The following is a 55,458-nucleotide window of genomic DNA, read 5'->3' as shown; positions in this document are numbered from 1 at the left end:
CGGCAGAGACAGCCAGAAGAACTCCTACGATTTCAATCAGGATTGGCACATGGAGCGCGTTCCGGTAGAAATCCTCTACTTACTGCGTCTACGCCAATGGGAAGGCTTGGCCAATCCCCAGCAGATTGATCATCCACTGATGGCTGCGCCCTTTGACCAGCTGCCGCCCGAGCAGCCAGTGCCTGAATTTGACGAGTTGATGCAAGGTGTGCTCAACCGCGCAAGAGAAGATTGGCCACAGTACGATGAGGTGCTGTCTTTGCCAGAGTTGCGACGTTGAATCGGGGAAGAAGTTATTGTCGACTCCGTCAACAAAGCAGGTGTGGATGGTTGCGACCGCCACCTCGTTGCGATCATCAATGGTCAGCTAAGGACGGCTAAGAGGGGATCCTCCAAAGCGCTACAACATTTTACGTGCGATGAAGGTGAGGTATATGAAGCTCGAAGCCGAAAATGGTCACGTAATCATTGACGTTGATCAGGCACAGCTTGTAAGCACGTTAAAGAGCTTAAAAAGCTATGGTCCTAGCTCATACGCCTGCCCACCATTTGATTTGCTGCCTTTGGAGGTTTTTGCAATTTTTAAGGTTCGCCAACAGTGCGGGTTGAAGTCGCCTGCAGTTGCTCATCCCTTGTTATCTGTTGATGTGGCTGCATTGGAGAATCTTACTTTCAAGCCTGATGAAGTCTCTGTAAAGGTTGAGGCGGCCTACAGAAATTTCTTCGGCTAAAGGCCATGGGGTGGGGTGTGAATGCTATTAAAGTTGATGGTTTCAATGATGTTCTGCTGGCTTTTGTTACTGCATGTTTGTTCTGCACTGCTATCAGCAAAGATGAGCTCAACATATGGTGCGCTCAAGCATTGTCGCTAAATAATGCGCCAAGTTGCCTATATGATCTGATGGGTTTTCAAGATGAGATTTTTAAGGTCTATAAGGTGATTGGCTACGTGCCTCATTGGGAGCATTCAGATAGCGACGAATACGCTCTATACGGTATCGCTGTTCGTCGAGGTTTCAAACCTTATGACATGCCTATTACCACCCGCGAAGCGCTTACCCACCTCGGCGCTTCTCCGCGCATTGAAAATTTATTCAGAGAGGTCTTTACCTTCATCAAATTTTAAGCTGGGTCGAAACAAGCTCTAGGCGATTTAAGTAGAACATGGATGCGCACCTGATGATTCTGGAGCAGTTGCGTCGGTGAGGTGATGGCTGGGAGCGAAAGGACCCGACGGCCACTTCCAGATTATTAGGGAGCAAATGATGAGCAAGCGCGCGCCGTTGGGTGATCCGGCCTATTGGTCAGAATGGGTCGCTTTTGGTGACGAATCCATCACCCTCGGCTGGGACACTGCAAGTCGTCCATTCGGCGACCCGAGTTATGCGCCCCAGTATCTGTTCGAGTTGGCCCAGGATCATTGGCATCAGATGCTGCGTCGCTATTCTGCGGGCCTGCCGGTGGCAGAGCTGGCAGGGTACTTTCCGGGTTTGCTTGACGCCTGGGAGCGATCACAGCACTTGGGCGCGGAGCAGTGGACTGCGCAGCAGGTGACAAGCCGCACCCTGTGGGCGGTCAACTACGATCATTACATTGTGTGTTTCTGGCTCGTCGGCTTGGCGTTGACGCTCGATATCCCCGACGAGCAGTGGCTGCGTCTGTTGGCGCTGATCGACAATGAGGGCGAGGACATTTTGCTCGACCGCGTTATCGCTACCCGGTCCCCGCAACGTCGGATCGGTACTGTGCTGCTTTACCCCAAACCGTATGCTCGGTTGCTTGCAGCTGTCGATGCGCCTCCTGGCCAGCAAGGCGCGCTCCTTCAGGGATTTGTCGCGCATTGGTATGCCGAAGTTGGCAGCGCTGCTCGTTCGGGGACTAAGAAGCAAGCAGCGCCCTTCAAGCATCCTTACTGGTACCGCTATGGCGACGAGAATTTCGCAGGTGGTGCTTACTTTGGCCGCTGGTGTATTGAGGCGGCTGCTGCCGTCAAGGCGTTCGGTCTGGACGATTCGCTGTGCCGTGGCCACGAGCATTACCCGCGCGACCTGCTGGAGCCCGCTGCAGAGGTGATGGTGGTGGCCAAGGATAGCAGCGAAAAGCGCGGGTTTTGGGCCAGGCTTTTCGGCGCTGAGGATGGGTAGGGACCGGAAAATTGAGCCTGTCTATTCTGGTAAAAGTGTTCGGCCAGATAGCTTTAATGTGGAGTATTCAATAGGCGACGCTCGTCCTAAAGAGATTGTATTTAAAAACTCACCGGGTGGAAATTGATGCGTAGTGATGATGATATCTACAATGACATTGGGGCATTTTATTTGAAATTGCTCCCAGCGGAGCCTGTAAAATTATAATGCGCGCACAGTTATCCCAAGAGCTAGATAGCTGTGAGTATGACTACATTGATGAACAAGGTAATGTTGCCTGGTTCACGGCAGGCGGGCGAGCCAATACAGATATGTTAGACCTTTTAACAGAGTTGCGCAGTTGGTATGTTGAGAATAAACTTACAGCGGGCCTGTCAGCGTGGTGTGGCTGTGAGGTGACCTTGGATTTAGTTAAAGCTAAAATAAGTATAGACTTTATTTATCCTTGAAAATTAAGCAGCAGGTTTACATGTAGAAGCTTAGGCTGAATATAGGGTATTTTTGCACCCTATTTGCACCCTATTTGCACCCTATTTGCACCCTATCTGCACCCTATCTGCACCCTTTCTGCAGGCAAGTTGCACCCCTTATGCGCCCCCCTGACGACCTACAGTCTATCTGCCCAATACGCCATTTTTCAGCATGATTTTTCGCGCCTTAACTCAAGGTGCTGGCCAAGTGGGCCTATATCAGCAAGAAGCAGGACCTGTTGACCCAGAGTGGCGTTGGCCAAAGCTTGGGCAAGGCCGGCTTTGACGACATCACGGGGCTGGCCCAGATGCTTTTGCAGCCGGTCGAGACGGTCAAGGCTATCGGTGGCTTGATCGACGATCCGAGCGTGCTGGCCGGGTATCCGGAAGAGTTCAAACAGAACATCAAAGCCAAGGTCGCCCGCATCGAGAACGCGCTTACTGTCGGCGGTGAAGCCAATGCCGAGCAGTTGGGATACGACATTGGCGAACTGGTGTGGGACGTTGGCGGCCTTGTCACCGGGGTTGGCGGGGTTGCCAAAGGCAGCGTCAAGCTGGCTACGGTCGGGATCAAGCTGAGTACTGAAAAGCTTGAGCAGATGGCTGAACGGCAGGTTGTGAAGAATCTCGAGTGGAAGGCGGGTAAAGGCGATTACAGCGTGAAACCTGGCGGGGGTTATGACTCGCCATCGACCGTGACCCATAATGGTCACGCGGTCGAAAATGCAGGAGACTTCTCAGCTTCGCTGTCTAAGCCTGCGGGTAAGACGGAAGGTGCTGTCGACGCAAAGGCGCAAGGTTCCCAAGCGCCCTACAACTCGCAAACCACCAGGGCGGAGCTAGAGTCCATTTATGGCCGTGATAACGTTGTCTCCACTACAGTTCCTCCCATCGATGGTCGTAACGTACATCTTGCAGGGCAGCGCCATCCGGTGACGGGCGTCGTATTCGATAACAAGGGTTTTCCTATATTTGATGATATGACAGCATTTGACACACGTCTCCCGATTGACGCGTTTAAATCGGCGAGTTACGAGGGGCAGATGAAGCTTGCAAGTAAAGATTTAGCAAGTGCAATACGGCAAGGCCAAGTTAACCCATCAGGCTTTACTGTTAAGCAGCTAGAGCAAATTAATGCTGGTGCGAAGAAAATTGATGGATATACGTGGCATCATCATCAGGATAGCGGGCGAATGCAACTAGTTCCCGAGCTAATTCATCAGAAAACTGGACATATTGGTGGCGAAGCCATGGGGGGTGGGAAGTGAACGGTATTGATCCGCATAGTTTTAATGACGAGTTGTTGGGTTTTGTGATTACATGTCTATTTTGCACTGCTATCAGCAGGGATGAGCTAAATGTCTGGAGCGCTCAAGCCTTGGCGCTAAATAATGCCCCAAGTTATTTATATGATTTGATGGATTTTCAAGATGAGATCTTTAAGATTTATAAGGTGATTGGCTACGTACCTCATTGGGAGCATGCAGAAGGTGACGAGTATGCACTATACGGTATCGCCGCCCGTCGAGGTTTCAAACCTTATGATATGCCTGTGACCACCAACGAAGCGCTTATCCACCTTGAGGCCTCTCCGCGCATTGAAAATTTATTCAGAGAGGTTTTTCCCTTCATCAAATTTTAGGCTGGATTGAGAAAACCTCTACGTGAGTTAGTCAAAGCTGGTTGTGGGGCCGGATGGTGGCAAGCACGATAGCGATAATTCTGCGAAGTCGTGCTATCCGGTCGATGGCCGATCAGTCTGGGGATGTTGGTGGGTAGCTCAAGGACTAGGTCAGACAGTAGACCTCTGCTTCGGGTACGAAGTATTGCGGGTCTCACCTTGGGCGCGTAATCGACTGATGGGGCGTACCAGAATGAAAAAAATAGAAAGAAATCTTGAGCAGCACCGCCACTGGCTGTCTCAATCGGATGGGATGGTGGCTTAAGAGCTTAGGTACCTTGAAGAAGATCTTGCCTGTGAATCCTTGGAGGGTTTGGCCAATGTGTCTGATGCCTTGGGGATGCTTGCCGTTTGTCACGGTATACAGGGAGAGGTTTCTATTTATGCCGGTGATGTTTCTGGCTGGGAGGAAGTATCCCGCGCGATGGTGTACCGCTATTGGGTGCTCATGCTCAGAGCCAAGACTTTTTCTAATACGAGATTTCTTCAAGGTATTAGAAGCGCCCCGAATCTGACCAATCAGTTGAGCAATGCAGGTTGCCTACTTGCAGGTTTCATTGCTGCGGATATGCATGATCTAGCGGAGTCGGTTGCCGATGTGCTTGTCGGCATGTCAACTGTTGATGGAGCTGTTGCTGGCGGGGGCTACGGCTCGCCGTCGACCGTGACCCACAATGGTCAGGCGGTCGAGAATGCAGGAGACTTCTCAGCTTCGCTGCCCAAGCCTGCTGGCAAGGTGGAAGGGGGGGCTGATCCCAAGGTGATCAACCCTCACGGCGAGCTTCCTGTAGTCAAGGTAAACTCAGCTGGCGCCGTAAAAGTTACGCCGGAGTTCGAGATTCTAAACAATCCAAGCGCTAGGGCAGCGAATACTCGCTATGAACTCGATAATGGTAACTCCTTTACAACCAATAGCGCGGGTCAGGTCGACGAGCTTACGTTTACCCCAGTCGACGTCAAGGTAAAGCGTGATTCAAGGCAAGCGGAGGCAGGAAAGCAGGGGCGCGATACCGACGTCGGTGGCCATGCGCAAGCATGTAGCCAAGGTGGCACATGTGACGGATACAATCTTTTTCCACAGGACAAAAATTTCAATGTATCTGCTTATCGGAAATTCTACGAAAACGTTATTAAAAAGGCGCTTGATGATCCCAAGCAAATAGTAGGGCCGATCACTATCAAATTCGTTAGGTCTAGTCCAGACTCGCCACGACCTGATATGCTACGTGTTACGTATACAATCGACGGAGCTCCTAGGCGTAGGGAGTTCAAAAATGAAGCCCATAGTATGCCAGAGCACATTTGATGATTGCTGATGACTTTGAGTTAATTAAACAGATTTTTTCGAATATTAGTTCCAATATATTTGAGGAGTATGATTCGTTTGGCTTTGATGTAGAGGTTGGTGATGGTTATGTTGATTACGGGGTGGTCTTGCATAAAGATGGCGCCACTATCAAAAACGCCAAAATGGAAGTTGATGAAGATTTATTGTCTGATCTAATAAGGAGGCTTCGGGCAAACGCCGAGTCCAGAGGTGAACCTTGGAGATCCTTTGTGTTGTCTTACAAAAAGGGTGAGCAAGTAAAAACAAAGTTCACGTATGGCGAGAAATAATTGGCGGAATACTACTAGCTCAGTAGGCATTGGGCAGTTGTTTTTTTGGGCGGGGCAATTTGACGGTTTGGCTAAAGCCGTAGGTAATGACAGATGCCAACAAAATTACAGCATCCAAACCGATACTAACATGATGGGCGCAATGGCGATTTTGGGTTGGAAGCCTGCCGTCATCCATCAGGGCTATCTCACCCATGCGGCGCTTATTCGCAGGCATCAGTTGGTAATCGAGTACGAAGAGCGGCACCGCCGCGCTCAGCCTTTCATGCTGCGTGTGTTTGCCGATTGGGTGGGCGATGTCTCGCATCAATGGCCTGCTTATGCTTATGACGAACCCATCTACGAAGCCTTGTTGGCCAAGTGGCGCGCGTCTAGCTCCGACGACCTGATGCCCTGCCTGCTGGCCGCGTGTGACCGCCACACTTGGCAAACCGGTAAAGAGAGCCAGAAGAATTCCTATGACTTCAATTAGGACTGGCACCTGGAACGCGTGCCGGCGGAAATTCTCTATATTGCTACAGCAGATTACGTTGGTGAAAAAGATCACAAGCCTCCTTAAGAAAAAAGCAATGCGGTACGCTCAGTTCAAATCTGTCTGTGCCCATCGCTGGCGCGGATTCCATACCAGTAACGGTAGGACTGCGGGAATACCTTGCCGCGCAGGGCTGAATCTCTCGACATATGGTGGAAGCTCCGGCTAATATTTGGGGGAAATCCATAGATGATATTGATCAGTCGTTCAAAATATATGGTGCCAAGCTCACATATGTGCCGCCGAGAGCTGGATCATCTGGCAATGCGCAGGTGTACAAAGTTGAAGGTGGCACAACTGGCATCAAAGAGATTCAATATAGCCCATCTACAGTTGATGCATCGGTCAAGTCAACTCATGTGGGTGAGTACTATAAAGTTACGTACTTTGATGGTAGCAAGGCTAAGGTTATTGATCCTGCGACCTACAGGCCGACATTCCAGGGGCCCTCTAAGCCCATTTATGATGCAAATACGACATACTTTAATCCGCAGGGTCAGGAAGTGAAATTTAACCCTGCCACCAATGCGTGGATTTCCAAATGATATCGCTCGATAGTTTTTCTGTAGTTTGGGATGCTCCCATTATTCCTGGTGTATCACTTGCAGGAATACCGTTGCATGCCAGTGTTGTTGGTTTGGAGGCGATGCTTTCGAGATATTTGACTGATGAGAACTCTTCGCGGTATAGCTTTGAAGGGTCGCCAGATCTTCGTTTGAGCGGGTATGGTTTGGATGAGTGCGGTAATGGTGGTTATTCTTTTTCAGTTTTTGAGGGTGAAGTCGTCGGCGAGTTAAGGCAAGGGGTTCCTGCATTATCTATTCTTATACGTAACGACAGGATTTGCGCAATTAAGGTTTATGATTTTAGCTTTCCATGCGAGCCTGCACACAAATTTGTTTACAAGGGGCTTTTGTCAGGGTGTATAGGCCTAGGAAGTCATGTGTCTGACATTTTGCCATTCACTAACCTGGAGTTTGATGAGGCCGAGGAGTGGTTTTATACCGGCCGTGATTATGGAGTCATTGAAGTTACGGGGTGGGGGACACCTCTGGAGGACCAGCCGAACCAGCTCATTACAGCTATTTGTGTAATTCAGGAATGAGGCCTGCAGGTACATAATGTAAAAGTCTCAGACCTGATCTGGCACCCTCTACGCCGGCCTGTAAGACTCAAGATATCTGCTAACTCAGCCAACGCCAGGAAAAGAGTAGAGAGCGCATATCAACTTTCTGATGTTCAGCACGGGTTCAATGACAAGCCGACGGCACCTTGGTCGAAGACACGCCAGTGCACGCCGCCCTACACGGCATCCTCGCCTGCGCCGGTGCGGCCGCCAGCAGCCAGAGCTGCGGCAGGATGAAGTATTGCGGGTCTCACCTTGGGCGCGTAATTGACTGATAGGACGCACCAGAATGAAAAAAATAGAAAGAATCCTTGAGCAGCATCGCCAATGGCTGTCTCAGTCTGATGGGATGGTGGCTCAAGAGCTTGAGTACCTTGAAGAAGATCTTGCCCGTGACTCCTTGGAGGGTTTGGGCAATGCGTCTGATTCACTGGGGATGCTTGCAGTTTGTCACGGTATACAGGGACAGGTTTCTATTTATGCCGGTGATATTTCTGGCTGGGAGGAAGTATCCCGCGCGATGGTGTACCGCTATTGGGTGCTCATGCTCAGAGCCAAGACCTTTTCTAATACGAGATTTCTTCAAGGCATTAGAAACGCCCCGAATCTGACCAATCAGTTGAGCAATGCAGGTTGCTTACTTGCAGGTTTCATTGCTGCGGATAGGCATGATCTAGCGGAGTCGGTTGCCGACGTGCTTGTCGGCATGTTAACTGTTGATGGAGCTGTTGATCCCGCCTATCTGAAAGAGCGTCGATTCGAGCCTTTCATGCTGTGGCTCTATTCCGTCTATTCGGGTGGGAGCACACCTGCCCTGATTGAGTCTATGGATCTCGGCATTTACCAGGAAGTGATAGACTGTTGGGCAGATGAGCAAAGGCTTGCCGGTGTACTGGACGCGGTGTGCCAATATCACTTGGCTAACGCCGAAGATAAGGGCGGGGCTTGGGACCCGGAGTTCAAAAACCCACCATTTGATTTGCTGCCTTTGGAGGTTTTTGCAATTTTTAAGGTTCGCCAACAGTGCGGGTTGAAGTCACCCACAGTTGCTCATCCCTTGTTATCTGTTGAAGTGGCTGCATTGGAGAATCTTACTTTCAAGCCTGATGAAGTCTCTGTAAAGGTTGAGGCGGCCTACCGGCCTTTGGACCAGGTTTTTCGGCGCTGAGGATAGGTAAGGACCGGTCCACGCCTGGTTGCAAGGTGCGCTCAAACGCGCAAGGGAAGACCGGACTACGGTGAGGTGCCGTCTTTGTCAGAGTCGAATTGGTGACTAGGGAGAAGAGTCATCCGGACTTTGCCAGCAGGCAGTGGGTCGAAACGTAGCGAACACTCTGGGGGCTTATGAGTACAGATCAGGGAATTTACCAGGGCTTGGGTGAAATACTCTCGGCGATCGCGCCCCGGCAGGCTCAGTGGGTTTCTGTTGAGGTAGAGCTGTCGCCGACCGGCGACCACGCCAAGCTGTTTTATGACTATCAGGCCGAGGGGAGTGAGCCGCAGTGGTTCGTGCCTGAACCTGCGCGGGTTGATCACGACATCCGCCTCTTCTTGATAAAGTTGCGGGCGTATTTCGCTGGCAACAATTTGTTCGAGCAAGGCAAACCGTGGTCAGGCTGCATGATCAAGCTGGATCTACAGACCGGCAAGTTTGCGGCAGACTTCAAATACGAATGATGGGTGGCGGCCGGTACGTCATCTGCAAACGGATCAAGGGGCTTAATCGGTGCGGGATGAGTTTTTCCAGTCAATGATCGACAACCTTGGTGAAGCCACCTCACGTCGTGAGGTGCCTGCAGCGAGCATCGACAAATACCAGTCAAAACTGCCGCCTGCATTGCTGGGCTACTGGCGCGAAGAAGGCTGGTGTTCTTTCGCTGATGGCTTGTTCTGGATCGTAGACCCGGATGCGTACAAGGCCACGCTGGATAAGTGGTTGCAAGGCAGCGGCCTGGCGGAGATCGACAATTACCACGTGATTGCCAGGGATGCCTTCGGTTCGCTGTATGCCTGGGGCGAGCGTTATCAGCGCAAGATCACGGTGTCTAGTTTGGCTGGCGGTATCGTTGCGCTGAAGAATCAGCTGCGAAAACCTAACCCGCAACCAGACCGCAGCCTCGGCATTTTCCTCGGTTCTACCAGTCGTGACAGCCTGGACTTTGATGATAACCAAGGCAAGCCGCTGTTCCAGCGTGCACTTGCCAAGTTGGGGACGGTTGCCGAGGACGAAATGTATGCCTTCGAGCCGGCGCTGTGCATCGGCGGCAAGGCTGACCTTGAGCATATGGTGAAGGTGAAGATGGTTGAGCAGCTGATGATTCTGGATCAGTTGCGTCGGTGAGGTGATGGCTGGGAATACTGATACCAGATGATGCGCGGCCCCTGTAGGAGCGACCTTGCCGGGGCGTCGGACCGGTCGGAAAGGGTCGCGTAGCGGCCCCAGATCTCAGCTTCGCCGCTGATATCGCTGGGCCCGCTCTGCGGGCCTTTCGCGACACAAGGCCGCTCCTACACAGACCGCGCAAGAGCGTAGTACGCGGGGTGCAAACGTCTAGAATGCGATTTTGGATGGTAAGGCCAAGGACGCTTACATCATGAGAGACGAATACCTCGAGCTGTTCATCGACAATATGGGCGAGGCCACCTCGCGGCGTGAGGTGCCGGCTTCGAGCATCGACAAATATCGCGGCGTTTTGCCTGATCGTTTGCTGGCCTATTGGCAGCAAGAGGGTTGGGCGGGTTATGCCGGCGGTCGTTTCTGGACGGTTGATCCGGATGAGTACACGCCGCTGTTGCGCGAGTGGATCAAACGTAGCCAGCTGGCAGATATCGATGATTATCACGTAATCGGCCGCACGGGCTTTGGCACGTTCTACCTGTGGGGCCAGCGCTATCACCGCAAGGTCACCGTCTCTTGCGCGGACAATTGGGTACTGGCCATGAAAGGTGAGGTTCACACGCTGAATCCCGATCCAGATCGGAGTTTAGGTGTTTTCTTTGCCATGGCCGAGCCTGATGATTTTGATTTCGAAGATATCGAAGAAAACTATCTTTTCGAGCGTGCGGTGCAAAGGCTAGGGCCGCTCAGCGAATCCGAGATGTACGGATTCGTGCCAGCGCTGAGTGCGGGCGGTCAAGCGCGGATCGAAAACCTACAGAAATTGGACGTGAATGTTCATCTGATGATTTTGCATCAGCTTAGTCATGGCTGAGTTGGTGGCATGCAGCCTAGTGTTGGTACCGGGTAGTGTGCGGTCTCTGTAGGAGCGGCCTTGCCGGGGCGCCGGACCGGTTGGAAAGGGCTGCGCAGCGGCCCCAGATCTCAGCTTCGCCGCTGATATCGCTGGGCCCGCTTCGCGGGCCTTTCGCGACACAAGGCCGCTCCTACACGATAGATTTGCGGGTGTTTGCGTAAGACGTTTCCGAACTTGAAACCAAATGCTTCTAATCGGGGTAGCTTGGGAATTATCCTACGCGACTTGCGGAAGCAGCTCTGTTGTCGGGGAAATGCCTCAGGGATAACGTCGTTGTGTCGTCAAGCTTGACGGCCGGGGTGTGAGAACCCCGCGATATAGTGCCTCCGTTATGGCAGCCGTGCGCGAGCAGACTTCGGTCTGACCGCGTTCCTATATCCGTGGTTTCTCACCTCGCGTACGGTTGCCACCCTAACCTGTGAGAAAGTCGAAGGTGGTAGCTCCTTGTTTCGATATAGGAGTTTCACTATGAAGAAGCTGGTCCCCGACCCCCCAATTTCCTATTTCTCAGTCATCAGCGACCTGAGCCGTGAAGAGGCTCTCACCCAGGTTTCCAAGTTGATGGACTGCATGAACCGCACCCTCGAAGCTTACCTCGGCACCGAGCCCATCGGCGTCGACCGTTACCTGCTGGAAAACGTCGATATCCTCAACCAGCTGATGCGGGCCTTGATCGACCACGCCGTGGCCAAGCAGGTGGCGCCATGACGGACGAACCCACTCAATCCACCAACGCTGAAAGCATGTGCTGCGATCTGTGTAGGAGCGGCCTTGTGTCGCGAAAGGGTCGCGTAGCGGCCCCAGATTTCAGCTCCGCCGCTGATATCGCCGGGCCCGCTTCGCGGGCCTTTCGCGACGCAAGGCCGCTCCTACAGGAGGGCGCGCAAGATCAATGTCTGGCGTTGTTTGCCGTGCAGGGCGATGTGCCGTTCGAGCATGCGTTCTCGGAGTTGTCGGTCATGCTCGGTTGCATCCGCCATCTGACCACCGAGGCAGAGATGGAAAATGACCGGCAGGCGGGGAGTGCGGCGCGCATTCTCAGCGGTTTGGCCAAAGCACTGATCGACGATATGGAGTTGGGACTGCGCAAGGCTCTGGTCAGCCGCAAATAATCTGATTCTTGCCCAGACGCTTGGCCTGATACATCGCCGCGTCAGCACGGGCGAACAGGCTGTCCAGGCTGAGGTCGTCGTCGTGCAGGCTGGTCAGGCCCTGGCTGATGGTCACGCCGAACCGTTCCTGACCATGGCTGAAGCTCAGGCGCTGGATCTCGCGCTGCAGGCGTTCGGCGATCTGCTCGGCGACCTCGGCCTCGCAGCCGGGGAACACCGCAGCAAACTCTTCACCACCAATCCGCCCGAACACATCGCCGCGGCGCAGTACGGCCTTGCCGCTGTCGGCGATGTGCTGCAGCACCTCGTCACCTTGCTGGTGGCCGTAGGTGTCGTTGATCAGCTTGAAGTCATCGATGTCGAGCAGCAGAAACGACAACGGCGTGCCGTCTTCGCGGGCGGCGGTAAAGGCTTGGTTGGCGCACTCGAAGAAGTGCCGGCGGTTGCTGCTTTGGGTCAGCACGTCGGTGGTGGCCAGACGCTGCAGTTCGCCTTCGAGCTGCTTCTTTTCGGTGATGTCTTCGGCGATGCCGACCACGATCACGCGGTCGCCGTTCTGCTGCTGGTTGATATAGCACTTGTCGCTCAACCAGCGGATTTCGCCGGCGGCATTGATGATGCGGTACTCGCGGTCTTCTACAGCGCCCTGCAGCAGCACCTGGGCCAGGCTGCGCTCGGCGTACTCGAGGTCGTCGGGGTAGATGCTGTCGCGCCATTCGTTGAAGTCCGCCAGCACCCGGCTGACCTGGCGGCCGAAGATGCGCTCGAAGGCGGGGCTGACATAGAGCACCTGGCGGGTTTTCCAGTCGAACGCCCAGAGCACTGCGTTGACGGTTTCGAGCAGGGAACTGAACAGCTGCTCGCGCTCGCTCAGGCGCGCCACTTCACCTTGCGCATGAAACAGCGCGAGCAGGGTTTGCGCAGCGGCAGGTGGCGGGTCGCGGGGCTGTATGTGTTTGGCCATGTGCACGGAGCGATTCTCGGCTGAGGGCGTGCGGCCACGATCCGGCCCGCCACGCGGGCGATGTGCCGGATTTGAGTAAGGAGGTGGGGTGAAGTTCCGCTCGGCACGCCCCAGAACAGGGCATGCCGATCAACGGAGATCAGGCGGTTGGGCGCAGCGAGTAGGTTTTCAGCTGGCTGGCGAAATCGCGCAGCGATTGGATGCCGCTGGCCTCGGCTTCGTGGACCCAGTCTTTCATGGCGGCGAGCATGTCGTGGCCATTGGCGCTGGTTCGCGCCCAGATCTGCTGCAGCGCCAGGCGCTTTTCGTAGATGGTCTTGAGCGCCTGGCTGTGGGCGAGCATCGACTCGATCCGCACGTGGTGGCGGTCCTGCAGCAGGCTGGTTTCCCGCGAGAGCAGGCGCTTGGCGCGGCGGAAGCGGTGGCGCAGCGAGGCATCGACCACATCCAGCTCCTGCTTGACCAGCGGCGCGATGACCAGCTTGCGGTACTGGGCCATGATCTGGAAGCGGTTGTTGAGGATCGCCATGGCCGTGTCCATGTCCAGGCTGGCCTTGCCCTCGACGCGGTGGGCGATTGGCGCGACCCGTTGCACCTTGGCCAGGCGCAGCAGGCTCAGCACCCGTATCCACGCCCAGCCCATGTCGAACTCCCAGCGCTTGACCGACAGCTTGGCCGAGTTGGGGTAGGTGTGGTGATTATTGTGCAGCTCTTCGCCGCCAATGATGATGCCCCACGGCACCAGGTTGGTGGCGGCGTCGCGGCACTCGAAGTTGCGGTAGCCAACGGCATGGCCAAGGCCGTTGACCACGCCTGCGGCCCAGAACGGGATCCACATCATCTGGATCGCCCAGATGGTGATGCCGATGGTGCCGAACAGCAGCAGGTCGAGCACTGCCATCAAGGCAATGCCGCCCAGCTTGTAGCGCGAGTAGAGGTTGCGCTCGATCCAGTCATCCGGGCAGTTCTTGCCGTAGATGCGCAGGGTTTCGGGGTTTTGCGCCTCTTCGCGGTAAAGCTCGGCGCCTTTGCGCAGCACGGTGCTCAGGCCTTTGATGACCGGGCTGTGCGGGTCATCGACGGTTTCGCACTTGGCGTGGTGTTTGCGGTGGATGGCGGTCCACTCGCGGGTGTTCTGCGCCGTGGTCAACCACAGCCAGAAGCGGAAGAAGTGTTTGAGGCCGGCGTTCAGCTCAAGCGAGCGGTGCGCCGAATAGCGATGCAGGTAGATCGTGACGCTGATGATGGTCACGTGGGTCATCAGCAGGGTGACCGCGACCAGTTGCCAGGCCGACAGGTCGAGTAAGCCGTAGTACCACATAAATGTAAAAGCCCTCGGAAACGCGGGGGGGAACTGCGCTTTGCATTATCCATTGACCGGGAAATAAAACCAGAGCGGGAATGCATCAAGACATGTTTCGGGCCCTATAATGCCCCAATTTTTTTTAAGGGCATTAGTACCCGACATGACTGGTTCTGTTCGCGACGCCTTGCGCATGGCCGCGCTGTACGTGGTGTTATCGATCCTGTGGCTGGTGCTCAGTGAGCAGCTGTTGCAACAGTTGTCCGATGATCCGCTGGCGCTGTACCTGGGGCGCTGCATCAATGTGCTGGTATGGGTGTTGCTCAGTGCGCTGGTGATTTTTATCTCACGGGCGCGCCTGCTCAACTTCATCGGTATCGGCGCGCGCCTGCGCAGTGAGGACCGCGAGCGCCTGCGCATGGCGGCGGCGGTGTTCGACAGCACCCTGGAGGGCGTGCTGGTGACGGACCGGCAGGGCCTGATCGTGCACGTTAACCGCGCGTTCATGCGTATTACCGGCTATCAGCAGGACGAAGTGCTCGGCCAGCGCCCGAGCAAGTTCAAGTCGGGGCGTCATGGGGCGGACTTCTATCAGCAGATCTACGCCACCTTGCGCGAGCAGGGGCAGTGGAGCGGCGAGATCTGGAACCGGCGCAAAAGCGGCGAAATCTACCCGCAATGGCAGACGATTTGCGCCGTACGCGACGACAGCGGCGAGCTCAGCCATTACGTGGCGGTATTCAGCGACATCAGTGCGATCAAGCATTCCGAGCAGGAGCTGGCTTACCTCGCCCACCACGACCCGCTGACCGGCTTGCCCAACCGGCTGCTGTTCAATGATCGCGCCGAGCAGGCCCTGGCCGCGGCGCAGAGCCACAAGCGCGGCTGTGCGCTGTTGCTGCTCGACCTGGATCACTTTCAAAGCATCAACGATGGCCTTGGCCACCCGGTTGGCGACCAATTGCTCAAACTGGTTGGCGAACGCCTGCGTGCGGCCTTGGACAAGGGCTTGACCTTGGCCCGCCTCGGCGGCGACGAATTCGCCGTGCTGCTGGAGAACTGCCAGCAGGTCGGCCAGGCGGCAACCCTGGCGCAGACGCTGATCGAGCAGATGCGCGAGCCGTTCAGTTGCGAGGGGCACAGCCTGTTCATTGGGGTGAGCGTGGGCATCAGCCTGTTCCCCAGCGATGCCCTCAGCGCCGCGCAGCTGCTGCGCAATGCCGATGCCGCGCTGTTCAAGGCCAAGAGCAACGGTCGCGGTGGTTATGCGTTGTACACCGAAGAGCTGACTGCGCATGCCCAGCAGCGGGTGGAAATTGCCACCGAGCTGCGCCGGGCACTGGAGCAGGAGGAACTGCGGCTGTTCTTCCAGCCGGTGCATGACCTGGCCAGCGGCAAGATGGTTGGAGTTGAAGCGCTGGTGCGCTGGCAGCACCCCGAGCGCGGGCTGGTGCCGCCGGGTGAGTTCATCCCGATTGCCGAGGCCAGCGGGCTGATTGCCGAGATCGATGGCTGGGTGCTGCGCCAGGCGTGTCGGCAGATGGTCGAATGGCAGGCCGCGGGGCAGTTGCTGGACTTCATTGCGGTGAATATCTCCAGCCGGCTGTTTGCTCAGCGGGATTTGTATCTGCAGGTGGCTAAGGTGCTGCACGACACCGGCCTGAACCCGGCGCTGCTGGAGTTGGAAGTGACCGAAAGCGCGGTGATGGAAGACCCGGAGGTGGCGCTGGAGCAGCTGCATCGCTTGCGCGAGCTGGGCTTGCGCCTGGCCATCGATGATTTCGGTACGGGCTATTCGTCGTTGCTGCGGCTCAAGCGCTTGCCGGTGCAGAAGCTGAAGATCGACAAGGGGTTTGTTTCGGGGTTGCCGCAGGATGAGGATGATGTGGCGATTGTACGGGTGATCATCGCCCTGGCCCGGAGCATGGGCATGCAGGTGCATGCCGAAGGGGTCGAACAGGCGGAGCAGGCGCTGTTCTTGTTGGCGCAGGAGTGTCAGTTAGGGCAGGGCTACTGGTTTGGGCGGCCGGTGCCCGCTGCGGATCTGGGGTGGGGGTGAGATTTTTGGGGCTGCTTTGCAGCCCTATCGCGACACAAGGCCGCTCCTACAGGTTGACCGCGTCCGACCCGGCTACGCGGTCCCTGTAGGAGCGGCCTTGCGTCGCGAAAGGCCCGCAAAGCGGGCCCAGAGATCACCGTTTATTCAACCCCCGCGCCAACCGATCCCCACTCAACTGAATCACCGCCACCAACCCCACCAGCATGGCAATCACGGTCAACATCACCTGGCTGTCAAACCGTTGATAGCCATAGCGGTAGGCAATATCGCCCAAGCCGCCAGCACCAATCGCGCCTGCCATGGCCGATGAGTTGATCAGCGCCACCACGGTAATAGTGAACCCGCCAACAATCCCCGGCAGCGCTTCGGGCAGCAACACATGCCAAACGATATGCCAGCGCCGGCACCCCATCGCCTGCGCCGCTTCGATCAAACCATGGTCAACCTCGCGCAAACTGACCTCGGCTATCCGCGCAAAAAACGGTGTGGCGGCGATGGTCAGCGGCACCACGGCAGCCCACACGCCATAGGTGGTGCCAACCACCAGCCGGGTGAAGGGGATCAGCGCCACCATCAGAATCAGAAACGGGATCGAGCGAAACAGGTTAACGAAAGCGCCCACCACCCGGTTGAGCAACGGCGCCTGGTAAATCCCGCCTTTGTCGCTGGTGACCAGCAGCACCGCCATCGGAATGCCCAGCAGCAACGCCACCAGCGACGATACGCCCACCATCAGCAAGGTATCCCACAAGCCTTGCAGCAATCGCTCAGTCCACATAGCCCAACACCTCCACATCATCTGCCCAACGCCGTGCACGTTCGAGCACGCCATGGGTGTCATGCGCTGAACCCCGCACTGACACGATCAACCGCCCCAGCGCATGTTCACCGATGGTTTCGACGCCGCCCTGGAGCAGGCTGACCTGACCGCCAAGGTCGGCGAACAAGGCAGACAACTGCGGCTCGCCAAAGACCACCAGCTTGAGCACCAGGGCCGCATCGCGGTTGCTTGCAGTCGGCAGCAAACTGCTCTGCAACGCTGCCGGCAACTTACCCTGCAACGGCGCGAGCAAGGTGCGGGTCACTGCATGCTGCGGGCTGCCGAACACCTGCCAGACTTCGCCTTGCTCGACTACCTGACCGCGCTCCAGCACCACCACGCGCTGGCAGATATCGCGGATCACCGCCATTTCATGGGTGATCAGCACCACGGTCAGGCCGAGGCGCTGGTTGATGTCGCGCAGCAGTTCGAGGATCGACGCGGTGGTTTCCGGGTCGAGGGCCGAGGTGGCTTCATCACAGAGCAGAATTTCCGGGTCATGCACCAGCGCCCGGGCGATGCCGACGCGCTGCTTCTGCCCGCCGGACAGTTGCGCCGGGTACACCTGATGCTTGTCGGCCAGGCCGACCAGATCAAGCAGCGCGCGAACCTTTTGCTGGCGCTGGGCCTTGGCTACGCCGGCAACCCTGAGCGGCAGCTCGACGTTGTCCCACACGGTTTTCGCCGACATCAGGTTGAAGTGCTGAAAGATCATGCCGATGCGCCGACGCAGGGCCACCAGGCGGTCTTCGTCGAACGGGGCGATGTCGACCTGATCGATCAGCACCCGGCCCTGGCTCGGCTGTTCCAGGCGGTTGATGGTACGCAGCAGCGACGACTTGCCGGCGCCGCTGCGGCCAATGATGCCAAAGATCTCGCCCCGGCGGATGTTCAGGTCGATACCTTGCAGGGCAGGCTGGGCCTGGCCTGGGTAGGTCTTGCCCAGGCCGATGAAGCGCACATGGGCCTGATTGACCTCGGGCCGCAACGCCTGCTCGCGGGCGGGCGCCGGGACGGCTGGGGCAGTGGGCACCCTGAGGGCGCTGGCGCTGCTCATGTCAGCCTTCCCAGCCGGCCTGGTAGAGGCTGCCGTGAGCCTTGTCCAGCGCAGCCTTTACCGCAGGCGAGTGCTGGTAGATATCGACGAACTTGGCCAGGCGTGGATCGTCCTTTTCCTGTGGGCGGATAACGAACTGGATCACGTATTCCTTGTTTTCCAGGCCGTCGAACAGCAGTGCTGATTTCGCATCGAAGGTGTTCGCCAGGCGGATATAGGCCGGGTAGCCCTGGACCAGGTCGGCATCGTCGTAGGCGCGCACCAGCTGCACTGCTTCAACCTGCAGAATCTTCAGTTTTTTCGGGTTGGCGACGATGTCGTCTTCGGTGGCCTTGTAGCCAACGCCGGGTTTGAGCGTGATCAGCCCGGCCTTGGCCAGCAGCTGCAAACCACGGCCGCTGTTGATCGGGTCGTTGGCGATGGCCACGCTGGCGCCGGTCGGCAGCTCGGCAAAGCTTTTGTACTTTTTCGAGTACAGGCCAACGTTGTTGATGATCCCCGGCTTGTACGGCACCAGGTCAAAGCCGGCAGCGGCCTTGGCGTTTTCCAGGAACGGGATGTGCTGGAAGTAATTGACGTCGATATCGCCGCTGTTGAGGCTGACGTTCGGCGCGATCCAGTCGCTGAACTCGATCAGCTTCACTTCCAGGCCTTGCTTGTGCGCCTCTTCGACAGCAGCTTCAAGGGGAATGGCAAAGGCTGCGGTGGTGCCGACTTTAAGCGGCTCGGCAGCGAGCACGTTGGCGCTGATGGCCAGTGACAGTACGGCGGCCGCGACGGGCCGGAACAGTTTATCAAGCATGGTGCAGGGCTCCAGTCGGGGCAGGGATTGGGGTGTTGTTGCGGTAGCGGGCACCGGGATGGTCGGCAGGCAGGTGCGGCAGGTCGCTGGCGAATAGTTTTTCGCGCAGGCTGCCGTCCTGGTAAGCGGTCTTGTAGCGACCGCGGCGTTGCAGTTCTGGGACGACCAGGCCGATGAAGTCTTCGAAGCTTTCCGGGGTTACGGTGCGGGTCAGGTTGAAGCCGTCGAGCCCGGTTTCGTCGATCCAGGCGATCAGCTCATCGGCGACCTGCGCGGCGGTGCCGATCAAGGTCACGTAGCGGCCGCCTAGGCTGTGCTGGTCGAGCAGGCGGCGGCGGGTCCAGGCGCTGTCCTGCAACTGGCGGGTCGCGGACTGGATGGCGTTGCCTTTGGCGAAGCCGATCGGCTCGTCCAGCTCGAAGGCGGCGAAGTCGATCCCGGTCGAGCTGGCGAAGTGGGCGACGCCGGCCTCGGGGCTTGCGTAGCGCACATATTCGGCATGCTTGGCCTGGGCTTCGGCTTCGCTGGCGGCGACGATCACGGTAATGCCCATGAATACCTTGATTGCCTGCGGATCACGCCCGGCCGCCTTGGCGGCGGCACGCACCTTGTCGACTTGAATACGGGTGGAGGCTTTGTCCTGGCCGCTGATGAACACGCATTCGGCGTGGTTGCCGGCAAAGCTCAGGCCGCGTGGCGAGCTGCCAGCCTGGAATAGCACCGGCGTGCGCTGCGGCGAGGGTTCGCAGAGGTGGTAGCCCTCGACCTTGTAGAACTCGCCGTGGTGCTCGACCTTGCGCACTTTGTCGGGGCGGGCGTAGACCCGCTGCTCGCGGTCGGCGACCACTGCGTCGTCATCCCAGCTGCCTTCGAGCAGCTTGTACAGCACTTGCAGGTATTCGTCGGCCTGGTCGTAACGGCGGTCGTGCTCGGGCTGTTGCTCCAGGCCCATGGCGCGGGCGGCGCTGTCGAGGTAGCCGGTGACGATGTTCCAACCGACCCGGCCGTTGCTCAGGTGGTCAAGGGTCGACAGCCGGCGGGCGAACAGATACGGCGCCTCGTAGGTGAGGTTGGCGGTCAGGCCAAAACCCAGGTGGCGGGTGACGGCAGCCATGGCCGAGACCAGCAGCAGCGGGTCGTTGACCGGCAGCTGGATCGACTCCTTCAGCGTTACATCGACCGACTGGCCATAGACGTCGTAGGTGCCGACGATATCGGCGATGAACAGGCCATCGAACAACCCGCGCTCAAGCAGCTTGGCCAGGTCGGTCCAGTAGTCCAGCGTCTTGTACTGGGTCGAGGTGTCGCGTGGGTGGGTCCACAGGCCATGGTTGATGTGGCCGACGCAGTTCATGTTGAAGGCGTTGAGGAGGATTTGCTTGCTCATCAGATCGTCCCCCGCCGCGGTGGGTTGATGTCGTTGAGGTAGTAGTTGCCGATGGCGTGATACTTCCAGCGCACCGGGTCGTGCAGGGTGTGCACGCGGGCGTTGCGCCAGTGGCGGTCGAGGTTGTGCTCGGCCAGGGTGGCCTGGCTGCCGGCCAGCTCGAACAGCGTGGTGCCTGCGGCGAGGGCGATTTCGGTGCTGATGGCACGGGCCTCGGCGACGGCGATCGAGGCTGCGGCCACTCGCTCGGCGGCAGTCTCTGGCGTGGCTGCCGCGGCTTGGTCGAGGAACTCGCCGGCGCGTTCCAGCAGTGCTTCGCTGGCATGCAGGCGGATAGACAGCTGGCCGAAGCTCTTCAGGGTCAGCGGGTCGTCGACGGCCTTGTCGTGGCCCGAATCGACCCATGGCCGGCTGCGGGTACGCACGAAGTGCAGCGCGTCTTCGAAAGCAGCGCGGGCGATGCCGGTATCGATTGCAGCGTGGAGGATCTGCGCCAGTGGGCCGACCGGTGTCGGCCGCTCGAATGCGCTCTGGAACGCCACCACGTCGGCAGCGGCTACCCAGACGTTATCGAACACCACCGAGCCGCTACCGGTGGTGCGCTGGCCAAAGCCGCTCCAGTCGTCGATCACTTGCAGGCCCGGCGCATCGGCCGGCACGAAGGCCAGCCGCTGAACGCCGTCGTCATCGATCACCGAAGTGGGGATACGCTGGGCATACAGCGCGCCGGTGGAGTAGAACTTGCGGCCATTGATGCGATAACCGTCGCCCTCGCGGCTGAGCCGGGTGGTGCGGTCGTGGGCGGTCTTGGTACCGAGTTCGGCCAGGGCGTTGCCGAAGCGCCGCCCGGCCAGTACTTCGGCGTACAGCCGCTGCTGTTGCTCGGGCGTGCCGTTTACCCGCAGCACTTCCAGGGCGTAGAAGTGGTTCTGCGGGATCTGCCCCAGCGAGCCGTCGGCCTGGGCAATCCGGGCGATGATCTTGGCCAGGGTGACATACGACACGCCGGCGCCACCAAAGGCCTTGGGCACGCTGATGGCCCACAGCCCGGAGCGGCTGAACAGCTCCAGCTCGGCGTGCGGCAGGCGCCGCTCGCGGTCGCGCAGGGCGCTGTCGCGGCGCAGTTGCCTGGCGAGTTCGTCAGCGACGGCCAGGGCCTCGCCGTCAGTGCGGATGACAGTTGCGTTCATTGTGTTCTCCGGGGCCTTGGGGCCGCTTCGCGCCCCTTCGCGGGTAAACCCGCTCCCACAAGGTTCAGCTCAGTCACCTGTGGGAGCGGGTTTACCCGCGAAGGGCTGCAAAACAGCCCCAGAGGCCCTCAAATCCAGGAATGTCGGGCAGGCCGGGTGCCGTTCAGGTGCCAGGCGCCCACAGCGTGGTATTTCCAGCGCACCGGGTCGTGCAGGGTGTGCACGCGGGCATTGCGCCAGTGCCGGTCGAGGTTGAACTCGGCGAGGGTGGCGCGGCTGCCGGCCAGTTCGAACAGCTTCTCGCTGGCCTGCAGGGCGATCTCGGTGGTGAGCACCTTGGCTTCGGCCACGGCAATCGAAGCGCGCGCGGCGGCGTCAGCATCGATGGCCCCAGCGTTGACCTCGTCCAGCACCCGCGCGGCCTTGCGCAGCAGCGCCTCGGCGGCGTGCAGTTCGAGCTTGAGTCGGCCGATGTCGGCGATCACGTAAGGGTCATCGCTGGCGCGCTCGACGTTGGCGTCGATAAACGGCCGGGACTTCTCGCGCACAAAGCTGATCGCGTCATCGATGGCTGCTTCGGCGATACCGGCGTCGATGGCTGCCTGAATCAACTGCGACGCCGCGCCCTGGATGTTGGGCAGGTCGCGCTGGCGCCAGTTGTCGATCACCAGCTCAGCCGCCACCGGTACTTGGTCGAGCAGCACGGTGCCGCTGGCGGTGGTGCGCTGGCCAAAGCCTGACCAGTCGTCAACGATGCGCAGGCCCGGGCTGCCACGGCGGACAAAAGCCAGGCGTTGGCGGCCTTCGTCATCCAGCGCCTTGACCGCAACCCAGTGGGCGAACAGGGCGCCAGTGGAATAGAACTTCTCGCCGCTGATGCGATAGGTGTCGCCATCACGGCTGATCCGCGCCTTCAGGGTGAGAGTGTCTTTGCTGCCGCGCTCGGGGCCGGCATTGCCGATCCGCCAGCCGTTCAGCACTGAGCCGAAAATCAGCGCCTGCTGGGCTTCGCTGGCGGTCAGGCGCAGCAGTTGCAGCATGCCGAACTGGTTCTGCGGGATCTGCCCCAGCGCCGGGTCGGCAGCGCTGATGACGCGAAACACCTCGGCGACCGTGACAAAGGACACGTCGGCACCACCGAAGGCTTTGGGGATGCTGATGCTGCCCAGTCCGCTGCGGGTGAACAGCTCGATCTCGGCCCACGGCAGCTTGCGCTGCTGGTCGCGTTTGGAGGCGTTTGCGCGAGCGACTGCGGCCAGCTCATGGGCGGCTTGCAGGGCTTCGGCGTCGTTGCGCAGGACCTTGGCCGGCAGCAGTGCTGGCGGGCTGTCGAGGTCGCTGGCGTGAAGGGTTTGTGCCTGGCTGGACATTAGTACCGCTCCTTGGCTGTACTCAATGCCCTGGCGTTATGCACTGGGGTGATTGCATTCCTGACCATTCCTGACCTCACAAAAAAGTGGCGGCGGCGCTTGGTGGTTGCGCTGCACGTATGCGGGTCCGGTGGTCCGGTGTATATACCTTAAAGTCTTATTAAATAATTTTGAACGATCATTTGGGAATATAGATAGAAGTGCTGAGGCTTGCGGCGGTTGGCTTTAATAATGCGGTGGTTTTTAGTACGTCGGGGGCCGCGAAGCGCCCCCAGCAATTCTGACCAGTGCCGCGAAAGGCAGGGCGCTAGGAGGCGGCAGTCCCAAGAAACTTGCGCAAAAACTGCCGAGTCCGCTCTTCCTTCGGATTGGCAAACAACGCCTTGGCCTCACCCTGCTCAACAATCACCCCTTTGTCGAAGAAGATCACCCGATTGGCGACATCCCGGGCAAAGCTCATCTCGTGGGTAACGATGATCATCGTGCGCTGCTCTTCGGCCAGGCCACGAATGGTCTCCAGCACTTCACCCACCAGTTCCGGGTCCAGCGCTGAGGTTGGCTCGTCGAACAGGATCACATCCGGCTCCATGGCCAACGCCCGAGCAATCGCCACGCGCTGTTGCTGGCCACCGGACAAGCGCCGTGGGTAGGCGTCTTCTTTGCCGGCCAGGCCGACCTTGGCCAGCAAACGTCGGCCCAGCTCCAGGGCTGTGGCGCGCGGGGTCTTCTTGACCACCAGCGGCCCTTCGATGACGTTATCCAACGCCGTGCGATGGGGGAACAGGTTGAAGTTCTGGAAGACAAACCCGGCCTGCTGGCGCAAGCGGCGGATGGCGCTCTGCTGGTTACCCAGCGAGCGGTTGGCGTCGATGCTGATGTCGCCGATCTGGATGCGTCCGGCGTCGGGGGTCTCGAGCAGGTTGAGGCAGCGCAGAAAGGTGGTCTTGCCCGAGCCGCTAGGGCCGATGATGGCGATCACTTCACCGGGCTGGACGGTCAGGTTGATGCCGTCGAGTACGGTCTGGCCGTTGAACCGCTTGGTCAGGCCTTCAACTACGATCATGCTCAACGCTCCTGGTCATGCTGGTTGACCCGTGCTTCCAGGCGGTTCTGGAAGTGGGCGAGGATGCTCGCCAGGATCCAGTAGATAACCGCAACGGCTAGGTACATGGTGAACACTTCGAAGGTCCGCGCGGTGACCAGCTGCGCCTGGCGGAACAGCTCCGGCACCTGAATGGTGGCCGCCAGCGCGGTGTCCTTGACCAGCGAGATAAAACTGTTGCCCAGCGGCGGCAGGGCGGTGCGCATGGCTTGCGGCAGGATCGCCCGGCGCATGGCCTGGGCGCGGGTCATGCCGATGCTGGCGCAGGCTTCCCACTGGCCGCGCTCGATCGACGAGATCGCCGCCCGCAGGATTTCGCAGACGTAGGCTGCCATGTTCAGCGACAGGCCAATCAGCGCTGCCGGGATCGGGTCAAGCTCAAGGCCGATCTGCGGCAGGCCGAAGTAGATTACAAAAAGCTGTACCAGCAGCGGCGTGCCGCGGAAGAACGACACATAAATACGCGCCAGCCAGTCCAGCGGCAGCACCTTGGACAAGCGCATCAACGCCAGGGCAAAGCCCAGCAGCAAGCCAAAGAACATACCGCCGACACTGAGCAGGATGGTGTAGCCAGCGCCCTTGAGCAGAAAGGGCGCGGAGTCGGCTACCAGTTGCAGGCTTTCTTCAATCATTTAGTCACGTCAGCGCCGAAGTACTTCTCGGACAGCTTGGCCAGGCTGCCGTCGGCGCGCAGCTTGTCCAGGGCCTGATTGATGGCCGCGAGCAGTTCCGGTTCACCCTTGCGCAGGGCAATGCCCGACTCGAGACGCGAGAAGGCGTCCCCAGCGGCAACGGTATCCTGGGCTTTTTTGGCGTACTCAAGCGCAGCCAGGCGGTCGATCAGGATCGCGTCGGTGCGGCCCACGCGCAGGTCCTGGAACTTGGTCGGGTCGTCTTCATAGGTGCGTACGTCGGCGGTCGGCACGTTGGCCTTGACCCACTGCTCGTAGTTGGTGCCCAGACCGACACCGACCTTCTTGCCGGCCAGGTCAGCTGCAGACTTGATGTTCAGATCTTTTTCTTTCTTCTTCAGCACCAGTGCCTGAATGCCGGAGACGGTGTACGGCTCGGAGAAGTCGTACTTCTTCTTGCGCTCGTCGGAGATGGTCACCTGGTTGACGACCACGTCCAGGCGCTTGGACTCCAGCGCCGCGAGGATACCGTCCCACTTGGTCGGCTGGACCTTGGCCTTGACCCCAAGCTCTTTGGCGATCAGCTCCGACAGCTCTACCTCAAAGCCTGACAGCTTGCCGCTGTCATCGACAAAGCTGAACGGCGGGTAGGTGCCTTCGACGCCGACGTTGAGCACGCCCTTGTCCTTGATAGTCTGCAGCTGCTCGCCGGCAAACGCCTGGCTGAACAGACCGGTGCCAAGCACGATGGCAAGGCTGGCATTGAGTAGCGGTTTGGCAAAGATCGACATGGCAGGGCCCCGCGCTTTTGGTGGAAGTAGTGGGTGGCGACTATAAGGGTGGGCTTTTTAGCTCATGAAATACTAAAAAAGTATTTTGTTATTCCATTTTTGTGCATTGAGCCGTTGGCCGGCTGCGTTGAGGGTAGCCCGTCAGCGTGGCTTATGCCCGAGTTAGCTCAGGATGGAATAAAGCGTTGTTTTTTCCAAGGGCTGGATTTGACGTAGAGTGGATCTATACGACAGTCAGGAGCACATCGTGAGCGAACAATCATCCCCCGGCAAATGGCAGTTGCAGTCGATCGTGACCGGCCTGCGCGGCGCCCGTGAGCAATGGCGCACGCAAAATGGCCGCAGCAGCGGCGAGAAGGGCGGCCGCGAGCTGCCGTCGCGTGAAGCAATGCAGCGCATTCTCGAGCAACTGTGTGGGGCTTTGTTCCCGATGCGCCTGGGCCCGGTCGACCTGCGTGAAGAGAGCGAGGATTTCTACGTCGGCCACACCCTCGACACCGCCCTCACTGCACTGCTCGCGCAAGCACGGCTGGAGCTGCGCTATGCCGCACGGCAGAGCCAGACTGACCAGGCCAACGCCGACAGCGAGGCCTTGCGCCTGATCCAGGGCTTCGCTGCGGCCCTGCCAGAGATGCGCGTGCTGCTCGACACCGACGTGCTCGCCGCCTACCACGGCGACCCGGCCGCGCGCAGCGTGGATGAAGTGCTGCTGTGCTACCCAGGAATCCTGGCGATCATCCACCACCGCCTGGCTCACCACCTGTACCTGGCCGGTCTGCCATTGCTGGCGCGGATCAGCTCGGAGCTGGCGCATTCGGCCACCGGTATCGATATCCACCCCGGCGCACGGATTGGCCCGAGCTTCTTCATCGACCACGGTACTGGCGTGGTGATCGGCGAAACCGCGATCATCGGCGAGCGCGTGCGCATCTATCAGGCCGTGACTCTGGGCGCCAAACGCTTCACCGCCGACGAAACCGGCAGCCTGCACAAGGGCCAGCCGCGCCACCCGATCGTCGAAGACGATGTGGTGATCTATGCCGGCGCAACCATCCTCGGCCGGATCACCATCGGCAAGGGCTCGACCATCGGCGGCAACGTCTGGCTGACCCGCAGCGTGCCGGCCGACAGCAACATCACCCAGGCCAATCTGCAGCTCGACTGCCAGGCAAAAAAATAGCAAAAGCGCCGAGCAAAAGCCGTTGTCAGCTCCTCTATATACCTGCCCCGCTCAGCGGGGCAGGTCGCATCGAAGGCCGATCCATGTTTAACTTGAACGCTTGTTCAACATAAAAACGCTGGTCGCTGCCGGTGTTCAACAGGAGGATATGCCTTTGCTGAACCCGTTAAATCCTATGCCTGATTCCCACAGCGGGGTGCAGGTTGCATGAGTACTCCCACCCCTGAACTTGCTGACAGCAAGATGCGCATGAACGCCCCGGTGTTCTACTTCGCCGCCAGTTTTATCCTGCTCTTCGGGCTGGTGGTGATCGTCAACCCCGAGGCCTCCGGTGCCTGGTTGCTGGCCGCGCAAAACTGGGCTGCCAACACGGTGGGCTGGTACTACATGCTGGCCATGACCCTATATCTGGTGTTCGTGGTGGTCACCGCCTTGTCGGGCTACGGCAAGATCAAACTCGGTGCCGACCATGACGAACCCGAGTTCAGTTACCTGTCCTGGGCCGGCATGCTGTTCGCCGCCGGTATCAGCATCACGTTGTTCTTCTTCTGCGTCTCCGAGCCGCTGACGCACATGCTGCAACCGCCCCAGGGCGAGGGCGGCACCGCCGAGGCCGGGCGCGAGGCGATGAAGCTGCTGTTTCTGCACTGGGGCCTGCATGGCTGGGGCGTGTTTGCCTTTGTCGGCATGGCGCTGGCCTACTTCGCTTACCGGCACAACCTGCCGCTGGCGCTGCGTTCGGCGCTGTACCCGCTGATCGGCAAGCGTATCAACGGCCCGATCGGTTACGCGGTGGATGGCTTCGGCATCATTGCCACTGTGTTCGGCCTGGGCGCCGACATGGGCTTTGGTGTGCTGCACCTCAACTCCGGTCTGGATTACCTGTTCGGCATCCCGCACAGCCAGTGGGTGCAGGTCGCGCTGATCACGCTGATGATGGGCGCCGCAGTCGCGGTTGCCGTGGCCGGGGTCGAGAAGGGCGTGCGGGTGATGTCCGACATCAACCTGTTCCTGGCCTGTGCGCTGCTGCTGTTCGTGCTGTTTGCCGGGCCGACCCAGCACTTGTTCAATACCCTGATCCAGAACCTCGGTGACTACCTTGGCGCCTTGCCAGGCAAGAGCTTCGACGTCTATGCCTACGGCGAGAACCGCGACTGGCTGGGTGGCTGGACAGTGTTCTACTGGGCCTGGTGGATTGCCTGGGCGCCGTTCGTGGGCCTGTTCATCGCGCGGATTTCCCGTGGCCGGACCATTCGTGAATTCGTCTTCGGCGTGCTGTTGATCCCGCTTGGTTTCACCCTCGCGTGGATGTCGATCTTCGCCAACAGCGCGATGGACCAGGTGCTCAACCACGGCCTGGTCGCGCTCGGCCAGTCGGCGCTGGAAAACCCGTCGATGAGCCTGTACCTGCTGCTCGAAACCTATCCGTGGAGCAAGGCGGTAATCGCTGTGACGGTGTTCATCAGCTTCGTCTTCTTCGTCACCTCGGCCGACTCCGGCACCGTGGTGCTGTCGACCTTGTCGGCGAAGGGCGGCAGCCCTGACGAAGACGGCCCGAACTGGCTACGGATCTTCTGGGGAGCGATGACTGCGTTGATCACCAGTGCCTTGCTGTTCGCTGGCAGCATCGACTCGCTGAAGTCGGCGGTGGTGCTGACCTCATTGCCGTTCTCGCTGATCCTGCTGTGCATGATGTGGGGCCTGCACAAGGCGTTCTACCTAGAGTCGCAGCGGCGGATTGCCCAGTTGCACTCGCTGGCACCGGTCGCCCAGAGCCGCCGTGGTCGCGGCGGCTGGCGTCAGCGCTTGAGCCAGGCTGTGCACTTCCCGTCGCGCGATGAGGTGTACCGCTTCATGGATGACGTGGTGCGCCCGGCGATCAATGACGTGCGCGAGGTGTTCGAGCAGAAAGGCCTGGTGCTGATCACTCAGGATGACCCGAGCCACGACAACGTCAGCTTGAAAGTCGGCCATGGTGAAGAGCAGCCGTTCATCTACCAGGTGCAGATGCGCGGTTATTTCACGCCGTCATTCGCCTTGGGTGGGTTGGGCGCGCAAGAGCTGAAAAACCGTCGCTATTACCGCGCCGAGGTGCATCTGTCAGAAGGTAGCCAGGATTACGATCTGGTCGGCTACAGCAAGGAGCAGATCATCAACGACATCCTCGACCAGTACGAACGGCACATGCAGTTCCTGCACATGGTCAGGTAGTTGCGTGAGGGGCTGCTGGGCAGCCCCTTGCCTGCGCTAGAACGGCGCGTCGCCAAGGATGGTGGCGCGGTGCATGACCCGCCGCTGCGGGCGGTAGTCATCGACGGCGTAATGCTGGGTGACGCGGTTGTCCCAAAAGGCCACGTCGTTTTCCTGCCAGCGCCAGCGGATGCTGTACTCCGGCCGCGTCGCATGGGCAAACAGCAGCTTGAGCAGGGCCTCGCTTTCCTGCTCGTTGAGCTCGTTGATGCGCGTGGTAAACCCTTCATTGACGAACAACGCCTTGCGCCCGCTGACCGGATGCGTACGCACCACCGGGTGCGTCAGCGGCGGGTTGTTGCGCCGGGTCGCTTCCCAGCGGGCGAGGTCCTCGGCGGTGGTGCCGAAGCGCTCCAGCGGGAATGACTTGGTGAAGTCATGGGTGGCGGTGAGGCCGTCGAGCATCGTCCGCAGGGGCGCCGACAAGCCTTCGAATGCCGCTACGCCACTGGCCCACAAGGTATCGCCGCCGTAGGCCGGCAACTGCTTGGCACTCAGTACCGCGCCCAGCGCCGGGGTCGGAAGGAAGGTCACGTCGGTGTGCCACACGGCATTGTCGCGCACGTCGGTGACGGCGGTATCGAGGATCAGCACTTGTGGCGTTTGCGGCACATTGGGGTAGATCGGGTGGATATGCAGATCACCAAAACGTGCGGCGAAGCGGGCTTGCTGCTGCGGGTTGAGCGGCTGCTCGCGGAAGAACAGCACTTGATGCTTGAGCAGCGCCTGCTCGATGGCGTCGCGTTGTTCGGCTGTGATTTCACGGCTGATGTCGACGCCAGTGATCTGCGCGCCGAGGGCCGGGCTTAACGGAGTGATGGTCAGGCTCATGGCAGTCTCTTTGTCGGGCGCCGGAGTGCCGGCGTGGTCAGTCGTGCTTAGTGGGCCTGGCCGTGCCAAGGCACCAGCTTGCGTTGCAGGGCGCGCAGGCCCATTTCCAGGGCGAAGGCGATCAGGGCAATCAGCAGGATCCCCAGCACCACCACGTCAGTGACCAGAAACTGCGCCGCTGACTGGACCATGAAGCCGAGGCCGCTGGTGGCGGCGATCAATTCCGCTGCAACCAGGGTCGACCAGCCGACGCCCAGGCCGATACGCACGCCGGTGAGGATGTCGGGCAGGGCGCTGGGCAATATCACATGGCGAATCAGCTGGGCCTTGGTGGCGCCCAGCGACTGCGCGGCGCGCAGTTTGGCCGGGTCGACGGTGCGCACGCCGGTGGCGGTGGCGATGGCAATCGGGGCGAAGATCGCCAGGTAGATCAGCAGCACCTTGGACAGCTCACCGATGCCGCACCAGATCACGATCAGCGGCAGGTAGGCCAGCGGCGGAATTGGCCGGTAGAACTCGATCAGTGGGTCGAAAATGCCCCGGGCAATGCGGTTGGAGCCGATGGCAATGCCGATCGGGATCGCCGTGAGGATGGCTGCGCCGAGCGCCAGGCCAATCCGCCCAAGGCTTGCGCCCAGGTGCTGCCACAGGCTGGCGTCCATGTAGCCCTGGGTCAGCAGCACCCAGGCTTTGCCGAGGATGTCTGCCGGTGGTGGCAGAAACAGCGGTTCGACCAGCTCGGCGGCGGTCACCGCCCACCACAGCAGTAACAGGCTGGCCAGAGTCAGGGCGCTGATCCAGCGGGTCGACAGTGGTTTGCGCGGCAGCGGTTTAGGGTTGGCCGGTTTGGCGGCCAGCGGCAGTTCGACAGTGCTCATGCTGAGTGCTCCCGGCGGGCGTCTTCGCGTTGCGAGAAGACTCTCGCCAGCACGTGTTCGCGGGTTTCGATAAAGCGCGGGTCGGACTTGATCGCCCGCGCCGATTCACCGGCGGCGTAGCGTTGGCCGAAGTCCAGTTGCAGCCGTTCGACGACACGCCCTGGGTTGGGCGCAAGCAGCACCAGTTCGCTGGCGAGAAACACCGCTTCTTCGATGTCATGGGTAATCAGGAATACTGGTTTGGCTGTGCGTTGCCACACCTGCAGCAACAACTCCTGCATCTGCTCGCGGGTAAACGCATCGAGGGCGCCGAACGGCTCGTCCATCAACAGCACACGCGGGTTGGCGGCCAGGGCGCGGGCCAGGCCGACGCGCTGCTTCTGGCCGCCCGAAAGCTGCCAGATGCGCCGCTCGGCGAAACCTGCGAGGTCGACCAGTGCGAGCATTTCGCGCGCCTTGGCTTCGCGCTCGACACGGCTTACGCCGGCCAGCTCCAAGCCGAAGGCGACGTTGCCGAGCACGTTTTGCCAGGGCAGCAGGGCGTCGTCCTGAAACACCACGCCGCGCTCGGCACTCGGGCCTTGCACCGGCACGCCGTCGAGGCTGATACGGCCAGCACTGGCAGGCACGAAGCCGGCGATCAGGTTGAGCAGCGAGGTCTTGCCGCTGCCCGATGGCCCAAGGGCCACCAGCAGCTGGCGCGGGCCCAGGCTCAGGTTGATATCGGCCAGCACCGGGGTGTCGGCACCGGGGTACTGTGCGCTGATGCGCTCCAGCTCGAGCAAGGCCATGACGGGCTCCGGATCAGTTGGGCAGGTATTTGGCGGTGACGTATGGGGCGTAGTCAGGCAGCACGGCGTCGACCTTGCCTTGCTCCTTGAGGAAGGCTGCGGTGTTGCTCAGGGCCTGGGTGGTCGGCGCGCCGAGGGCGCTGGCCTGGTCGGCGGCGAGCGGGTAGACGTTGCCTTGCAGCAGCACCGGGATATCGCTGCTCTTGGCGCCCGAGAGCTTGGCCAGTTTGGCGACGTTGTCCGGGTTGGCCAGCCAGGCTGCCGGGTCCTTGCGGTAGTCGGCGTAGGCATCCAGGGTGACCTTGGCGAAGGCCTTGACCACGTCCGGGTGCTTGGCGGCAAAGTCTTTGCGCACGATCCAGGCGTCGAAGGTCGGCGCGCCTTTTTGTGCCAGCTCACCGGAGGTGATCAGCACCTTGCCGTTCTCCTTGGCGACGCCCAGCGCTGGGTCCCAGACATAGGTCGCGTCGATATCGCCACGCTTCCAGGCGGCGATGATGGCCGGCGGGGCGAGGTTGAGGATCTGCACCTTGGACGCATCGATGTTCCACGCTTTGAGCGCAGCGAGCAGGCTGTAGTGGCCGGTCGAAACGAACGGTACGGCGACCTTTTTGCCGATCAGGTCCTGCGGGGTCTTGATGCTGTCGCGGGCAACCAGCGCTTCACCGGCGCCGATCTGGGTGGCGATCAAAAAGGTTTCGACCGGCAGCTTGCGGGTCGCGGCTGCGGCCAGCGGGCTGGAGCCGAGGTAGCCGATCTGTACATCGCCCGAGGCCACGGCCGTGATCACGTCGGCGCCGTTATCGAATTTGCGCCAGTCGATATCGGCCTTGCTGGCTTTTTCGTAGGCGCCATCGACTTGGGCAACCTTGGCTGGGTCGACGGTGGTCTGGTAGGCCACGGTAAGGTCAGCGGCCTGGGCCAACCAGCTGCTGCTGGCGAGGGTCAGGGCGGCGAACAGGCGCAGCGGAGCGTGCGGGATCATGGGTTTGCCTCTCGTCAGCAATCTGGGTAGTTGATGGCGAGAGACTAAATGATCTAAGAATCTTCAAATAAATAACTTTTTGGTATTAGCTTAGGTGTCTTTTGGGGGCGCTGCGCGCCCCTTTCGCGACACAAGGCCGCTCCTACAGGGACCGCGTTGCCTGCACGTTGCGCGGTCGGCGTAGGAGCGGGCTGGCGTAATGATTGTTCACTGCTACGCTCCCCCGGCCTAGAGCAAAAGGAAATAAGGTTATGAGCAAACGTTTGCAAATAACCTAAAGCTCTTAAGGGGGCCTGCCGATACCGCAAATGGTAGTAAAGGTTCCTATGATATGCCGCAATAGTCTTAGCAATTCATAAAACAGTCATTTTGGATTTATAGGATTGTCATTATCCTGTAGCCCAGGGTGGCGGCTTAGACCTTAGTCGTGAAACGTTCGGAAATGATTGACTGGACGGTCACGCTCTGCGACTAAATCGCCAGTCCATGGTGAGTGAGGCAATAGACCTCGCCGCCACTGATATACAAAAATTAGAACGTAGAGGAGCAAAACATGTACAAGTCAAGCCTGGCTCTGGCCGTGGCACTGGGGGTTCTCGCCCAACAAGCAGGTGCTGCTGGCTTCGTCGAGGACAGCAAGCTGTCCGTAAGCTCGCGTACCATGTACTTCAACAACGATAACCGTGAAGCCGGCGGCAACAAGCCACGTCCTGACAACCGCGAGTCGGGTCAGGGCTTCAAGCTTGACTTCATTTCCGGCTTCACCGAAGGCACCGTTGGTTTTGGTGTAGATGCTCAGGCGCTGTGGGGCATCCACCTTGACGGCGGCAAGGGCTACCATCCTGATGGCAGCAGCTTCTTCCCAAGCGACTCCGACGGTTCGTCCGAGAAGCAATGGGCACGCTTTGGCGCCAACGCCAAGGCTCGTTTCTCCAAGACCGAAGCTCACTTCGGTAGCGCGCTGTCGCCAGCCTTGCCGATCCTGGTTGCCAACGATGGCCGTCTGCTGCCGCAGACCTTCGAAGGTGCCACCATTTCCTCCAAGGAAATCGACAACCTGACCATCAACGCCGGTCAGATGACTCACGCCATGGGCCGTGCGTCCAGCAACCGGACTGGTCTGTCGGTCAACGGTGCTACCGCTGACAGCAACAAGTTCCGCTACGGTGGTCTGGACTACAAGCTCACCCCAGACCTGACCCTGCAGTACTACTACTCGAACCTGGAAGACTTCTACAAGCAGCACTTCCTGGGCGCGACTCACGTCTTCAAGATCGCTGACGACCAGTCGTTCAAAACCGACCTGCGCTACTTCGACAGCAGCAGCGACGGTAAGAACGGCAACGGCGGTGGTTACAACTTCAACAACAACGGTGGCTACGCCAAGAACCTGGGCGAGGTCGACAACAAGACCTGGTCTGCCATGTTCACCTACACCCTGGGTGGTCATGCCTTCTTGCTCGGTCACCAGCGCGTCAGCGATGACGGCGGTTTCGTCTGGTTGAACCAGGGTTCGGTACGTGATGGCAATGGCCGTCCGGAAGGCGCAGGCGGCGCGAGCTTCTACCTGTTCACCGACAGCATGATCAACCAGTTCGCCAAGGCCGGTGAAAACACCACCTTCGGTCAGTACTCCTATGACTTCGCGCGCGTTGGCGTGCCGGGTCTGAAAGCGGCTGTTTCGTACCTGCGCGGTGAAGATGGCCGCAACGCCAACGGCAACGGCACCTTCTCCGAATGGGAACGCGATGCCCGGATCGACTACGTGATCCAGCAAGGCACCCTGAAAGGCCTGGGCGCGACCCTGCGCCATGGTATGTACCGCGGCACTGGCACCAGCTCGCTGGCTGACCAGGACCAGACCCGCTTCATCGTCAACTACACTTACGCTTTCAAGTAAGTCGTAGCTGCACGCCAAAAAGCCTCGCCTAGTGCGAGGCTTTTTTATGCCTGCAATTCGTAATGCATTCTGGTTATAAATAAATCGATATTTATTCTTTTTAATCCTTTTCGATTGCAGGCACATTGGACCCATAACGCAGACACAGGAGCCGCACCATGAGCCTCAAACTCGGCGACATCGCCCCCGATTTCGAACAGGATTCCAGCGAAGGCAAGATTCGCTTCCACGAGTGGTTGGGCAATAGCTGGGGCGTGCTGTTCTCGCACCCTGCCGACTTCACCCCGGTGTGCACCACCGAGCTGGGCCTGACCGCCAAGCTCAAGGACGACTTCGCCAAGCGCGGGGTCAAGGCCATCGCCCTGTCGGTCGACCCGGTCGATTCGCACCACAAGTGGATCGATGACATCAATGAAACCCAGAACACCGTGGTCAACTTCCCGATCATTGCCGATGCTGATCGCAAGGTCTCCGACCTGTACGACCTGATCCACCCCAACGCCAATGACACTCTCACCGTGCGCTCGCTGTTCGTCATCGACCCGAACAAGAAGGTGCGCCTGACCATTACCTATCCGGCCAGCACCGGGCGCAACTTCAACGAAATCCTGCGGGTGATCGACTCGCTGCAACTGACCGACAACTACAAGGTCGCCACGCCAGGCAACTGGCAGGACGGCGACGACGTAGTCATCGTGCCTTCGCTCAAGGATGAAGCCGAGATCAAGGAACGCTTCCCCAAAGGCTACCGCGCCGTGAAGCCCTATCTGCGCCTGACGCCGCAGCCCAACCGCTGAATACAGAATCCTCGTTGCACATGCTCTTAGCCAAGCAGGGATATTCGGGCCGCTCATGCGGCCCTTTTTTATTCGCCCCCCCGCACGGCCGCTCCTACAGAGGATTGTGCGAGGCTTGGCTTTATATGCATTAAAAGAATAAACAAATGAAAAAATATGATTTATAGGTATATACGAACTGCTGTTAAGGTCACTTACATCAAGCGGGAGCACTACTGAACAGGCCCCGCCACGAATCGAAGGAAGCGTTGCTCATGTTGGTTGTCTCGGTAGGTGGTAGCCCAAGTACCCGTTCCCGCTCCGGCGTGTTGCTGGAGCGTTCACGCCAGTGGCTGCAAGAGCGTGGGGTCGAGGTCGTGACCTTTCAGGTCCGCGAGTTTGCCGCCGAAGACCTCCTCCATGCGCGCTTCGACAGCCCGCAGGTGCAGCACTTTCAGCAGCTGGTAGCGCAGGCCGATGGCCTTATCGTCGCCACCCCGGTGTACAAGGCGTCGTTTGCCGGCGCCCTGAAAACCCTGCTCGATCTGCTGCCCGAGCGCGCTCTGGAACACAAGGTGGTGCTGCCAATCGCAACCGGCGGCAGCATCGCCCACATGCTGGCGGTGGACTACGCCCTCAAGCCCGTGCTGTCGGCACTCAAGGCGCAAGAGACTCTGCAAGGGATCTTCGCCGACGACAGCCAGATCGCCTATGGCGAAGGCAGCGCCCCGGCGCAGCTCGCGGCCAGCCTCGAAGCGCGCCTGCTGGATTCGCTCGACACGTTTCACAGCGCCTTGGTTCGCCGGCCACAACCGGTCGCCCCAGGCGTGCTCAATGAACGCTTGATCAGTGCTCGCTGGAGCATCTGAAGCCACACGTTTTTCCACCTTACTCGCCCGTCAACGAGGCAAGCAGGTGCAACCCGAACCCTATACGTCTTGGAGAGCGCCATGCGCACAGTCTTCTTGCGTCGCGGTCTGGTCGCCCTGTTTGCGGCGGCTGTATCCTTCGGCGCCATTACTCAAGCCCAGGCCGAGAGCCTGCGCATCGGTTATCAGAAATACGGCACGCTGGTGCTGCTCAAGGCCAAGGGCACGTTGGAAAAGCGCCTGGCCGAGCAAGGCATTCAGGTGCAGTGGACCGAATTCCCCGGCGGCCCGCAGCTGCTTGAAGGGCTCAACGTCGGCTCGATCGACTTTGGCGTCACTGGCGAAACGCCGCCGGTGTTTGCCCAGGCCGCCGGCGCCGATCTGCTCTACGTCGCCTACGAGCCGCCAGCGCCGCACAGCGAAGCGATCCTGGTGCCGAAGGGCTCCACGGTGCAGTCGGTAAAAGACCTCAAGGGCAAGAAAGTCGCCCTCAACAAAGGCTCCAACGTGCACTACCTGCTGGTGCGTGCGCTGGAAGATGCCGGCCTCAAGTACAGCGATATCCAACCGGTTTACCTGCCGCCCTCAGATGCCCGCGCCGCGTTCGAGCGTGGCAGCGTCGACGCCTGGGTGATCTGGGACCCGTACCAGGCCGCCGCCGAAAAGCAGCTGCAGGCGCGTACCCTGCGTGACGGCCAGGGCCTGGTCGACAACCACCAGTTCTACCTGGCGACTCGCGACTATGCGACCCAGCACCCGGCGGTGATCAATACCTTGATCGAAGAAGTCCGTGCGGTTGGCCAGTGGTCCCAGGCCAATCCGCAGGAGGTCACCGATCAGGTCGCACCGCTGCTGGGCCTGCCGGCCGACATCACCCTGACCTCGGTCAAACGTCAGGGCTACGGCGCAGCGCCGCTGACCCCCGAAGTGGTCGCGGCACAACAGAAAATTGCCGACACCTTCCAGGCGCTCAAGCTGATCCCCAAGCCGCTGAGCATCAAGGACGTGATCTGGACCCCCCCGGCCAAGGTCGCAACTGCGCCTTGATTGATCTGCCTGCGCCGGGGCGCCGCTCCGGCTTGAGCCACCTTTGAGGAGACAACTCCAGTGAGCCTTAATATTTTCTGGTTCCTTCCAACCCACGGTGACGGCAAGTACCTGGGTACTTCCGATGGCGCCCGTGCGGTCGACCACGGTTACCTGCAACAGATTGCCCAGGCGGCGGACCGCCTTGGTTTCGGCGGCGTGCTGATCCCGACCGGACGCTCCTGCGAAGACTCCTGGCTGGTGGCCGCGTCGCTGATCCCGGTCACGCAGAACCTGAAGTTTCTGGTCGCGCTGCGTCCCGGCATCATTTCGCCGACCGTGGCGGCGCGCCAGGCAGCCACGCTGGATCGGCTGTCCAATGGCCGGGCGCTGTTCAACCTGGTCACTGGCGGTGATCCGGATGAGCTGGCCGGCGATGGCTTGCACCTCAACCACCAGGAGCGTTACGAAGCTTCGGTCGAGTTCACCCGCATCTGGCGCAAAGTGCTCGAAGGCGAAAACGTCGACTACGAAGGCAAACACATTCAGGTCAAGGGCGCCAAGCTGCTCTACCCACCGATCCAGCAACCGCGTCCGCCGCTGTACTTCGGCGGCTCTTCGGAGGCCGCGCAGGACCTGGCTGCCGAGCAGGTCGAGCTGTACCTGACCTGGGGCGAACCGCCTGCAGCAGTAGCCGAGAAGATCGCCCAGGTGCGCGAAAAGGCCGCCGCGCAAGGCCGCGAAGTACGCTTCGGCATCCGCCTGCATGTGATCGTGCGGGAAACCAACGAAGAAGCCTGGGCCGCCGCCGACAAGCTGATCTCGCACCTGGACGACGCCACCATTGCCCGTGCCCAGGCCTCGCTGGCGCGCTTCGACTCGGTTGGCCAGCAACGCATGGCCGCTCTGCACGGCGGCAGCCGCGACAACCTTGAAGTCAGCCCCAACCTGTGGGCCGGGGTTGGCCTGGTGCGCGGCGGTGCTGGCACTGCGCTGGTCGGCGATGGCCCGACCGTGGCAGCGCGGGTCAAGGAATACGCAGCGCTGGGCATCGACACCTTCATCTTCTCTGGCTACCCGCACCTGGAAGAGTCATACCGCGTGGCCGAGCTGCTGTTCCCGCATCTGGATGTACAGCGCCCGGAGCAACCGAAAGCGGGTGGCTACGTCAGCCCATTTGGCGAGATGGTCGCCAACGACATCCTGCCCAAGTCCGTGTCGCAGAGCTGAGGACCGGACCATGAGTCGTGCAACCTCATCCACCCTGGCTCAGCGCCTGGCCCCCTGGGCACTGCCGGTACTGCTGCTGGCGATCTGGCAACTGGCGGTCAGCGCTGGCTGGCTGTCGACGCGCATCCTGCCCGCACCCAGCGCAGTGGTCAGCGCTGGTGTCGAGCTGGTACGCAGCGGCGAGATCTGGACTCACCTGGCCATCAGCGGCTGGCGTGCGGGGCTGGGTTTTGCCATCGGCGGCAGCATCGGCCTGGTGCTGGGCTTTATCACCGGCCTGTCGAACTGGGGTGAACGCCTGCTCGACAGCTCGGTGCAGATGATTCGTAACGTGCCGCACCTGGCGCTGATCCCACTGGTGATCCTGTGGTTCGGTATCGATGAGTCGGCGAAGATCTTTCTGGTCGCGCTGGGCACGCTGTTCCCGATCTACCTGAACACCTACCACGGTATCCGCAACGTTGACCCGGCCCTGGTGGAAATGGCCCGCAGCTACGGCCTGTCCGGCTTCAGCCTGTTCCGTCAGGTGATCCTGCCGGGTGCGCTGCCATCGATTCTGGTCGGTGTGCGCTTTGCTCTGGGCTTCATGTGGCTGACCTTGATCGTCGCCGAAACCATCTCGGCCAACGCCGGTATCGGTTACCTGGCGATGAACGCCCGGGAGTTTCTGCAGACCGACGTGGTGGTGCTGGCAATCGTGCTCTACGCCGTGCTCGGCAAGCTTGCTGACCTCGCCGCCCGCGGCCTGGAACGCGCCTGGTTGCGCTGGCACCCGGCCTATCAAGTGGCCAAGAAGGAGGGCGCATGACCGTGCTCAAGGAACAACCGCCGCGCTTGCTGCGTGGCATCCCGCTGGCCACCCAGGGTGTGCGCAAGAGCTTTGGCCAGCGCGAAGTGCTGCGCGGCATTGATCTGCACATCCCGGCCGGGCAGTTCGTCGCCATCGTTGGCCGCAGTGGCTGCGGCAAGAGCACCTTGCTGCGCTTGCTGGCGGGCCTCGACCAGCCCACCGGCGGCCAGTTGCTGGCCGGCGCTGCGCCGCTGGCCGAGGCCCGCGAAGAAACCCGTTTGATGTTCCAGGACGCGCGCCTGCTGCCATGGAAAAAGGTCATCGACAACGTCGGCCTCGGCCTCAACGGCGACTGGCGGCAAAAGGCGCTGGACGCACTGGAAGCCGTTGGCCTGGCCGACCGCGCCAATGAGTGGCCAGCGGCGTTATCTGGCGGGCAGAAGCAGCGTGTGGCCCTGGCCCGCGCACTGATTCACCAGCCACGCCTGCTGCTGCTCGACGAGCCACTTGGCGCGCTGGATGCGCTGACCCGGATCGAGATGCAGCAACTGATCGAACGCCTGTGGCGCCAGCATGGCTTCACCGTGCTGCTGGTCACCCATGACGTCAGCGAGGCGGTTGCCGTGGCCGACCGGGTGATCCTGATCGAAGACGGTGCGGTCGGCCTCGACCTCAACGTCGAGCTGGCGCGGCCCCGGGTGCGCGGCTCGCACCGTCTGGCCGTACTGGAAAGCGAAGTTCTCAACCGAGTTTTGTCTGTACCGGGCGCTGCGCCCGAGCCGGACCCTGTAGCACCTTTGCCCACGCAGTTGCGTTGGGCTCACTGAACCCTGAAACCAGCACAAAGGAATCACACCATGACTATCAAAGCGATCAACGTCCGCAACCAGTTCAAAGGCACTGTGAAAGAAATCCTCGAAGGCCCGGTATTGTCGGAAATCGACGTGCAGACCGCCTCCGGTGTGGTCACCTCGGTGATCACCACGCGTTCGGTAAAAGAGTTGGAATTGCAGGTGGGCAGTGAAGTGATTGCCTTCGTCAAATCGACCGAAGTCTCTATCGCCAAGCTGTGATGGCGTTTGGTGTGTCGGGGCCGTTTTGCGGCCCTTCGCGGGCAAGCCCGCTCCCACAGGGATCGTTGTGGGAGCGGGCTTGCCCGCGAAGGAACGCAAAGCGCCCCAAAACTATCAGCGTTTAGGCAGGAACAGCGGCAAATACAACCCCAGATACGCCTCACACACCCGCTTGCCTTCCTCGGCCATGCGCGGGGTGATCTGCTCGTGCAGCTGCACCGAACGGGCATAGACCCGGTCGCTCAGTTCCATCGCCAGGGCAAACACATCGACGTCGTGGGGCATTGCCGGTAGCTGGAAATGCTGATCGAACAGCTTGTGCATCAGCTCGCCCAACTCCAGATCATGCTTGCGATCCGCCTGGGTCACTTCGCTCAAGCCATGCTGGGCCAGAATCAACTGCCGCGCTGCGGCATCCTCCTGATAGATCTCCAACATACGTTGCTCGATCAGCCGCGACAGGTCATGCCAGGTGGTCAGCGCGCTGCTGTCGATCGGCGCGCGCAGTGCCTCACGAAAGGCCCGGTGCACATCTGCCGTCAGCGCTTCGAGCAGGGCCGGCACGCTGGCAAAGAAGTGGTACACCGACGACGGCGGGATCTGCGCGTGTTCAGCCACGCTGTAGATCGACAGCCCGGCCACACCGTGCGCCGCAAGCAACTCGCGGGCTGCCGCCAGGATCGTGACGATCCTGGCCTGGCTGCTGGCGCGCGGCTTGCGTGGTGTGGGCGTACGGGTCATCAGTTGCTGATGGCCAGGATGCTGGCCTGGTAGGCACCGACGAACAGGTCGAAGTCACCCACCTCGTCCTGCTCCAGGCGCGCCTGCTCGGCCAGCGAGTCACGTGCCAGCGTCTCGAAAGCTTGCTGGCGCTCGGGGCTCAACGGCTGCTCACGGAAGGTTTCGGCATGCAGACGGCTCTGACGCATGGAGAATTCGACAAAGCTCTCATCGTGCTCGGTCATGCGCGCCAGCACCTGCGCCGACGGTGTCAGTTCGGGATCATCGACCTTGGCCTGCTGCGCTTCAACCGCTTTGGCGTGGGCGTCGCCGCCGTTGGCTTGATCGAGCAACGCGGCCAGCGGCGCGATACGCTGGATCAGCTCGCCGGCCCACTCCTTGAGCGTCACCGGTTGGCCATTGCGCTGCAGCTCCAGGCCCGGCTTGCGGCCTTGCTTGACCACGCTGAGGAAGTTGCTGGTGCACTGGCCGCATTCGCCGTTGCTCAGCTGCGGGCTGTCGTCCAGCGCGCACAGCAGCAGGAATGCATCGAGGAAGCGCGACTGCTGCAGGTCGATACCGACCGGCAGGAACGGGTTGATGTCCAGGCAGCGCACTTCGACGTACTGCACGCCGCGCGAGGCCAGCGCCTGGATCGGCCGCTCGCCGGTGTAGGTCACGCGCTTGGGGCGGATGTTCGAGTAGTACTCGTTTTCGATCTGCAGGATATTGGTGTTGAGCTGAACCCACTCGCCATCCTTGTGCGTACCGATCTCGACGTATGGCGGGTACGGCGTGCCGACCGCCTTGCGCAGGCTGTCGGTGTAGCTGGCGAGGTCGTTGTAGCACGGCGTCAGGCCGGCCTGGGCGTTGCTCTGGTAACCCAGGTCGCTCATGCGCAGGCTGGTCGCGTAGGGCAGGTACAGGGTGTCGGGGTCGAGCTGTTCGAGCTGGTGCGCACGGCCACGCATGAAGCCTGCATCCAGCGCCGGAGAAGCGCCGAACAGGTACATCAGCAGCCAGCTGTAACGGCGGAAGTTACGAATCAGGGCGATGTACGCCGCCGACTGGAAGTCACGGTCGCTATCGGCGCCGCCTTCCTTTTCGCGCAGCAGAGGCCACAGGGCCTCGGGCAGCGAGAAGTTGTAGTGAATACCGGCAATGCACTGCATGGTCCGGCCGTAACGCAGGGCCAGGCCCTTGCGGTAGACATACTTGAGCTGGCCGATATTGGAGGTGCCGTAATAGCCGATCGGAATATCCTCTTCGGCCGGCAATGCACAGGGCATCGACGGGCTCCACAGGTATTCGTTACCCAGCTTGGACTGGACGAAGCGATGCACCTCTTCGAGGTTATCCAGCACCGCTGCCGGGTCGGCCAGGGCCGGAGTAATGAACTCCAGCAGCGATTCTGAATAATCGGTGGTGATCTGCTCGTTGGTCAGCGCCGATCCCAGGGCCTCGGGATGCGGGGTCTGGGCCAGGCGACCTTGATCGGTCACGCGCAGGCATTCGCGCTCAATACCGTGCAGGCACTGCTTGAGCAAGGGGAGATTGGCACTGAGCAGGCTCAGGCGGCTGTTGAGGAGTTCGCTCAAGATGTATTCCTTCACGCGTCAGTCGCCCCAATATGGGGGTAGAAATAACGGTCTACAAGGGTAGGGACAAAGGAACTGGCGTTGTCGCCTGGTTACGCGGTTTCGGCAGTGCCATCACACTGCCGAAAATACCGCAGATAGCGCTTTGTGAGCTAGAGAACCGCGAAGGTTCCCTGAGCTTTCGCAACCAGCTTGTCGTCTTGGACTACGTCGGCGTCGACCACCAGTGTGCGCCGGCCCGCGTGCAGCACGCGCGCGGTGCATAGCACCTCGCCGTCGCTGACGGCGCGCATGTAGTTGATCTTGCATTCGATGGTCACGCTTTGCTGGTCAAAGCCATGGCTGGCCGAGCAGGCCAGGCCCATGGCGATGTCGACCAGGCTGAGGATCGCCCCGCCGTGCAGCTTCTGGCCGCGATTACGCAGCTGTGGCGTCAGTGTCAGGGCCACCGTCGCAACACCCTCTTCAAGGCGCTGCAGGCGGCAGCCAAGCAACTGGCTGAAGGCGCTTTCGACGTATTCGCTGGGCAGGTTGGTCATTTCTTCTTCAACTGCTTGGCGTTGGCGAACAGCGAGGCCATGGCGTTGTTGGCTGGCGCGGCCTTGGCAGTTTCACGCGGGCGCGCTGGCTGCTGCGGGCGGTTGCCGCCATTGGTCCGGCCACCACCGCGGTTGCCTTCGACCTTCTCGCCCGGGGTGTCGCCCATGCGCATCGACAGGGCGATACGTTTGCGCGGGATATCCACCTCCATCACCTTGACCTTGACCACATCGCCGGCCTTGACCGCTTCACGCGGGTCCTTGATGAACTTCTCCGACAGCGACGAGATGTGCACCAGGCCATCCTGATGCACGCCGATATCAACGAAGGCACCGAAGTTGGTGACGTTGGTGACCACACCTTCGAGGATCATCCCAGGCTCGAGGTCCTTGAGCTCTTCGACGCCGTCCTGGAACGAGGCGGTCTTGAACTCCGGGCGCGGGTCACGGCCGGGCTTGTCCAACTCTTGCAGGATGTCGGTGACGGTCGGCAGGCCGAAGGTCTCGTCGGTGAAGTTTTTCGGGTCGAGGCGCTTGAGGAAGGCGCTGTCGCCGATCAGCGAGCGGATGTCGCGGTCGGTGCCGGCGGCAATCCGCTGCACCAGCGGGTAGGCTTCCGGGTGCACGGCGGAGGCGTCCAGCGGGTTGTCGCCGTTCATCACACGGAGGAAGCCGGCGGCCTGTTCGAAGGTTTTTTCGCCGAGGCGGCTGACCTTTTTCAGTGCAGCGCGGGTGGCGAAGGGGCCATTGGCGTCGCGGTGGGCAACGATATTCTGCGCCAGGGTCGCGTTCAGCCCAGAGATGCGCGTCAGCAGCGCCACCGAGGCGGTGTTGACGTCGACGCCAACGGCGTTCACGCAGTCTTCCACTACCGCGTCCAGGCCGCGGGCCAGCTTCAACTGGGAGACATCATGCTGGTACTGGCCGACGCCGATCGATTTCGGGTCGATCTTGACCAGCTCGGCGAGCGGGTCCTGCAGGCGTCGGGCAATCGACACCGCGCCACGGATCGATACGTCCAGGTCCGGGAACTCGCGTGCTGCCAACTCCGAGGCGGAGTACACCGAAGCGCCGGCTTCGGAGACCATCACCTTGGTCATCTTCAGTGCTGGGTATTTTTTGATCAGTTCAGCGGCAAGCTTGTCGGTTTCGCGGCTGGCGGTGCCGTTGCCGATCGCGATCAGCTCCACCGAATGCTTGGCGCACAGTGCGGCCAGCACGGCGATGGTGCGGTCCCAGTCGTTGCGCGGCACGTGCGGGTAGACCGTGGCGGTGTCTAGCAGTTTGCCGGTGGCATCCACCACCGCAACCTTGCAGCCGGTACGCAGGCCCGGGTCCAGGCCCAACGTCGTGCGCGGGCCTGCCGGGGCGGCGAGCAGCAGGTCGTGCAGGTTATGCGCGAAGACGTTGATCGCTTCGCTCTCGGCGGCTTCACGCAGCTCGCCGAACAGGTCGGTTTCAAGGTGGGTGTAGAGCTTGACCTTCCAGGTCCAGCGCACCACTTCGCCGAGCCATTTGTCGGCCGGGCGGGCGCGGTTTTCCACGCCGAAGTGCTGGCCGATCATCAGCTCGCACGGGTGCAGGGTGCCCGGCAGCTCTTCGCCGACTTTAAGCGCGGCGCTGAGTACGCCTTCGTTGCGGCCACGGAAGATTGCCAGCGCACGGTGCGACGGGGCGCTGCGCAGCAGCTCGTCATGGGCGAAGTAATCGCGGAACTTGGCGCCTTCCTCTTCCTTGCCCGGTACCAGGCGGGCACTGAGTACGGCTTCCTGCTTGAGGAAGTTGCGCAGTTTTTCCAGCAGGCCGGCGTCTTCGGCGAAGCGCTCCATGAGGATGTACTTGGCGCCTTCCAGCGCGGCTTTGACGTCGGCTACGCCCTTGTCGGCGTCAACGAAGCGCGCGGCTTCGCTTTCCGGGGTCAGTTGCGGGTCGTTGAACAGGCCGTCGGCCAGCTCGCCGAGGCCGGCTTCGAGGGCGATCTGGCCCTTGGTGCGGCGCTTTTGCTTGTACGGCAGGTACAGGTCTTCGAGGCGGGTCTTGGTGTCGGCCAGCTTGATCTCGCGGGCCAGCTCCGGGGTCAGCTTGCCTTGCTCGTCGATGCTGGCAAGGATGCTCGCGCGACGGTCATCCAGCTCGCGCAGGTAGCGCAGGCGCTCATCCAGGTGGCGCAGCTGGGTGTCGTCGAGGCTGCCGGTGACTTCCTTGCGATAACGGGCGATGAAGGGCACCGTCGAGCCTTCGTCCAACAGGGCCACGGCCGCCTCGACCTGTTGCGGGCGAACGCCGAGTTCTGCGGCAATACGGCTGTTGATGCTGTCCATGAAAACCACCTGACAATATGTGAATACTGGAGGCCGCAGGTGGGCATTCGTGCCCGGCGGCGCTGGGTGAAAGGCGCGCATTATACCCATCGCGCCGGGCTTGCGGTGATAGCGCCGCGCCATCGGCGGCCGCGTGGAAGTGGCGCCCGGGGAAAAATCTGCTAACAATGCACACGGCACGCGCTGCAATGGCTACGCCATAATGCGCAGCGATCTCAGAGGAGTTATTGATGACCAGCACGCCTAACACAGTTGAAGGTGACAAGATTCTCATCGTCGACGACGATCCGGGGCTCAGCAGCCTGCTGGAGCGTTTTTTCACCAGCAAGGGCTACCGCACCCGGGCAGTACCCAATGTCGAACAGATGGACCGGCTGCTGGCCCGTGAGGTGTTCAACCTGGTTGTACTCGACCTGATGCTGCCTGGCGAAGATGGCTTGTCTGCCTGCCGCCGCCTGCGCGCAGCGAACAACCAGATCCCGATCATCATGCTTACCGCCAAGGGCGACGAGTTGAGCCGAATCAAGGGCCTGGAACTGGGCGCCGACGATTACCTGGCCAAGCCGTTCAACCCCGACGAGCTGATGGCGCGGGTCAAGGCCGTGCTGCGCCGCCAGTCGGCGCCGGTGCCTGGTGCGCCTGGCAGCGAAGACGAGACCGTGACCTTCGGTGACTACGAGCTGTCGCTGGCCACCCGCGAGCTCAAGCGTGGCAATGAAGTGCACATGCTCACCACCGGCGAATTCGCCGTGCTCAAGGCGCTGGTGATGCACGCCCGCGAGCCGCTCACCCGCGACAAGCTGATGAACCTGGCCCGTGGCCGCGAGTGGGATGCGCTGGAGCGCTCCATCGATGTGCAGATCTCGCGCTTGCGCCGCATGATTGAACCGGACCCGTCCAAGCCGCGCTATATCCAGACGGTCTGGGGCGTGGGCTACGTGTTCGTGCCGGACGGAAACTCCGGCAAATGAGTCTGCAGGCTTGCCACTACGCTGCAGGGCGACCCGAACGGGCCGCCCTGTTTGCGTCTGTGGCCAGCCGGCAATCTGGCGGGCTCTGCTCGCGCCTGTTCTGCAGTAGATGTCCTCGATGAAAACCCCTGTTTGGTTCCCGCAAAGCTTCTTCGCCCGCACCCTGTGGCTGGTGCTTATCGTCGTGCTGTTCTCCAAGGCGCTGACCCTGGTCTACCTGCTGATGAACGAAGACGTGCTGGTCGACCGTCAGTACAGCCATGGCGTGGCCCTGACCTTGCGCGCCTATTGGGCAGCCGATGAAGAAAACCGCGAGAAGATCGCCGAAGCGGCCGGCCTGATCCGGGTAACCGGTGCCGGCGTGCCGGAAGGCGAACAGCACTGGCCGTACAGCGAAATTTATCAGCGGCAGATGCAGGCCGAGCTGGGCGAGGACACCGAAGTGCGCCTGCGCGTGCATGCGCCGCCGGCGCTGTGGGTCAATGCGCCGAGCCTGGGCCCGGGCTGGCTGAAGGTGCCGCTGTACCCGCACCCGTTGCGCGGGCAAAAAATCTGGAACGTACTCGGCTGGTTCCTGGCCATTGGTTTGCTGTCGACAGCGTCGGCGTGGATCTTCGTCCGTCAGCTCAACCAGCCGCTCAAGCGCCTGGTGTTTGCCGCCCGTCAGCTTGGCCAGGGGCGCAGTGTGCGCTTGCCGGTCAGCGACACGCCAAGCGAGATGGCCGAGGTGTACCGCTCGTTCAACCAGATGGCTGAAGACGTCGAACAGGCCGGGCGCGAGCGTGAGCTGATGCTGGCGGGGGTTTCGCATGACCTGCGCACGCCGCTGACGCGCTTGCGCCTTTCGCTGTCACTGATGGACAACGACAACGACCTGACCGACGACATGGTCCGCGACATCGAAGACATGGACGCGATTCTCGATCAGTTTCTGGCGTTTATCCGTGATGGCCGTGACGAGCCGTTGGAAGAAATCGACTTCTCCGACCTGGTGCGTGAGGTGGTTGCGCCGTACAACCAGCCGGAAGAGCGCGTGCGCTTGTGCCTGGAGCCTATTCCGCCGTTCCCGCTGCGCCGTGTTTCGCTCAAGCGTATGCTCGGCAACCTGATCGGCAATGCCTTGCACCATGCGGGGCAGGGCGTTGAAGTAGCAGCTTATGTATCGGGCGACGATAGCGCGCCGTATGTGGTGTTGAGCGTGCTCGACCGCGGCGCGGGGATCGACGAGTCGGAGCTGGAAACCATCTTCAACCCGTTCATCCGGGGTGACCGTGCGCGCGGTGGCAAGGGCACGGGGCTGGGCCTGGCCATCGTCAAACGGATTGCGGCGCAGCATGGCGGCAATGTCGAGTTGCGTAATCGCTCTGGCGGCGGCATTGAAGCGCGGGTGCGTTTGCCGTTGGGCTTGCTGCTACCGCGCAACGCAGTGTGATTGCCGGGGCCGCTCAGCGGCCCCGACAATGTCAGCCCTTACCCTTGGTGCGGGTCTGATTCGGCCCGCCGTTCTTCTCCAGGTGCTCGATGATCATCCCGGCAACGTCCTTGCTGGTGGTGACCTCGATGCCTTCCAGGCCTGGCGATGAGTTGACCTCCATCACCAGTGGGCCGTGGTTGGAGCGCAGGATGTCGACGCCGGCCACGCTCAAACCCATGACCTTCGCCGCGCGAATGGCGGTGATGCGCTCTTCCGGGGTGATCTTGATCAGGCTGGCAACACCGCCACGATGCAGGTTGGAACGGAATTCACCCGGCTTGGCCTGACGCTTCATCGAGGCAATTACCTTGTCGCCAACCACGAAGCAGCGGATATCGGCGCCGCCGGCTTCCTTGATGTATTCCTGGACCATGATGTTCTGCTTCAGGCCCATGAACGCCTCGATCACCGATTCGGCGGCCTGGGTGGTCTCGCACAGCACCACGCCAATGCCCTGGGTGCCTTCCAGCACCTTGATCACCAGGGGCGCGCCGTTGACCATCTGGATCAGGTCGGGGATATCGTCCGGCGAGTGGGCAAAGCCGGTAATCGGCAAGCCGATACCGCGCCGCGACAGCAGTTGCAACGAGCGCAGCTTGTCCCGCGAGCGGGCGATTGCCACCGATTCGTTGAGCGGATTCACGCCCATCATCTCGAACTGGCGCAGCACTGCGCAGCCATAGAAGGTAACGGACGCGCCGATCCGCGGGATCACCGCATCAAAGCCCTCCAGCGGCCGCCCACGGTAGTGGATCTGCGGCTTGTGGCTGGCGATGTTCATGTAGGCACGCAGGGTATCGATCACAACCATCTCGTGGCCACGCTGGGTACCGGCTTCAACCAGGCGGCGGGTGGAATACAGACGCGGGTTCCGCGACAGCACAGCGATCTTCATGCAGCACCTGTGACAGGGAGAGGGTTGACCGGAAAGGCCGGTTTTTCCTGAACGTATTTCGAGCTTGGGTCCACCACCAGTTGGCCGTGGATCAATGCCTTGGAACCGAGCAGCAAGCGGTAGCGCATGGCCTTGCGACAGGCCAGGGTGAATTCGACCTCCCAGACCCGGTCTCCCAGCGCCAGCGGCGTGCGGATCACATAGCGGACCTGGGCATGGCCGTTGGAGCTCTTGATGCTTTTCATGGTCACCAGTGGGGCTTCACAGCGGCGATGGCGCAGCTGCACCACGGAGCCGAGGTGTGCAGTAAATCGGACCCACTGCTCACCGTCGCGTTCAAACGGCTCGACATCGGTGGCGTGCAGGCTCGAGGTGCTGGCGCCGGTGTCGATCTTGGCGCGCAGGCCGGCCAGCCCGAGCTCGGGCAGCGCCACCCACTCGCGCAGGCCGATCACACTCAGATGGTCAAATGTCTTCACTAATCACACCCTGGGGATAAGGTGGTGAACTTTAAGCACCGCGCAGAATTTTTGCATCCGTCAGTGACGGTAGTACAGTTCGGTTAAAGACAGAATTCGAGGTAAAGAGATGGCACAAAAGTCGGAAGAAGACGACAAGGTACGCCTGGACAAATGGCTGTGGGCCGCGCGGTTCTACAAGACCCGCGCCCTGGCCAAGGCGGCCATCGAAAGCGGCAAGGTGCACTGCCGCGGCGAGCGCTGCAAGCCCGGCAAGGAGCCACGGGTGGGCGACGAGTTCGTCCTGCGTACCGGCTTTGACGAGCGCACCATCGTCGTCAAGGCGCTGTCGGTGGTACGCCGCGGCGCGCCTGAGGCGCAGCTGCTGTATGGCGAAACCGAAGAGAGCATCCGCCGCCGCGAGCAGGCCGCGCAGCAGCGCAAGGATGGCGCCCTGGGGATGACGACCGATGGTCGGCCCAACAAGAAACAGCGCCGGCAGATCCACCAGCTGCACGGCAGCTTCGACTGATCTGTGCTGTTGTAAGAGGATGAGACAGGGAGCGCCTCATGCGTGGGCCGTACCAGGCCTGTTAATATGTGGACATTATTTTTCCAGATAGCCAGAACCTTATGAGCGACCTCCCTGCTACCGATTTCACTCAACGTTTCCTGTTCGACGACCGCGACGTGCGTGGCGAGATGGTCGGGCTGGAGCGCAGTTATGCCGAAGTGCTGGCCAAGCACCCCTACCCGCAGCCGGTAGCGCTCCTGCTCGGTGAGTTGATGGCCGCCGCCGCGCTACTGGTGGGCACCCTCAAGTTCGACGGCCTGTTGATCCTGCAGGCGCGCTCTGAAGGCCCAGTGCCGTTGCTGATGATCGAATGCTCCAGCGAGCATGACATCCGTGGCCTGGCCCGTTATGAGGCGGACCAGATTGCCGCCGATGCAACCCTCACCGACCTGATGCCAGACGGCGTGCTGGCCTTGACCGTCGACCCGATCAACGGTCAGCGCTACCAGGGCATGGTCGACCTGCACGGCAAGGACCTGTCGGAGTGCTTCACCAACTACTTCGTCATGTCGCAGCAGATCAACACCACCATCACCCTGGCTGCCGACGGCTCGCGTGCCCGTGGCTTGCTGGTGCAGCAGTTGCCTGCCGACCGTCAGAAAGACAGCGATGAGCGCGATGAAAGCTGGAACCACGTCAAGGCTTTGGCGAACACTGTCAAAGCCGAGGAATTACTGGGCCTGGACAACGAAACCATGCTCCATCGCCTGTACCACGAAGAGGCTGTGCGCCTGTTCGACCTGCAGCCGTTGCAGTTCCGCTGCAGCTGCTCCCGGGAACGTTCAGGCAATGCCTTGGTCAGTCTCGGTCAGGAAGACGCTCAGCAGCTGGTAGTCGAGCATGGTGGCCAAATCGAGGTCGATTGCCAGTTCTGCAATCAGCGTTATCTGTTTGATGCGACCGACGTTACGCAATTGTTTGCTGGCGGCGGCACAAGCGGCGCAGCAGAAACACGTCACTGAAACGTTTAATTGCAGTGGATTCTCCTGTCGTTCTGCGATAAACCGCAGTTCTGACAGGAGGGGTCTACTTTTTTTGGGCTTTTCTGGCATAATCCGGCCACTTTTTTCGCTGTAGTCGTTTTTTTCGGACCACTACAAAACGTTTGGAGCACTCGGCCTCGGGCCGGATGGGGTATCTCATGACGCAAGCCAACAACACCGTGTACACCGACCTGAGCGTCGATGAGCTGGTAAAAGAAGCGCTGTCCCGCGGTGAAGGCGAGCTGGCCGATACTGGCGCGCTGGTCGTGAAAACCGGTCACCGCACCGGCCGTTCGCCAGCTGACCGTTTCATCGTCGACGAACCCAGCACCACCGAGGCAATTGCCTGGGGCCCGATCAACCGCAAGTTCCCGGCCGACAAGTTCGATGCCTTGTGGGCTCGCGTTGAAGCGTTCAACAACGCTCAGGACCATTTTGTGTCCTACGTTCATGTAGGTGCTGCCGCCGAGCACTACCTGCCAGTGCGCATGACCACCCAGACTGCCTGGCAGAACCTGTTCGGTCGTTGCCTGTTCATCAACCCGGAGCAGTACAACCCGGCCGGTCGTGATGAGTGGCAAGTGCTCAACGTTGCCAACTTCGAATGCTCGCCTGAGCGCGATGGCACCAACTCCGACGGTTGCGTGATCATCAACTTCGCCCAGAAGAAAGTGCTGATCGCGGGCATGCGTTATGCCGGCGAAATGAAGAAAGCCATGTTCTCGGTACAGAACTTCCTGCTGCCGGCCGCTGACGTACTGCCTATGCACTGCGCGGCCAACATCGGCGAAGAAGGCGATGTCACCCTGTTCTTCGGCCTGTCCGGCACTGGCAAGACCACTCTGTCGGCCGATGAAAGCCGTTACCTGATCGGTGACGACGAACACGGCTGGGGCGAAGGCGTTGTCTTCAACATCGAAGGCGGCTGCTACGCCAAGTGCATCGACCTGTCCGAGAAGAACGAACCGGTCATCTGGAAAGCCATCAAGCACGGCGCAGTTCTGGAAAACGTGGTCATCGACGACGCCTCCAAGCACGCCGACTACGCCGATGTCAGCCTGACCCAGAACAGCCGCGCGGCCTATCCGCTGGAGCACGTTGCCAAGCGTTCCGAGAAGAACCTGGGCGGCGAGCCAAATGCCGTTATCTTCCTGACCTGCGACCTGACCGGCGTGCTGCCGCCAGTGTCGATCCTGAACAACGAGCAAGCGGCCTACCACTTCTTGTCGGGTTACACCGCGCTGGTCGGTTCGACTGAGATGGGTTCGGGCGGCGGCATCAAGTCGACCTTCTCCACCTGCTTCGGCGCGCCGTTCTTCCCGCGTCCTGCTGGCGAATACGCTGAGCTGCTGATCAAGCGCATCAACGGCTTCGGCTCCAAGGTCTACCTGGTCAACACCGGCTGGACCGGCGGCGGCTACGGCGTTGGCAAGCGCTTCAGCATCCCGACCACCCGTGCTGTGATCGCTGCGATCCAGAGCGGCGCGCTGGTGGGTGCCGAAACCGAACACCTGGACATCATCAACCTCGACGTGCCGAAAGCCGTTGAAGGTGTTGATACCAACCTGCTCAACCCACGCACCAACTGGGAAGACAAGGCTGCCTACGACGAGGCTGCCAAAGGTCTGGCCAAGCTGTTCATCGAGAACTTCAAGAAGTTTGAAGTTTCCGACGCAATCAAGGCTGCTGGGCCGAAGCTGTAAGCTTTAACCGGTACGCTGGATAGAAGCCGTCCTTAGGGGCGGCTTTTTTTTGACTGTGGTTTTGTTCAGGGCCACTGCTGCCGTGCATGCAGGATGCGAATAATCTCGAGTTTTTCATCTGCGCAGCGGTAGACCATCACGTAATTGGGGCGAACCACGATCTCTCTGGTGCCGGGATAACGCCCCTGCTTGTATAGATTGGGTTGCTGAGCCGCTTGCCTTGCTTTGTCTCTGGATTCAGTATCCAGCGTGATGGCCGCGCCAGGGTTGCTTTCGGCAATGATATTCATGATTCGCAAGCGGTCTTCCAGAGCCATATTCAACCAAACCAGACGCATCAGTGCGGTTTGGCCCTGAGCGCGGCCCGGCGGGCGGCGAAGGCGCTCTCGGCGTCTTCGTCATCCGTCGCCGGCGTTGTATCACTCAGGCTGGCCTCAACCTGTTCAAAAAACCAAGTCTCGTAGGCGGCTGCATCATGCACCCTCTTCAGCGCTTCAGCTCGATCAGGCCGTTGATAAGTGCTCAATTGGCGAGGATCGTAATTGGAACTGTCGATCTCGAAGTGATCAATGCCCAGTTCATGTAGATAAACGACCAAGGTCTCCAGCTTCTTGAATAGCCTGACACTGCCGCTGCGTTGGGCGGTAAGCAGATGCTCGCTTTCATCGACATTGATCTGCACGGCCCAGCCACCCGGCTGGCCTACTACATGTGTCGCATGGACGCGGCCGGTCTCTGCTATCCGCCGAAGCTCGGCATGATTGAGTTGTAGTGTAGGCACGGGGGTATGTCTCGGTTTCATAGGAGCGACCATGCTATGCGATCTACAATTGATTGCGACTATATGACTTCCCAAGCCTTTGTGGGAAGCTTCGCCTTCATGTAACCAACCCGCGTGGCAAACCATGACCGAATCCCCCCTGCGCTCCGACTTCAACCACTTCCACCCAATCCTCACCCGTCCGCAAGACAACGACGTCAACGGCCACATCGCTGGCGCTACTGTGCATGGCTTTTTTGAAACCGCGATCCAGGCATTTCTGGTAGAGCAGGCCGAGCTCGACCTGCGCGACGGCGCGCTGGCGGGCCTGGTGATCAGCTCGGCAGCCGACTTCTACGCCTTGCCGGCATTTCCGGATGTGCTCGAGGTGGGCCTGGGCGTGACGCGGCTGGCTGGCAGTACCGTTGAGTACCGTTTGGCGCTGTTCCGCCCAGGCGAGACCCAGGCGTGTGCGGCGGGCAGCCTGGTGCAGGTGTTCATCGAGCGCAGCTCAGGCCAGCCTGCCGTGCTGCCTGAGGCCATGCAGGCGACCCTTGCAGGCCTGCGGCCCAACCTTTAAAGGGCGCAAATGCAAAGGCCCCGCCGGGAGGGGCGGGGCCTTTTGATGCCTGGGCTAAGCCCTTGGCTGTCAGTGACGCCAGTGGCGTTTCGGCTTGTGCTTGCGATGGCCATAGTGGTGGCCGCGGTCGTAGTGACGACGGTCATCGTAGCCGCGACGGTAACGACGGTCGTCGCGCTCGTCTTCATCGGCCTTGTTGCCCATGTAGTTACCCAGCGCGCCACCTGCGCCGCCGCCTGCGGCTGCACCGATGTAGCTGCCGTTGGTGCCGCCTACGCTGCGGCCAATCACGTTACCGCCGGCTGCGCCCAGGGCACCACCGATTGCGGCTTCACCGCGTTGACGTTTATCGGCACCGACCGCACTGCCGGCAGCGCCGCCCAGGCCTGCGCCAATCGCGCCGCCGGTGCTGCCGCCAAGCTGCTGGCCTACCACTGAGCCGAGTACCCCACCCAGTGCGCCGCCAATACCTGCTTCAGTTGTGCCGCCTGCCATGGCAACGCCGCTGAGCAAGCCAAAAGACAACAACAGAATCGAGGAGTACTTCTTCATCAAGAGAACCTCAGAGGGATGACGAGGGCGAATTTGAGGCTCGGCGAGCACTCTGGCAATTGAAATCCGACGAGTAACACGAGTTGTACACAATTCTCTAAGTTACTGTTTTCAATATGAAACTTAATCGTTTTTTGCCTGTCATACGCTACTTGAGACAAAGCCCTGACCATTGCGGACAGGGCTTTTTTTGGTCTCCAGAAAGCCGATGAGGCTATGCCGTCAGAGGATTCGACCGGTGTCGCTGGCACGTTCCAGCTTGATCGCGATGAACTTGGAAGTCGGCGTGTGGCTACCGTCGCCAATGCTCTCCAGCGGCACCAGCGGGTTCACCTCTGGATAGTAGGCCGCCGCCTGCCCAGCCGGAATATCGTAGGCCAGCAGAGTGAAGCCACGTACCCGGCGCTCGATGCCATCGTCCCACAGCGACACGATATCGGCCTTCTGCCCAGGCGCGAAGCCCAGACGAATGATGTCGGCTTCGTTGACGAACAGCACGTCGCGCTGCGCCTTGACCCCGCGGTAACGGTCATCCAGGCCATAGATGGTGGTGTTGTACTGATCGTGCGAGCGCATCGATTGCATGATCAGGTCCGGCAACTGGCCGCTGGCGCGTACGCGCTCATCGAGCAGCGAGTCGGGCAGCAGGTTGGCCTTGAAGTTGGCGCGCCCGTTCGCGGTTTGCCACTTGCGGCTGCCAGCGCTGTTGCCCAGGTAGAAACCGCCCGGGTGTTTCAAGCGCTGATTGAAGTCGGCAAAACCGGGGATGGTGTCGGCGATCAGCTGGCGAATGCGGTCGTAGTCAGCCACCAGCCAGTGCCAGTCGACCGGGCGCTTGCCCAGCGTTGCGGCGGCAATACCGGCAATCACTGCAGGCTCGGAACGCATCTGTTTCGACAGCGGCTTGAGCTGGCCATTGGAGGCGTGGACCATGCTGAACGAGTCTTCCACCGTGACCGCCTGCGGGCCATCGGCCTGCATGTCGATGTCGGTACGGCCCAGGCACGGCAGGATCAACGCCTGCTTGCCATGCATCAGATGGCTGCGGTTGAGCTTGGTACTGATCTGCACGGTCAGGTCGCAGTTGCGCAGCGCCTCAGCGGTGCGCGCGGTGTCTGGCGTGGCTTGGGCGAAGTTGCCACCCAGGCCGATGAATACCTTGGAACGGCCATCGAGCATGGCGTGGATCGCCTCGACGGTGTTGTGGCCGTTGGCGCGCGGCACCGGGAAGGCGAAGCGTTGTTGCAGGGCATTGAGCAGCGCTGCTGGCGGCCGCTCGTTGATGCCCATGGTGCGGTCGCCCTGCACGTTACTGTGGCCGCGCACCGGGCACAGGCC

At 60.5% G+C, this 55,458-nt stretch carries 60 protein-coding genes (2 of these 60 only partly in view); 35 read left to right on the top strand and 25 right to left on the bottom strand.

What is annotated here, in order from left to right; genetic code table 11:
• The 18 genes from AC58X1_RS18060 to AC58X1_RS17975 form a co-directional block, all read left to right on the top strand.
• Positions 1–280 carry the final stretch of a hypothetical protein gene (locus AC58X1_RS18060; protein ID WP_497429284.1) on the top strand. It extends 416 nt beyond the left edge of the window, so the window shows 280 of its 696 coding nt (coding positions 417–696); its start codon lies off the left edge, out of view; the stop codon is at positions 278–280.
• A gap of 154 nt (positions 281–434) precedes the next feature.
• Positions 435–731, top strand: coding sequence for a hypothetical protein (locus AC58X1_RS18055; RefSeq protein ID WP_497429261.1), 297 nt, complete (start codon positions 435–437; stop codon positions 729–731).
• A 17-nt stretch (positions 732–748) separates the two neighbouring features.
• Positions 749–1,126 carry a hypothetical protein gene (locus AC58X1_RS18050; RefSeq protein WP_497429260.1) on the top strand — a complete coding sequence of 126 codons (378 nt, stop codon included), beginning with the start codon at positions 749–751 and terminating at the stop codon, positions 1,124–1,126.
• A gap of 139 nt (positions 1,127–1,265) precedes the next feature.
• Positions 1,266–2,144, top strand: a complete 879-nt coding sequence (locus tag AC58X1_RS18045; RefSeq protein WP_497429259.1) for a PoNe immunity protein domain-containing protein — start codon at positions 1,266–1,268, stop codon at positions 2,142–2,144.
• 206 nt (positions 2,145–2,350) lie between these two features.
• Positions 2,351–2,593, top strand: a complete 243-nt coding sequence (locus AC58X1_RS18040; RefSeq protein ID WP_497429258.1) for a hypothetical protein — start codon at positions 2,351–2,353, stop codon at positions 2,591–2,593.
• A 218-nt stretch (positions 2,594–2,811) separates the two neighbouring features.
• On the top strand, positions 2,812–3,882 hold the full coding sequence (locus tag AC58X1_RS18035; protein ID WP_223176017.1) for an HNH endonuclease: 1,071 nt from the start codon (positions 2,812–2,814) through the stop codon (positions 3,880–3,882).
• A complete protein-coding gene (locus AC58X1_RS18030; RefSeq protein ID WP_308813523.1) occupies positions 3,879–4,256 on the top strand; it encodes a hypothetical protein in 378 nt (125 codons plus the stop codon). The genes AC58X1_RS18035 and AC58X1_RS18030 overlap by 4 nt, the downstream gene beginning before the upstream one ends.
• A gap of 361 nt (positions 4,257–4,617) precedes the next feature.
• The gene (locus AC58X1_RS18025; protein ID WP_497429257.1) at positions 4,618–5,601 is read left to right on the top strand and encodes a DNA/RNA non-specific endonuclease; all 984 of its coding nucleotides are present in this window, start codon (positions 4,618–4,620) and stop codon (positions 5,599–5,601) included.
• A complete protein-coding gene (locus tag AC58X1_RS18020) occupies positions 5,601–5,912 on the top strand; it encodes a hypothetical protein (RefSeq protein ID WP_497429256.1) in 312 nt (103 codons plus the stop codon). The genes AC58X1_RS18025 and AC58X1_RS18020 overlap by 1 nt, the downstream gene beginning before the upstream one ends.
• Positions 5,913–6,042: 130 nt before the next feature.
• Positions 6,043–6,384: a hypothetical protein gene (locus tag AC58X1_RS18015; protein WP_497429255.1), complete on the top strand. Its 342-nt coding sequence runs from the start codon at positions 6,043–6,045 to the stop codon at positions 6,382–6,384.
• A gap of 209 nt (positions 6,385–6,593) precedes the next feature.
• Positions 6,594–6,989, top strand: a complete 396-nt coding sequence (locus tag AC58X1_RS18010) for a hypothetical protein (protein WP_497429254.1) — start codon at positions 6,594–6,596, stop codon at positions 6,987–6,989.
• Complete coding sequence (locus tag AC58X1_RS18005) at positions 6,986–7,549, top strand: hypothetical protein (protein ID WP_497429253.1); 564 nt, start codon at positions 6,986–6,988, stop codon at positions 7,547–7,549. The genes AC58X1_RS18010 and AC58X1_RS18005 overlap by 4 nt, the downstream gene beginning before the upstream one ends.
• Positions 7,550–7,859: 310 nt before the next feature.
• Complete coding sequence (locus AC58X1_RS18000; RefSeq protein WP_497429252.1) at positions 7,860–8,738, top strand: hypothetical protein; 879 nt, start codon at positions 7,860–7,862, stop codon at positions 8,736–8,738.
• A gap of 176 nt (positions 8,739–8,914) precedes the next feature.
• Positions 8,915–9,247, top strand: coding sequence for a hypothetical protein (locus AC58X1_RS17995; RefSeq protein WP_497429251.1), 333 nt, complete (start codon positions 8,915–8,917; stop codon positions 9,245–9,247).
• A gap of 73 nt (positions 9,248–9,320) precedes the next feature.
• Positions 9,321–9,911, top strand: a complete 591-nt coding sequence (locus AC58X1_RS17990) for a GAD-like domain-containing protein (RefSeq protein ID WP_497429250.1) — start codon at positions 9,321–9,323, stop codon at positions 9,909–9,911.
• A gap of 253 nt (positions 9,912–10,164) precedes the next feature.
• Positions 10,165–10,782, top strand: a complete 618-nt coding sequence (locus AC58X1_RS17985) for a GAD-like domain-containing protein (protein ID WP_150573679.1) — start codon at positions 10,165–10,167, stop codon at positions 10,780–10,782.
• Positions 10,783–11,292: 510 nt separating this feature from the next.
• Entirely contained in the window at positions 11,293–11,532 is a 240-nt protein-coding gene (locus AC58X1_RS17980) for a hypothetical protein (protein ID WP_497429249.1), read from the top strand.
• A 188-nt stretch (positions 11,533–11,720) separates the two neighbouring features.
• Positions 11,721–11,936: a DUF3077 domain-containing protein gene (locus AC58X1_RS17975; RefSeq protein ID WP_150573685.1), complete on the top strand. Its 216-nt coding sequence runs from the start codon at positions 11,721–11,723 to the stop codon at positions 11,934–11,936.
• Here AC58X1_RS17975 and AC58X1_RS17970 read toward each other — a convergent pair.
• Both AC58X1_RS17970 and desA read right to left on the bottom strand, forming a co-directional pair.
• Positions 11,923–12,900, bottom strand: a complete 978-nt coding sequence (locus tag AC58X1_RS17970) for a GGDEF domain-containing protein (protein WP_101322581.1) — start codon at positions 12,898–12,900, stop codon at positions 11,923–11,925. The two genes, AC58X1_RS17975 and AC58X1_RS17970, sit on opposite strands and share 14 nt — an antisense overlap.
• 139 nt (positions 12,901–13,039) lie before the next feature.
• Positions 13,040–14,221 (bottom strand): delta-9 fatty acid desaturase DesA, encoded by a 1,182-nt coding sequence (gene desA, locus AC58X1_RS17965; protein ID WP_101322580.1) that lies wholly within the window; start codon positions 14,219–14,221, stop codon positions 13,040–13,042.
• Positions 14,222–14,366: 145 nt separating this feature from the next.
• On the opposite strand from desA, the gene dibA reads away from it, so the two are divergent.
• Positions 14,367–16,262: a phosphodiesterase DibA gene (gene dibA, locus AC58X1_RS17960; protein ID WP_497429248.1), complete on the top strand. Its 1,896-nt coding sequence runs from the start codon at positions 14,367–14,369 to the stop codon at positions 16,260–16,262.
• A 133-nt stretch (positions 16,263–16,395) separates the two neighbouring features.
• On the opposite strand, the gene AC58X1_RS17955 is transcribed toward dibA, so the two are convergent.
• From AC58X1_RS17955 to tcyJ, 9 genes are all read right to left on the bottom strand, one after another.
• Positions 16,396–17,040, bottom strand: coding sequence for a methionine ABC transporter permease (locus tag AC58X1_RS17955; protein ID WP_497429247.1), 645 nt, complete (start codon positions 17,038–17,040; stop codon positions 16,396–16,398).
• A complete protein-coding gene (locus AC58X1_RS17950) occupies positions 17,030–18,139 on the bottom strand; it encodes a methionine ABC transporter ATP-binding protein (protein ID WP_497429246.1) in 1,110 nt (369 codons plus the stop codon). The genes AC58X1_RS17955 and AC58X1_RS17950 overlap by 11 nt, the downstream gene beginning before the upstream one ends.
• 1 nt (position 18,140) lies before the next feature.
• Positions 18,141–18,941, bottom strand: a complete 801-nt coding sequence (locus AC58X1_RS17945; protein ID WP_150573674.1) for a MetQ/NlpA family ABC transporter substrate-binding protein — start codon at positions 18,939–18,941, stop codon at positions 18,141–18,143.
• The gene (locus tag AC58X1_RS17940; protein ID WP_497429245.1) at positions 18,934–20,328 is read right to left on the bottom strand and encodes an LLM class flavin-dependent oxidoreductase; all 1,395 of its coding nucleotides are present in this window, start codon (positions 20,326–20,328) and stop codon (positions 18,934–18,936) included. Before AC58X1_RS17940 ends, AC58X1_RS17945 begins: the two co-directional genes overlap by 8 nt.
• On the bottom strand, positions 20,328–21,518 hold the full coding sequence (locus tag AC58X1_RS17935) for an SfnB family sulfur acquisition oxidoreductase (protein ID WP_101322574.1): 1,191 nt from the start codon (positions 21,516–21,518) through the stop codon (positions 20,328–20,330). The genes AC58X1_RS17940 and AC58X1_RS17935 overlap by 1 nt, the downstream gene beginning before the upstream one ends.
• Before the next feature lie 128 nt (positions 21,519–21,646).
• Complete coding sequence (locus AC58X1_RS17930; RefSeq protein ID WP_497429244.1) at positions 21,647–22,888, bottom strand: SfnB family sulfur acquisition oxidoreductase; 1,242 nt, start codon at positions 22,886–22,888, stop codon at positions 21,647–21,649.
• A 307-nt stretch (positions 22,889–23,195) separates the two neighbouring features.
• Positions 23,196–23,951, bottom strand: coding sequence for an L-cystine ABC transporter ATP-binding protein TcyN (gene tcyN, locus AC58X1_RS17925; protein ID WP_101322572.1), 756 nt, complete (start codon positions 23,949–23,951; stop codon positions 23,196–23,198).
• A 2-nt stretch (positions 23,952–23,953) separates the two neighbouring features.
• Positions 23,954–24,622: a cystine ABC transporter permease gene (tcyL, locus tag AC58X1_RS17920; RefSeq protein ID WP_101322571.1), complete on the bottom strand. Its 669-nt coding sequence runs from the start codon at positions 24,620–24,622 to the stop codon at positions 23,954–23,956.
• Positions 24,619–25,413 carry a cystine ABC transporter substrate-binding protein gene (gene tcyJ / locus AC58X1_RS17915; protein ID WP_101322570.1) on the bottom strand — a complete coding sequence of 265 codons (795 nt, stop codon included), beginning with the start codon at positions 25,411–25,413 and terminating at the stop codon, positions 24,619–24,621. The genes tcyL and tcyJ overlap by 4 nt, the downstream gene beginning before the upstream one ends.
• A 247-nt stretch (positions 25,414–25,660) precedes the next feature.
• Here tcyJ and epsC point away from each other — a divergent pair, with 247 nt between their 5' ends.
• Positions 25,661–26,593, top strand: coding sequence for a serine O-acetyltransferase EpsC (gene epsC, locus AC58X1_RS17910; protein WP_101322569.1), 933 nt, complete (start codon positions 25,661–25,663; stop codon positions 26,591–26,593).
• Positions 26,594–26,800: 207 nt separating this feature from the next.
• Positions 26,801–28,804, top strand: a complete 2,004-nt coding sequence (betT, locus tag AC58X1_RS17905) for a choline transporter BetT (protein WP_150570521.1) — start codon at positions 26,801–26,803, stop codon at positions 28,802–28,804.
• Between the two features lie 36 nt (positions 28,805–28,840).
• Here the strand turns inward: betT and tauD are convergent, their stop codons facing one another.
• Genes tauD through tauA form a run of 4 tightly spaced genes read right to left on the bottom strand, consistent with a single transcriptional unit; the run spans position 28,841 to position 32,328 of the window.
• Complete coding sequence (gene tauD, locus AC58X1_RS17900) at positions 28,841–29,674, bottom strand: taurine dioxygenase (protein ID WP_101322567.1); 834 nt, start codon at positions 29,672–29,674, stop codon at positions 28,841–28,843.
• A 47-nt stretch (positions 29,675–29,721) separates the two neighbouring features.
• Positions 29,722–30,552 (bottom strand): taurine ABC transporter permease TauC, encoded by an 831-nt coding sequence (gene tauC, locus AC58X1_RS17895; protein ID WP_497429243.1) that lies wholly within the window; start codon positions 30,550–30,552, stop codon positions 29,722–29,724.
• A complete protein-coding gene (gene tauB / locus AC58X1_RS17890) occupies positions 30,549–31,343 on the bottom strand; it encodes a taurine ABC transporter ATP-binding subunit (RefSeq protein WP_150573320.1) in 795 nt (264 codons plus the stop codon). The genes tauC and tauB overlap by 4 nt, the downstream gene beginning before the upstream one ends.
• A gap of 13 nt (positions 31,344–31,356) precedes the next feature.
• Positions 31,357–32,328 (bottom strand): taurine ABC transporter substrate-binding protein, encoded by a 972-nt coding sequence (gene tauA / locus AC58X1_RS17885; RefSeq protein ID WP_150573321.1) that lies wholly within the window; start codon positions 32,326–32,328, stop codon positions 31,357–31,359.
• Positions 32,329–32,881: 553 nt separating this feature from the next.
• On the opposite strand from tauA, the gene AC58X1_RS17880 reads away from it, so the two are divergent.
• From AC58X1_RS17880 to AC58X1_RS17845, 8 genes are all read left to right on the top strand, one after another.
• The gene (locus AC58X1_RS17880) at positions 32,882–34,228 is read left to right on the top strand and encodes an OprD family porin (protein WP_220632758.1); all 1,347 of its coding nucleotides are present in this window, start codon (positions 32,882–32,884) and stop codon (positions 34,226–34,228) included.
• 158 nt (positions 34,229–34,386) lie between these two features.
• The gene (locus AC58X1_RS17875) at positions 34,387–35,025 is read left to right on the top strand and encodes a peroxiredoxin (protein WP_150570516.1); all 639 of its coding nucleotides are present in this window, start codon (positions 34,387–34,389) and stop codon (positions 35,023–35,025) included.
• Positions 35,026–35,279: 254 nt separating this feature from the next.
• Positions 35,280–35,873: an NADPH-dependent FMN reductase gene (ssuE, locus tag AC58X1_RS17870; protein WP_101322561.1), complete on the top strand. Its 594-nt coding sequence runs from the start codon at positions 35,280–35,282 to the stop codon at positions 35,871–35,873.
• 81 nt (positions 35,874–35,954) lie between these two features.
• Positions 35,955–36,920 (top strand): sulfonate ABC transporter substrate-binding protein, encoded by a 966-nt coding sequence (locus tag AC58X1_RS17865; protein WP_101322560.1) that lies wholly within the window; start codon positions 35,955–35,957, stop codon positions 36,918–36,920.
• 60 nt (positions 36,921–36,980) lie between these two features.
• Positions 36,981–38,129, top strand: a complete 1,149-nt coding sequence (gene ssuD, locus AC58X1_RS17860) for an FMNH2-dependent alkanesulfonate monooxygenase (RefSeq protein WP_101322559.1) — start codon at positions 36,981–36,983, stop codon at positions 38,127–38,129.
• A gap of 10 nt (positions 38,130–38,139) precedes the next feature.
• Positions 38,140–38,937, top strand: a complete 798-nt coding sequence (gene ssuC / locus AC58X1_RS17855) for an aliphatic sulfonate ABC transporter permease SsuC (RefSeq protein WP_101322558.1) — start codon at positions 38,140–38,142, stop codon at positions 38,935–38,937.
• Positions 38,934–39,746, top strand: coding sequence for an aliphatic sulfonates ABC transporter ATP-binding protein (ssuB, locus tag AC58X1_RS17850; protein WP_497429242.1), 813 nt, complete (start codon positions 38,934–38,936; stop codon positions 39,744–39,746). Before ssuC ends, ssuB begins: the two co-directional genes overlap by 4 nt.
• 30 nt (positions 39,747–39,776) lie before the next feature.
• Positions 39,777–39,992, top strand: a complete 216-nt coding sequence (locus AC58X1_RS17845; RefSeq protein WP_101322556.1) for a TOBE domain-containing protein — start codon at positions 39,777–39,779, stop codon at positions 39,990–39,992.
• 114 nt (positions 39,993–40,106) lie between these two features.
• Here the strand turns inward: AC58X1_RS17845 and AC58X1_RS17840 are convergent, their stop codons facing one another.
• The 4 genes from AC58X1_RS17840 to AC58X1_RS17825 all read right to left on the bottom strand — a co-directional run bounded on the left by AC58X1_RS17840 (position 40,107) and on the right by AC58X1_RS17825 (position 45,170).
• Complete coding sequence (locus AC58X1_RS17840) at positions 40,107–40,733, bottom strand: TetR/AcrR family transcriptional regulator (protein WP_101322555.1); 627 nt, start codon at positions 40,731–40,733, stop codon at positions 40,107–40,109.
• A complete protein-coding gene (gene gshA, locus AC58X1_RS17835; protein ID WP_409077653.1) occupies positions 40,733–42,310 on the bottom strand; it encodes a glutamate--cysteine ligase in 1,578 nt (525 codons plus the stop codon). The genes AC58X1_RS17840 and gshA overlap by 1 nt, the downstream gene beginning before the upstream one ends.
• A 152-nt stretch (positions 42,311–42,462) precedes the next feature.
• Positions 42,463–42,849, bottom strand: a complete 387-nt coding sequence (locus AC58X1_RS17830; protein WP_497429241.1) for a PaaI family thioesterase — start codon at positions 42,847–42,849, stop codon at positions 42,463–42,465.
• Positions 42,846–45,170 (bottom strand): Tex family protein, encoded by a 2,325-nt coding sequence (locus AC58X1_RS17825; protein ID WP_497429240.1) that lies wholly within the window; start codon positions 45,168–45,170, stop codon positions 42,846–42,848. The genes AC58X1_RS17830 and AC58X1_RS17825 overlap by 4 nt, the downstream gene beginning before the upstream one ends.
• A 230-nt stretch (positions 45,171–45,400) precedes the next feature.
• On the opposite strand from AC58X1_RS17825, the gene ompR reads away from it, so the two are divergent.
• The gene (gene ompR, locus AC58X1_RS17820) at positions 45,401–46,141 is read left to right on the top strand and encodes an osmolarity response regulator transcription factor OmpR (RefSeq protein WP_101322551.1); all 741 of its coding nucleotides are present in this window, start codon (positions 45,401–45,403) and stop codon (positions 46,139–46,141) included.
• Positions 46,142–46,259: 118 nt separating this feature from the next.
• Entirely contained in the window at positions 46,260–47,573 is a 1,314-nt protein-coding gene (locus AC58X1_RS17815) for an ATP-binding protein (protein WP_178080802.1), read from the top strand.
• A 31-nt stretch (positions 47,574–47,604) separates the two neighbouring features.
• Here the strand turns inward: AC58X1_RS17815 and rimK are convergent, their stop codons facing one another.
• Positions 47,605–48,510 (bottom strand): 30S ribosomal protein S6--L-glutamate ligase, encoded by a 906-nt coding sequence (gene rimK, locus AC58X1_RS17810; RefSeq protein ID WP_101322549.1) that lies wholly within the window; start codon positions 48,508–48,510, stop codon positions 47,605–47,607.
• A complete protein-coding gene (gene rimB / locus AC58X1_RS17805) occupies positions 48,507–48,989 on the bottom strand; it encodes a retropepsin-like aspartic endopeptidase RimB (RefSeq protein ID WP_101322548.1) in 483 nt (160 codons plus the stop codon). Before rimB ends, rimK begins: the two co-directional genes overlap by 4 nt.
• A 109-nt stretch (positions 48,990–49,098) precedes the next feature.
• On the opposite strand from rimB, the gene AC58X1_RS17800 reads away from it, so the two are divergent.
• From AC58X1_RS17800 to AC58X1_RS17790, 3 genes are all read left to right on the top strand, one after another.
• Positions 49,099–49,500: an RNA-binding S4 domain-containing protein gene (locus AC58X1_RS17800; RefSeq protein ID WP_101322547.1), complete on the top strand. Its 402-nt coding sequence runs from the start codon at positions 49,099–49,101 to the stop codon at positions 49,498–49,500.
• 101 nt (positions 49,501–49,601) lie between these two features.
• A complete protein-coding gene (hslO, locus tag AC58X1_RS17795) occupies positions 49,602–50,504 on the top strand; it encodes an Hsp33 family molecular chaperone HslO (protein WP_101322546.1) in 903 nt (300 codons plus the stop codon).
• A 179-nt stretch (positions 50,505–50,683) separates the two neighbouring features.
• A complete protein-coding gene (locus tag AC58X1_RS17790) occupies positions 50,684–52,228 on the top strand; it encodes a phosphoenolpyruvate carboxykinase (protein ID WP_150570512.1) in 1,545 nt (514 codons plus the stop codon).
• A gap of 65 nt (positions 52,229–52,293) precedes the next feature.
• Here AC58X1_RS17790 and AC58X1_RS17785 read toward each other — a convergent pair whose 3' ends face one another.
• Together AC58X1_RS17785 and AC58X1_RS17780 are read right to left on the bottom strand one after the other, a co-directional pair.
• Complete coding sequence (locus AC58X1_RS17785) at positions 52,294–52,566, bottom strand: type II toxin-antitoxin system RelE/ParE family toxin (RefSeq protein WP_497429239.1); 273 nt, start codon at positions 52,564–52,566, stop codon at positions 52,294–52,296.
• Positions 52,566–53,030 (bottom strand): ParC-related protein, encoded by a 465-nt coding sequence (locus AC58X1_RS17780; RefSeq protein ID WP_223176012.1) that lies wholly within the window; start codon positions 53,028–53,030, stop codon positions 52,566–52,568. The genes AC58X1_RS17785 and AC58X1_RS17780 overlap by 1 nt, the downstream gene beginning before the upstream one ends.
• 103 nt (positions 53,031–53,133) lie before the next feature.
• Here AC58X1_RS17780 and AC58X1_RS17775 point away from each other — a divergent pair, with 103 nt between their 5' ends.
• The gene (locus tag AC58X1_RS17775; RefSeq protein WP_101322544.1) at positions 53,134–53,568 is read left to right on the top strand and encodes an acyl-CoA thioesterase; all 435 of its coding nucleotides are present in this window, start codon (positions 53,134–53,136) and stop codon (positions 53,566–53,568) included.
• Positions 53,569–53,637: 69 nt separating this feature from the next.
• On the opposite strand, the gene AC58X1_RS17770 is transcribed toward AC58X1_RS17775, so the two are convergent.
• Positions 53,638–54,120, bottom strand: a complete 483-nt coding sequence (locus tag AC58X1_RS17770; protein ID WP_101322543.1) for a glycine zipper domain-containing protein — start codon at positions 54,118–54,120, stop codon at positions 53,638–53,640.
• Positions 54,121–54,342: 222 nt separating this feature from the next.
• On the bottom strand, positions 54,343–55,458 hold the final stretch of the coding sequence (locus AC58X1_RS17765) for an FdhF/YdeP family oxidoreductase (RefSeq protein ID WP_188036832.1). 1,224 nt of this gene lie beyond the right edge of the window; 1,116 of the gene's 2,340 nt are visible here — the last part of the coding sequence; its start codon lies beyond the right edge, outside the window — the gene reads right to left on this strand; its stop codon occupies positions 54,343–54,345.

Source organism: Pseudomonas sp. PGPR N4, from assembly GCF_059693665.1.
The sequence above is the reverse complement of the archived record's forward strand: the minus strand, read 5'-3'. Positions and strand labels throughout refer to the sequence as shown.

Bases quoted from the DNA above. Each gene is read 5' to 3' on its own strand.
- tauA (WP_150573321.1), bottom strand. From the start codon at position 32,328: ATGATCCCGCACGCTCCGCTGCGCCTGTTCGCCGCCCTGACCCTCGCC.
- AC58X1_RS18055 (WP_497429261.1), top strand. From the start codon at position 435: ATGAAGCTCGAAGCCGAAAATGGTCACGTAATCATTGACGTTGATCAG.
- AC58X1_RS17970 (WP_101322581.1), bottom strand. From the start codon at position 12,900: ATGGCCAAACACATACAGCCCCGCGACCCGCCACCTGCCGCTGCGCAA.
- tcyL (WP_101322571.1), bottom strand. From the start codon at position 24,622: ATGATTGAAGAAAGCCTGCAACTGGTAGCCGACTCCGCGCCCTTTCTG.
- AC58X1_RS17995 (WP_497429251.1), top strand. From the start codon at position 8,915: ATGAGTACAGATCAGGGAATTTACCAGGGCTTGGGTGAAATACTCTCG.
- AC58X1_RS17845 (WP_101322556.1), top strand. From the start codon at position 39,777: ATGACTATCAAAGCGATCAACGTCCGCAACCAGTTCAAAGGCACTGTG.
- AC58X1_RS17825 (WP_497429240.1), bottom strand. From the start codon at position 45,170: ATGGACAGCATCAACAGCCGTATTGCCGCAGAACTCGGCGTTCGCCCG.
- AC58X1_RS17930 (WP_497429244.1), bottom strand. From the start codon at position 22,888: ATGTCCAGCCAGGCACAAACCCTTCACGCCAGCGACCTCGACAGCCCG.
- tauB (WP_150573320.1), bottom strand. From the start codon at position 31,343: ATGGCCTTGCTCGAGCTGGAGCGCATCAGCGCACAGTACCCCGGTGCC.
- AC58X1_RS17935 (WP_101322574.1), bottom strand. From the start codon at position 21,518: ATGAACGCAACTGTCATCCGCACTGACGGCGAGGCCCTGGCCGTCGCT.
- tauD (WP_101322567.1), bottom strand. From the start codon at position 29,674: ATGAGCCTGACCATCACTCCGTTAAGCCCGGCCCTCGGCGCGCAGATC.
- ssuC (WP_101322558.1), top strand. From the start codon at position 38,140: ATGAGTCGTGCAACCTCATCCACCCTGGCTCAGCGCCTGGCCCCCTGG.
- rimK (WP_101322549.1), bottom strand. From the start codon at position 48,510: ATGAAGATCGCTGTGCTGTCGCGGAACCCGCGTCTGTATTCCACCCGC.
- AC58X1_RS17790 (WP_150570512.1), top strand. From the start codon at position 50,684: ATGACGCAAGCCAACAACACCGTGTACACCGACCTGAGCGTCGATGAG.
- AC58X1_RS17865 (WP_101322560.1), top strand. From the start codon at position 35,955: ATGCGCACAGTCTTCTTGCGTCGCGGTCTGGTCGCCCTGTTTGCGGCG.
- tauC (WP_497429243.1), bottom strand. From the start codon at position 30,552: ATGAGCACTGTCGAACTGCCGCTGGCCGCCAAACCGGCCAACCCTAAA.
- AC58X1_RS17985 (WP_150573679.1), top strand. From the start codon at position 10,165: ATGAGAGACGAATACCTCGAGCTGTTCATCGACAATATGGGCGAGGCC.
- AC58X1_RS17990 (WP_497429250.1), top strand. From the start codon at position 9,321: ATGATCGACAACCTTGGTGAAGCCACCTCACGTCGTGAGGTGCCTGCA.
- ssuE (WP_101322561.1), top strand. From the start codon at position 35,280: ATGTTGGTTGTCTCGGTAGGTGGTAGCCCAAGTACCCGTTCCCGCTCC.
- AC58X1_RS17780 (WP_223176012.1), bottom strand. From the start codon at position 53,030: ATGAAACCGAGACATACCCCCGTGCCTACACTACAACTCAATCATGCC.
- AC58X1_RS17875 (WP_150570516.1), top strand. From the start codon at position 34,387: ATGAGCCTCAAACTCGGCGACATCGCCCCCGATTTCGAACAGGATTCC.
- AC58X1_RS18015 (WP_497429255.1), top strand. From the start codon at position 6,043: ATGATGGGCGCAATGGCGATTTTGGGTTGGAAGCCTGCCGTCATCCAT.
- tcyJ (WP_101322570.1), bottom strand. From the start codon at position 25,413: ATGTCGATCTTTGCCAAACCGCTACTCAATGCCAGCCTTGCCATCGTG.
- AC58X1_RS18045 (WP_497429259.1), top strand. From the start codon at position 1,266: ATGAGCAAGCGCGCGCCGTTGGGTGATCCGGCCTATTGGTCAGAATGG.
- desA (WP_101322580.1), bottom strand. From the start codon at position 14,221: ATGTGGTACTACGGCTTACTCGACCTGTCGGCCTGGCAACTGGTCGCG.
- AC58X1_RS17880 (WP_220632758.1), top strand. From the start codon at position 32,882: ATGTACAAGTCAAGCCTGGCTCTGGCCGTGGCACTGGGGGTTCTCGCC.
- dibA (WP_497429248.1), top strand. From the start codon at position 14,367: ATGACTGGTTCTGTTCGCGACGCCTTGCGCATGGCCGCGCTGTACGTG.
- AC58X1_RS17955 (WP_497429247.1), bottom strand. From the start codon at position 17,040: ATGTGGACTGAGCGATTGCTGCAAGGCTTGTGGGATACCTTGCTGATG.
- ompR (WP_101322551.1), top strand. From the start codon at position 45,401: ATGACCAGCACGCCTAACACAGTTGAAGGTGACAAGATTCTCATCGTC.
- AC58X1_RS17945 (WP_150573674.1), bottom strand. From the start codon at position 18,941: ATGCTTGATAAACTGTTCCGGCCCGTCGCGGCCGCCGTACTGTCACTG.
- AC58X1_RS17770 (WP_101322543.1), bottom strand. From the start codon at position 54,120: ATGAAGAAGTACTCCTCGATTCTGTTGTTGTCTTTTGGCTTGCTCAGC.
- AC58X1_RS18000 (WP_497429252.1), top strand. From the start codon at position 7,860: ATGAAAAAAATAGAAAGAATCCTTGAGCAGCATCGCCAATGGCTGTCT.
- ssuB (WP_497429242.1), top strand. From the start codon at position 38,934: ATGACCGTGCTCAAGGAACAACCGCCGCGCTTGCTGCGTGGCATCCCG.
- AC58X1_RS18020 (WP_497429256.1), top strand. From the start codon at position 5,601: ATGATTGCTGATGACTTTGAGTTAATTAAACAGATTTTTTCGAATATT.
- AC58X1_RS18005 (WP_497429253.1), top strand. From the start codon at position 6,986: ATGATATCGCTCGATAGTTTTTCTGTAGTTTGGGATGCTCCCATTATT.
- AC58X1_RS17980 (WP_497429249.1), top strand. From the start codon at position 11,293: ATGAAGAAGCTGGTCCCCGACCCCCCAATTTCCTATTTCTCAGTCATC.
- AC58X1_RS17800 (WP_101322547.1), top strand. From the start codon at position 49,099: ATGGCACAAAAGTCGGAAGAAGACGACAAGGTACGCCTGGACAAATGG.
- tcyN (WP_101322572.1), bottom strand. From the start codon at position 23,951: ATGATCGTAGTTGAAGGCCTGACCAAGCGGTTCAACGGCCAGACCGTA.
- AC58X1_RS17785 (WP_497429239.1), bottom strand. From the start codon at position 52,566: ATGCGTCTGGTTTGGTTGAATATGGCTCTGGAAGACCGCTTGCGAATC.
- AC58X1_RS18010 (WP_497429254.1), top strand. From the start codon at position 6,594: ATGGTGGAAGCTCCGGCTAATATTTGGGGGAAATCCATAGATGATATT.
- AC58X1_RS17775 (WP_101322544.1), top strand. From the start codon at position 53,134: ATGACCGAATCCCCCCTGCGCTCCGACTTCAACCACTTCCACCCAATC.
- AC58X1_RS17940 (WP_497429245.1), bottom strand. From the start codon at position 20,328: ATGAGCAAGCAAATCCTCCTCAACGCCTTCAACATGAACTGCGTCGGC.
- hslO (WP_101322546.1), top strand. From the start codon at position 49,602: ATGAGCGACCTCCCTGCTACCGATTTCACTCAACGTTTCCTGTTCGAC.
- AC58X1_RS17840 (WP_101322555.1), bottom strand. From the start codon at position 40,733: ATGACCCGTACGCCCACACCACGCAAGCCGCGCGCCAGCAGCCAGGCC.
- AC58X1_RS18040 (WP_497429258.1), top strand. From the start codon at position 2,351: ATGCGCGCACAGTTATCCCAAGAGCTAGATAGCTGTGAGTATGACTAC.
- AC58X1_RS17950 (WP_497429246.1), bottom strand. From the start codon at position 18,139: ATGAGCAGCGCCAGCGCCCTCAGGGTGCCCACTGCCCCAGCCGTCCCG.
- AC58X1_RS17830 (WP_497429241.1), bottom strand. From the start codon at position 42,849: ATGACCAACCTGCCCAGCGAATACGTCGAAAGCGCCTTCAGCCAGTTG.
- betT (WP_150570521.1), top strand. From the start codon at position 26,801: ATGAGTACTCCCACCCCTGAACTTGCTGACAGCAAGATGCGCATGAAC.
- AC58X1_RS17815 (WP_178080802.1), top strand. From the start codon at position 46,260: ATGAAAACCCCTGTTTGGTTCCCGCAAAGCTTCTTCGCCCGCACCCTG.